We start from the raw sequence: 57,483 nt of genomic DNA, 5'->3' as shown, positions 1-57,483 counted from the left end.
TCTGCCCGCAATAAAGGCAGCGCGCCAAAAATCCATGTCTTAGGTCAGTGGGATCCCTAGACCGAAACGCCGTGACGCCCGGCAAGGTCGGTAAAGAACTGCCACGCCACCCGCCCGGACCGTGCGCCCCGCGTGGCCTGCCATTCGATCGCCTGAGCGCGCAGATCGTCTGCGGCGATATCGACGCCATAAGCGCTGCAATAGCCCTGAACCATCGCCAGATATTCGTCCTGCGAACAGGGGTGGAACCCCAGCCACAGCCCGAAACGGTCCGAAAGCGAGACCTTTTCCTCGACCGCCTCGCCGGGATGGATCGCGGTCGAGCGTTCGTTGTCGATCATGTCGCGCGGCATCAGGTGGCGCCGGTTCGAGGTGGCGTAAAGAATGACATTGTCGGGACGCCCGGCAATCCCGCCATCCAGCACCGCCTTCAGCGATTTATATTGCGTGTCGTCATGGCTGAAGGACAGGTCGTCAGCAAACAGCACGAAGCGCCGGTCTTTGGCCTGCCCCAGAATGGCCAAGAGACGCCCGACCGAGCCCAGATCCTCGCGCGCGATCTCGACCAGCACCACGGGCAGGCCCTGCCCCAGCGTCTCGGCATGAACGGCCTTCACCAGCGACGACTTTCCCATGCCGCGCGACCCCCACAGCAGCGCGTTGTTCGCCGCATGGCCGCGCGCGAATTGCAGGGTATTGGCCAGCAGCGTGTCGCGGGCGCGGTCGATGCCGATCAGCTGCACCAGATCGACGCGGGCCACATCCGCCACGGGGTGCAGCCGGTCGGGATCGGGATGCCAGACATAGGCGCTGGCCTCGGTAAAGCTGGGCGCGGGTGCGGGCGGCGGGGCCATCCGCTCCAGCGCCTCGGCGATGCGGGCAAGGGTGTTCTTACTCATCGGCGTTCTGCTCTTCCAGCGCGCGCTTGCGTTCGATGCGGCGCACAAGGATGATCGAGATCTCGTAAAGACCATAGATCACGCTGAACAGAACGATCTGGCTGATGACATCGGGCGGCGTGACCATCGCGGCCAGAACCAGAATGACGATGATGGCATAGCGCCGCACGCTGGCCAGCCCCTCGGCCGAGACCAGCCCCGCCTTGCCCATCAGCGTCAGCGCCACCGGCAGTTGGAAGCTGAGCCCGAAGGCCAGAATGAACTTGGTGGTCAGGGTCAGATATTCCTCGACCGAACCCTGAAAGACGATGCCGGCCCATGGCTGGTTTGGTGCTGCGGGCGTCGCGTGCCCCGCCGCAGGTGCGGCCGTGCCGACCGCATGTGTGGCCGTCCCTGCCGCATCCGAGGGCAGACCCAGCGGCCCCTGCTGGAAGCCAAGGAAGAAGTCAAAGGCCCAAGGCAGGATGATGTAATAGGCAAAGCCCGCGCCGATGATGAACATCACCGGGGACGCAATCAGAAACGGCAGCAGCGCATTCTTTTCGCTGCGATACAGCCCCGGCGCCACAAATCGCCACAGCTGATAGCCGACGACCGGAAACGCCAGCACGAAGCCGCCGAAAAAGGCGATGCGCATGGCGACGAAGAAACCTTCCTGCAGCTTCAGCAGGATCAGCCCGCAGGTCTGGCCGCGCTTTTCCAGCGCATAGCAGATCGGCTGGGTCAGGAAATCGAAGATCGGGTTCCAGACGAAATAGCACAGCACCATCGCGATGACGAAGGCCAGAACCGACCAGATCAGCCGCTTGCGCAGCTCGGCCAGATGCGAAATCAGGGGGGCGGAGCTATCGTCGATATCATCCGGCTTGGCAGTTTTCGTCGCCACGCGATGCGGCCTTTCCTATTAAAGATCAGTCGCGATCCGAACGCCGCACGGCATGAAGCCTGCGCCGTCCATCGGCGGTGTCGGCAGCCATATTGGCGGGAAACGGCGCGCTGACACCCGGCGCAGCGGGGGGCACCGGGGGCGCGGCCTCAGGTGCGGCACCGGGGGCAGCCGGTTCATCGGCTGCGGCCACCGGCGGCACCGGCGCTGCCGGATCGGGAACGGGCTTGGACCGGCGGGCTTCCTGCAGAGGATTGACCGGATCCCATTTCTCGAACCGGTCCGCGGCGCGGTCCAGCGCGTCCAGCCCCAGCGCCCGCTTCGAGGTCAGCTTGTTCACATCCTTCAGCGCCAGCCCGGCCTCATCCAGCCCCGAGGACTTGGCGGCGTCTTCCATCGCGCTGCTGAATTCGCGCGCCATCATCCGCGCCTTGGACGTGATCCGGCCCAGCGTGTGAAACAGCTTGGGAAGATCCTCGGGGCCGACGACGATCAGCGCCACGATGCCGATCAGAAGTAGCTCACTCCAGCCGATATCGAACATGTCCGGATGCGACCCGGATCAGAGCTTGGTCTGGTCGGACGGCGTCACGTCGCGCAGGCTGCCATCGGCGGTCATGCGGGCGCGTTCGGCATCCAGCTTGGCGCGCTCGGCCGCCAGTTCGGCGCGGGCCTTGGCGATGTCATCGGGCGAATTCAGCTCAAGCTCTTTGGTCTCGGCCTTGTCTTCCTCGGCGCCGTCCTTGACGCCTTTCTTGAAGGCGGTGATTCCCTTGCCGACTTCGCCCATCAGGGACGAAACCTTGCCGCGCCCGAAAAGCACCAGCACAACGATCGCGATCAGCAAAAGCGCCATGGGGGAAGGTGCGTGCATCTTAATCCTCCGTCACGGCCTAGCCGCGTATATCTTGGGTCTGCACAAGATATAAGGCCCGTGGCGATCTGGTGAAACCCCCAAACGCGTGATCGCCTTTCCTCGGCGGATCGGTCAGGCCATAGTTGCCCGCATGGACAGCACACAGATCATCAGCGCCTTCGTCACCCTGTTCGTCGTCATCGACCCGATCGGGCTGGTGCCGCTTTTCATTGCGCTGACGCGCGGCATGCCCCACAGCCAGCGCCGCCGCGTGGGCTGGCGGGCCATCCTGATCGCCGCGATCCTGATGACCGCCTTCGGCCTCGCGGGCGAGGCGATCCTTGGCGGCATCGGCATCTCGCTTCCGGCCTTCCGCATCGCGGGGGGCGTGCTGCTGTTTCTGACCGCGCTGGACATGCTGTTTGAACGCCGCACCGAACGGCGCGAGGGGCAGACGGATGACCACCACGGACAGGACGATCCGTCGGTCTTCCCGCTGGCCACACCGTTTCTGGCGGGACCGGGGGCGCTGGCCACGATGATCCTGCTGGTCAATCAGGATCAAACCGTCGGCCATACCGTGATGGTGCATCTGGTGATGCTGGCGGTGCTGGGCATCGTCGCCGCACTTTTCGCGCTGGCGGGGCCGATTGCGCGCCTTCTGGGCCGGACGGGAACCATGGTGGTCACGCGGCTGTTCGGGATGCTGTTGGCGGCGCTGTCGATCCAGTTCGTGATCGACGGCCTGAAAGGCTCGGGGCTGGTCTGATGGGTGAGGAATTCGGCCGTGTGGCCTATCTGGTGCTGCTGCTGGTCGCGGTCGGCGGCTATCTGGTGGTCGAATTGCGGACGCGTCCCGGCAAGTCGATGCGCTTTGCCTCCGCCTGGGCGATGATCTTTCTGGGGGCCATCGCGATTGCCGGCATGTGGGGCGATATCCGCAACACCATCTCGCCGCAGGCCCGCGTTCTGGAAGGCGGCCGGGTCGAGGTCCCGCTGGGCCAGGACGGGCATTACCACCTGACCGCCGATGTGAACGGCACGCCGCTGCGCTTCATCGTCGATACCGGCGCCAGCACCATCGCGCTGGGGGCCGATGACGCCCGCCGGGTGGGGATCGACCCCGCCTCGCTGGGCTATCTGGGACAGGCGCAGACCGCGAATGGCACGGTGCCCACCGCCACGGTCATGCTCGATTCCGTGACCATCGGCGACATCCACGACGAACAGGTGCCCGCCCTCGTCCTGCAATCCGAAATCGGCGTGTCGCTGATGGGCATGTCCTATCTGTCGCGCTTCGCCCGCGTCAGCATTGAATCGAACCGCCTCATCCTCGAACGCTGAACGGGCTGTCCTTGTTTTGCAAATACCCCGGGGGACGCCCCGGCCTGCCGGGGCGGGGGGCAGAGCCCCCTGACACAGGCCCGACGCCCGCGCCTTACTGCTTGCGCTCCCAGCGCCCGCTTTCCTCGGACCAGTATTCGGCGGCAACGCCATGCGCCTTCATGGCCCGCCATTGCGTGCGGGCGCGGTCCAGCGCCTCGGGATCGTTGCCGTCGAACAGGATGCAGGCGCGGTCCAGCGCATCGCATTCGGTGCCGGTGATCTCGGCCCCGTCCAGAACCATCAGGCAGCGCGGCTGGTTTTCCGCCGCCTGCCCCTCGATGGTCAGCAGAACCGGCTGACGCGCATCATGCGCGCCTCCGGCCAGCCCGTGCGGTAGGAAGCCCTCGCCCAGCCACAGCGCCTCGTCCAGCGCGACCTGACGGGCGCGGTCCCTGCCCCGGACCTCGACAGGCCAGCCCGCCTGCAGGCTTTTGCCGATCAGCATCGGCAAAAGCGCGCGCGGGCCAGACCGCGTCAGGTGATAGAACAGGACAGACCCCATCAGCCCTGCTCAAAGCGGTCGCGCACCAGCCGGTCCAGCGCCATCACGCCCCAGCCGGTCGCGCCTTTTGGCGCAAGCGCCGTCTCGCCCGGCGGCAAGGCCACGCCCGCAATGTCCAGATGGATCCACGGCGTGCCGTCCTTGATGAAGCAATGCAGGAATTCCGCCGCCGTGATCGACCCCGCCGAGCGGCCGCCGGTATTCTTGATATCGGCAAGGCGCGACTTGATCAGATCCTGATAGCCCGGCCCCAAAGGCAGCCGCCACGCGCCCTCGCCCTCGGCCTTGGCCGCCGCAAGGAACTGACCGGCAAAGGCATCGTCATTGGAAAAGACGCCGGCATTGTCATGCCCCAGCGCGATGATGACCGCGCCGGTCAGCGTCGCCAGATCCACGACGGCCTTCGGCGCAAAGCGTTCCTGCGCATACCAAAGCACATCGGCCAGAACCAGACGGCCCTCGGCATCGGTGTTGATGATCTCGATCGTGTCGCCCTTCATCGACTTGACGATATCGCCGGGCCGCTGCGCCTTGCCGTCGGGCATGTTCTCGACCAGACCGACCAGACCGACGACATTGGCCTTGGCACGGCGCAGCGCCAGCGTGCGCATGACGCCCGCGACCACGCCCGCGCCGCCCATGTCCATCGTCATCTCTTCCATGCCCGCGGCGGGCTTGATCGAGATGCCGCCGGTGTCGAAGACCACGCCCTTGCCGACCAGCGCCAGGGGCGCCTCATCGCCGCCGCCCATCCAGCGCATGACCACCACCTTCGAGGGCGTTTCCGAGCCCTGCCCCACGCCCAGAAGCGCGCGCATTCCCAGCTTGGCCAGCGCGTCCTCCTCCAGCACCTCGACCTCAAGGCCCAGCTCCTGCATGGCCAGCAGGCGGTCGGCGAAATCGCTGGTGGTCAGGACGTTCGCAGGCTCGCTGACCAGATCGCGGGTGAAGAACACGCCCTCGGCCACGGCGGCACCGCTTTCGGCATCGCGGGCCAGCGCCTCGGGATCCTTGTGCATGAAGCTGACGCGCCGGGTGGCGGGCGCGGCGTCGGCCCCCGCCGCAGCATCATCGGCCGTCTTGGATTTCTGCGTCTTGTAGGCTGAGAAATCATAGGCCCGCAGCGCCAGCCCCAAAGCCACCTCGGCGGCCAGCTTCTGATCGCCCGCCAGCACCGTCAGGTCGGTCTTGCCCAGCTTCGCGCCGATGGCAGACCCGGCCTTGCGCGCGGTCGCGACATCGGTGCGGCGCGGCAGCGACACCAGTTGCAGCGCATCCGCCGCCATCCCGGCGGGAAAGGCCAGTTCCAGTGCCCGGCCCGGCTTCACGCCCTTCCACGCATCCGAATCCAGCGCGCGCTGCACCGCCTCGCGGGCGGGGCGCGGCAGGCCGCCGGGCAGACGCCCGGTGTCGGCCACCAGAATGGCGATGCGGCCCTTGCGCGCGGCAAGCCCCTCGGTTTCGGTGGACATGAATGAGATTTCGACCGGCTGGGTCATGATCGCGCGCTCCGCATTGATCCGTTTCGGCGAAAACTAGTCATGCAACCGCCGCTTGACCAGAGGCAGGGCTTCCCCAATCCCGACCGACGGGCTAAGCAAGCTGCATTCAGCCCTTGGCGAAGGCACCCATGCCCCGGATCGACCGCTATATCCTGTCCCAGCTCCTGACATTGTTCGGGTTCTTCGGGCTGGTGCTTGTCTCGGTCTATTGGATCAACCGGGCAGTTTCGCTGTTCGAGCAGCTGATCTCGGATGGGCAGACCGCGCTGGTGGTGCTGGAATTCACCGCGCTGACGCTGCCCTTGGTGATTTCGGTGGTGCTGCCCATCGCGGCATTCGCGGCCAGCGCCTATGGCACGAACCGGCTGGCCTCGGAATCCGAACTGGTGGCGATGCAGGCCGCGGGCGTCTCGCCCTGGCGGCTGGCGCGGCCGGTGCTGATGTTCGGCGTCGTCGTCGCGCTGATGGTGGCGCTGCTGGTCCATGCGCTGGTGCCTTTGGCCCGCGCCCGCCTGACCGACCGGCAGGCCGAGATCGCGCAGAACGTCACCGCGCAATTCCTGCGGGCGGGCACATTTCAATACCCTGTGGATGGCGTCACGCTGTATATCCGCGACATCGCGCCCGATGGCCGCCTGCTGGATTTCTTTCTTGAGGACGCGCGCAATCCCACGAACCAGACGACCTATACCGCGACCGAGGCGCTGGTGGTGCGCACCGATGCCGGGCCGCGTCTGGTGATGATGCAGGGCATGGCGCAGAACCTGCGCGGGGCCAGCGGCCAGCAGCGCCTGTCGGTCACGCGCTTCGACGAACTGGCCTATGACATGACATCGCTGGTCAGCAGCGACGGCAACCGCAAGCGCGACATCCGCGCCTATTCGACATGGCGGCTGCTGCGCCCGGATGCCGAACTGATGGCCGCCACCGGCTCGACCCCCGACAAGGCGCGGGCCGAGGCGCATGAGCGGCTGTCGAAACCGCTGCAGGCCCCGGTCGCGGCGCTTCTGGGCTTTGCCATGCTGCTGCTGGGCGGCTTCAGCCGGTTCGGGGTCTGGCGACAGGTGATCTGGGCGGTCATGGCGCTGATCTTCGTGCAATTCCTGCAGACGGCTGCGGAAAATCAGGTGGCGCAGGATGCCGGGCGCTGGCCGCTGATCTATCTGCCCTCGGCCATTGGCGGGCTGATCTGCGCGGGCGTTCTGTGGCTTGCGGCCCGGCCCCGGCGGCTGCGGGGCGGCACGACCGCCACAGACGCCGCCGCCGCCCCAACCGAGGGACAGCCATGATCCTGTCCGCCTATGTCGCGCGCCGCTTTTTGCGGCTGTTCCTGATGATCGCCGCCATCTTTGCGGCCATCCTGTTCCTGATCGACATCGTCGAGCAGATCCGCCGCTTTTCCGATGAAGGCATCGGCCTGACCGGCGCGGCGGGGCTGTCGGCGCTGAACATCACCAGCGCGTTCTATTCCATCCTGCCGCTGATTACCGTGCTGTCGGGGATCGCGCTGTTTCTGAACCTGTCGCGCAGTTCCGAACTGGTGGCGATCCGGGCCTCGGGCCGGTCTGGCCTGCGGGTGCTGGCAGCGCCTGCGGTCACGGCGGCGCTGGTGGGTGTCGTCTGCGTGGCCGTCCTGAACCCGATGGTCGCCGCCACCGCCAAACGCTATGACGCCGCCGTGGCCCGCATCCAAAGCGATGGCGGCCAGACCGTCAGTCTGGGCGAGGATGCCGTCTGGCTGCGTCAGGCGCTGCGCACCCGCGATGCCCAAGGCCATGAGACGCTGGGGCAGGTCGTGATCCGCGCCAGCCGCGCCAGCCCGGATGCGACCACGCTTTACGACGCGACCTTCATGATCTTTGCGCCCGATCAGGGCCCCGCCCGACGCATCGACGCCGCCGAGGCGCGGCTGGCCGATGGCGCGTGGCAATTGCGCCGCGTCAAGGAATGGCCGCTGACCGAGGTCAACCCGGAAGCCATGGCCCGCAGCTTCGATTCGCTGGACCTGCCCACCGATCTGACCGCCGCCCGCATCCGCGACAGCTTCGGCCGCCCCGAGGCGATCCCGATCTGGCAACTTCCCGCCTTTATCAAGGGGCTGGAGCGCGCGGGCTTTTCGGCGCAGCGCCACAAGGTCTGGTTCCAGATGGAACTGGCCCGGCCGCTGCTGATGGCCGCGATGATCGCGATTGCCGCCGCCTTCACCATGCGGCACATGCGCGGGCGGAAAATGGGCATGCTGGTCCTGGGCGCGTTCGGCTGCGGCATCGGTCTGTTCTTCCTGCGCAATCTGACGCAGGTCTTGGGTGAAAATGGCGGCATTCCTCCGGCACTGGCCGGATGGGCGCCGCCCATCGTGGCGCTGCTCTTCGCCTTTGGGGCATTGCTGCGGCTGGAGGACGGCTAGGAATGGCGGCGGGCAAGATGAATTTCGCATGGCGTGTGGCGGCCCTGACGGCCGCGACCGCGCTGATCGCACCAGCCGCCGCGCTGGCGCAAAGCCTGACCGCCGACGGCCAGACGCTGCCGGTCTATACACAGGATGGCGACGGTTTTCTGACCGGCGCGGGTGCGGCCCCGGCTTTGGCGCCCACCGAAAACCTTGACGGCAACGAACGCTTTGCCGACGGGACCGAGGCCTCGCATACGCCCGCCGTTTCGTCGGGCGGATCGGGCGTCGCGATTGCGCCCAGCCCCCGGATCGACAGCCCCGATCAGGGCAGCCCCGCGACACTGCTGGCCGATCAGGTCACGCTGTCGGCGGATGACAAGCTGACGGCATCGGGCGGTGTGGTGATCTGGTATCGCGGCGCGCGACTGGTCGCGTCGCGCGTGGTCTATGACAACCGGACCGGCGGCGCGGTGATCGAAGGGCCGATCCACCTGACCGAACCCGCCATGCGCGACCAGCGCGATGAAACCATCGTGATCGCCGACAGCGCCCAGCTTGATCCGAACCTGCAGGACGGCATCCTGCGCGGTGCGCGGCTGGTCCTTGCCCGCGAGATGCAGCTTGCCGCCCGCCAGATGGAGCGTCGCGACAATGGCCGCATCACCACGATGCAGAATGTGGTCGCCTCAAGCTGTCAGGTCTGCGCCAGCAATCCCGTGCCGCTGTGGGAAATCCGCGCCCGCTCGATCACCCATGACGCCGAAACCCGGCAATTGCATTTCGACCAGCCGCAGCTTCGCGCCTTTGGCGTGCCGGTGGCCAGCCTGCCCTGGCTGACCGCGCCCGACCCGACCGTGGACCGCATGACGGGCTTTTTGCGCCCGCAATTCCGCACGACCTCGGGGCTGGGGCTGGGCATCAAGCTGCCCTATTTCATCACGCTGGGCGATCACGCCGACCTGACGGTGACGCCCTATGTCTCGGCCTCGCGCACAAGAACGCTGGAACTGCGCTATCGGCAGGCCGTCCGCAATGGCGCGATGGAATGGAACGGCGCGCTGAGCCGCGACGACATCCAGCAAGGCGACACGCGCGGCTATCTGTTCGGCGCGGCCCGGTTCGAACTGCCGCGCGGCTATCAGCTGGGCATTCAGTTGCAGATGGCGACCAACCGCGCCTATCTGCTGGATTACGATATCAGCGATGCCGACCGGCTGTGGAGCGGCATCACGCTGGACCGCGTGCGCCGCGACCGGATGCTGACCGCGCGCATCGGCAATTACGAATCGCTGCGCGACGACGAACCCGACGACATCACGCCCTCGGTCGTGGCCGATGCGCTGTGGCAGCGCCGCTGGAGCCCGGACCGCATCGGCGGCATCGCCGAGCTGGAATGGTCGCTGCATGCGCATCGCCGGTCCTCGGGGCAGGATGTGCTGGGGCGCGACATGGCGCGCGGCTCGGTCGCGGTGGGCTGGCGGCGCAATGAGATCCTGCCCTTGGGCATGCTGGGGGCGGTGGAGACGCGGCTGAATGCCGATTTCTACAACATCAATCAGGACAGCAATTACGAGGAATGGGTCGCCCGCGCCGATCCGACCATCGCCACGGAACTGCGCTGGCCCTTTGCCCGCCACACCAATGGTGTGACCCATATCGTCGAGCCGGTGGCCCAGATCATCTGGTCGCCCGAGCGTGACGCCGAGGACGAGGTCCCGAACGAGGACAGCTATCTGATCGAATTCGACGAGGGCAATCTGTATTCGCTGAACCGCTTTCCCGGCTGGGACGCGCGCGAATCGGGGTTGCGGGCCAATCTGGGGCTGGGCTGGACCCGGATCGACCCGGCGGGCTGGTCGGTCGGTCTGACCGCCGGGCGCGTGCTGCGGTCGCGCACGGATGATGCGTTCGGAAACAGCGGGCCGCTGGCGGGCAAAAGCTCGGACTGGTTGCTGTCGGCGAATTATCAGGGCTCGAACGGGCTGGCGATCGTCAATCGGGCGCTGTTCGATGACAGCTTTTCGGTCAGCCGCAACGAATTGCGGCTGGGCTGGCTGAAGCCGGGGCTGCAACTTTCGGCAGGCTATCTGTGGCTGGATTCCGACGAGGGCGAAGACCGGCCGCAGAACGTTTCGGAACTGACCACGGTGGCGGGCTGGCAGATCCGCGACGGCTGGTGGGCCACCGCCGAGACGCGCTACGATTTCAGCGCCGACCGCGCGCAGAAGGCCGAGCTGGGGCTGGAATATCGCAATGAATGCGTGACCGTGGAAATGGCCGTGAAGCGCCGCTTCAGCGACAGCGACAATCTGCGCGCCGATACCAGTTTCGATCTGGGCATCCGGCTGGGCGGATTTGGCCGGCAGCAAAGCGACCCGCAGCGGACGGTGGCGCGCCGCGCATGCCTGCGCTAAGGTCGCGCGAAACGACAGGACGACGAGGCAGTTGATGCGGCAAATTCTTCTGGGGGCGGCAGCAGCCGCGATGCTGGCGGGCGTGGCGGCGGCTCCGATGCCGGGCCTTGGGCCGCAGGCGGCGCAGGCGCAATCGTCGAACCTGTTTCAGCCCGTGGTCTATGTGAACGACCGCGCCGTGACCCGCTATGAGGTCGAGCAGCGCATGCGCTTTCTGCAGATCCTGCGCGCGCCCGATACCAGCCGCGCCGCCGCCGAAAAGGAACTGATCGACGACCGGCTGCGCGCCTTTGCCGCGCGTCAGGTCGGGGTTTCGGCCAGCGAGGAACAGATCAATACCGGGCTGGAGGAATTTGCCGCCCGCGGCAATATGGGCGTCGATCAGTTCACGCAGATGCTGGGGCAAAGCGGTGTCGATCGCCAGACCTTCGAGGATTTCGTGACCTCGGGCATCGTGTGGCGCGAATTCATCCGGCAGCGCATCATCGGCATGGTCGATGTGTCGGATGCCGAGGTCGATCAGGAAATGCAGAAGATCGTCGAGACGCCGCGCGTCACCGCCGTGTCCCTGTCCGAACTGATCATCCCCGCGCCTGCCGGGCAGGAGGCGCAGGCCATGGCGCTGGCCGAGGACATCGTCGCCCGCACCCGCACCGAGGCCGATTTCGCCGCCTTCGCGCGCCAGCATTCGGCGACGCCCTCGGCGCAGAATGGCGGTCGTCTGCCGACCACCGCGCTGGCCAATCTGCCGCCTTCGTTGCGGCCGATCCTTCTGCAGATGCAGCCCGGCCAGATCAGCCAGCCCTTGCAGGTGCAAGGCGCGGTCGTGCTGTTCTTCCTGCGCGACACGCAAGGCACGCTGCGCCCCGGCGCGCGCGAGCAGGTGCTGGATTACATGCGCGTGCGTGTGGCCACCCCCGATGAGGCGGCCCGGCTGGCCGCGAGCTCGGACACATGCGACATGCTGAGCGCGAATACCAGCAGCCTGCCCGCCGACCGGATCACGCGGCAAACCCTGTCGCAGGGCCAGATCCCGACCGGCGAGGCGATCCGTCTGGCGGTGCTGGACAATAATGAAACCACCGTCATCAACTATGGCGGTGCGGTCGATCTGCTGATGCTGTGTTCGCGCCGCGGCGCGCTGGTCGCCAATCCGCCCGAGACCCCTGCCGCGCCCGAGGGGCAGGACGGCGCGCCCAATCCCGATGCGCTGCCGTCGCGCGATACGGTGCGCAACCAGATCTTCAACCGCAAGGTCGGCGCGGCGGCCGAGAACTATCTGGCCGAGCTGCGCGCGAACGCGATCATCCGCAGGCCGTAACGCTCCTGAACCGGTGCGGACCGGGGGCGCTTCGCCCCCCGGACCCCCCGAGGGTATTTGGAAAACAAGGACATATGAGCGCATCCCGCCCCATCCTTCTGACCTGCGGCGAACCTGCCGGGATCGGGCCCGAACTGGCACCGAAGGCGCTGGCCTCGGGCGTGCCTTTCGTCTTTCTGGGCGATCCCCGGCATCTGCCCGCAGGCACCGATTGGGTCGAGGTTTCGTCCCTTGACGAGGCCTTGCCACCGGGGCGGCTGGCGGTGCTGCGTCATGATTTCCCGGCCCCGGCCATTCCGGGCCAGCCCTGTCCCGCCAATGCGCAAGCGGTGATCGACGTGATTGCGCGGGCGGTGGATCATTGCGTCCGGGGTCAGGCGGGCGGCATTTGCACGCTGCCGATCAACAAGGAGGCGCTGAAGCGCGGCGCCGGGTTCGGCTTTCCCGGTCATACCGAATATCTGGCGCATCTGGCAGGCGATGTGCCGGTCGTCATGATGCTGGCCTCGACCAGTGTTCAGCCGCCGTGTCGCGTCGTGCCGGTCACCATTCATGTCGCCCTGTCCGACGTGCCGGGGCTGTTCACGCCTGCCGCGCTGGAGCAGGCGATCCGCATCACCGACGCGGCCTTGCGGCGCGATTTCGGGCTGGCCGCGCCGCGCATTGCCGTTTCGGGGCTGAACCCCCATGCCGGGGAAAACGGCGTCATGGGACATGAGGAAACCGACTGGATGGTGGCATTGGTGGCCCGGCTGCGGGCCGAGGGGTTTGATCTGGCCGGGCCCCTGCCCGCCGATACGATGTTTCATCCCGCCGCGCGGGCGCGCTATGACGCGGCGCTGTGTGCCTATCACGATCAGGCGCTGATCCCGATCAAGACGCTGGATTTCTCGGCTGGGGTCAATGTGACGCTGGGCCTGCCTTTCGTGCGCACCTCGCCCGATCATGGCACGGCGTTCGACATCGCGGGTCAGGGCATTGCCGATGCCGACAGCGTGATTGCGGCACTGCGCATGGCGCATGACATGGCGGCGCGGCGATGAGTGCGATCGACGGGCTGCCGCCGCTGCGCGAGGTGATTGCGCGTCACGAACTGCGCGCCAAGAAGCAGCTGGGCCAGAACTTTCTGCTGGACCTGAACCTGACCGCCAAGATCGCGCGGGCGGCGGGCGATCTGACCGGCTGCGACGTGATCGAGGTCGGCCCCGGTCCCGGCGGTCTGACCCGTGGCTTGCTGGCCGAGGGCGCGCGGCATGTGCTGGCCATCGAAAAGGACGCCCGCGCCCTGCCCGCGCTGGCCGAGATAGCCGAATTCTATCCGGGTCGCCTGCATGTCATCAATGGCGACGCGCTGGAGATCGACCCTTTGGCGCATCTGACGCCGCCGATCCGCATCGTGGCAAACCTGCCTTATAACGTCGGCACGGAACTGCTGATCCGCTGGCTGACCCCTGCCGAATGGCCGCCTTTCTGGCAGTCGCTGACGCTGATGTTTCAGAAGGAAGTGGCCGAACGCATCGTGGCAAAGCCCGGCGGCAAGGCCTATGGGCGGCTGGCGGTGCTGGCGCAGTGGCGCTCGGACGCGAAGATCGTGATGACATTGCCGCCCGAGGCCTTCGTGCCTGCGCCGAAGATCCATTCCGCCGTGGTGCATCTGACCGCCCTGCCCGAGCCGCGCTTTCCGGCAGATGCGAAGGTGCTGAACCGTGTCGTCGCCGCCGGGTTCAACCAGCGGCGCAAGATGTTGCGGGCGTCCTTGAAGGGGCTGCATCCGCAGATCGAGGATCTGCTGACCGAGGCAGGCATCGCGCCGACCGCGCGGGCCGAGGAAATCGGGCTTGAGGAGTTCTGCGCGCTGGCGCGGCTTCTTGCCGCCGCGCCGCGCTGATTTCAGGCTTATTCGCCCGAGGCTTTTTCCGCAGCAGGCTGATCGCCTTCGGCGGCGGGCTTGCGACGGGTGCGCGGCGCGCGGGGCGCGGCACCGGCTGCCGCCGGGCTGCGGGTGCGGCGACGCTTGGGCGCGTCATCGCTTGCAGGCTCAAAGCTTTCGGCTGCGCCGTCCAGCGCGGCATCGCCCAGCGGCAGTTCCGGTGCGGCCGGTGCGGGTGCAGCTGGTGCGGGCGCGGCTTCCGGCGCGACCGTCTCGGGCGTGTCGACCGGACCTGCCGAGACGTCGGTGGCGATCACGGGCGGAAGGCCCTGATCGGCTGCGACAGGCTCGGCGCGCGGGGCACGCGGCTGGTCGTCGCGGCGATCGTTCTGGCGATTTTCGTCGCCCCGGTCATCGCGGCGGAAATCGCGACGGTCCTGCCGATTGTCGTTGCGGTTGTCGTCGCGACGGTTCTGCTGATCGCGGCGGTTATCGTCCCGACGGTTGTCATCGCGGCGGTTGTCGTCACGGCGGTGGCCGTTTTCGTCGCGATCCTGACGCGGCGCGTGTTGCTGGCCGCCATTATTCTGGCCGCCATTGTTTTGACCGCCATTATTGTGGCTGCCATCGCCGTGCTGGCCGGTGTCGTCGCGGTCGTCGTCGCGGTGAAAGCCGTTCTGGCTTTGCCGTTCGGCCTGTTCGCGCTGCGCCTCGCCCAGCATACGGGTGTAGTGTTCGGCGTGTTGCAAGAAGCTTTGTTCCGCCACGCGGTCATTGGAAAGCTGCGCATCGCGGGCGAGCGTCAGGTATTTTTCAATGATCTGCTGTGGCGTGCCACGCACCTTGCCCTCGGGGCCCGAGGAATCGAAGACGCGGTTGACGACATTGCCCAGCGTGCGCTGGCGGTTCGACTTGTTACGCGAACGGGATTTGGATGATCTCATCAGCTTGTTGTCAATTCGTGGTCAGGCTAGATGCCCGGCTCTGGTTAGGGTCATATCGTGCAGCGGATGCCAGTTCGGGATCGGCCGATCAGGCCCGTTTGCCCCGTGTTACCAGTTTGCGGCTGAATGTAACTGACCCGTGCGTGGGCGGTGCGCCCCCGTCACATCTGCCACTAAGCATCCTGCGCCGGCGCTGACAAGCGGAAAGTTAGCATATGGCACGAAAACCGCGATTATCCGCGGGCGTCATGCGGTTTGCGGCACCATACCACGCGGTCGCGACCGTCCAGATCCTGAAGCGTGGCGATGTCGACAAATCCGGCCTGCTGCATCAGCCCGGACACGGCTGCAGCCTGCGTCGGGCCGATTTCCACCATCAGCCGCCCGCCGGGGCGCAGATGCCGCGGCGCGCCTGCGCAGATCGCGCGATAGGCGGCCAGACCGTCGCCGCCATCGGTCAGCGCCAGATGCGGCTCCCAATCGCGGACCTCGGGTGAAAGCGCAGCCATTTCATCCAGCGCGATATAAGGCGGGTTCGAGACAATCAGCGCAAAACATTCATTCAGATTGGAAAACCAGTCGGACAGCAGAAACTCCGCCTGCACGCCGATCCGCGCGGCATTGGCTTTCGCGACACTCAACGCGGCGGGCGAGATATCGGTCGCCACCCCGCGCACGCCCGGTCGTTCGGCCAGAAGCGAGATCAGGATCGCGCCGGTGCCCGTGCCCATGTCCAGCGCGCTCTCGAAGGGCTCGGCCAATGCGGCTTCGACCAGCAGCTCGGTTTCCGGGCGCGGGTCCAGTGTGTCGCGGGTGACGTGGAAATCATGGTTCCAAAACGCCCGGCGCCCGATGATCTGGCTGACCGGCTGGCGGTCCAGACGCGCGGCCACCGCCTGCCGAAACAGATCCGCGACCTGTGGCGGCACCTCGGCTTGCAGATGTTCGCGCAAGGCATGCCGCGGAACGGCCTGCCCCGTGGCATGCAGCGCATGCAGAAACAGCGCCTGCGCATCGCCCGCGGCGGCGTCGATCCCGGCTTCAAGAAACTGCGCTTCGGCCATGCGGCACAGCGCGCGGCCCGTGGTCATACGCCCTCGGCGGCCAGTCGGGCGGCCTGATCATGGGCGATCAGCGCGTCGGTGATCTCGGCCAGATCGCCCGCGATGATGCGGTCCAGCGCATATAGTGTCAGGCCGATGCGGTGATCGGTCATGCGGCCCTGCGGGAAATTATAGGTGCGGATCCGTTCCGAGCGGTCGCCCGAGCCGACCTGCGACTTGCGATCCGCCGCGCGTTCGGCATCGGCGCGCGAGCGTTCCATATCGTAAAGCCGCGCCCGCAGCACCGCCATCGCATTGGCGCGGTTCTGGTGCTGCGACTTTTCCGAGCTTGTGACGATGATCCCGGTCGGCAGGTGGGTGATGCGCACGGCGGAATCGGTGGTGTTGACGTGCTGGCCGCCCGCGCCCGAGGCGCGCATGGTGTCGATGCGGATGTCGCTGGTCGGGATGTCAATATCGACCTCGGCAGCTTCGGGCAGCACGGCGACGGTGGCGGCGCTGGTATGGATGCGGCCGCCGGATTCGGTTTCGGGCACGCGCTGCACGCGATGCACGCCGGACTCGTATTTCAGCCGGGCAAAGACCCCCTCGCCCTCGATCCGGGCCATGGCTTCGCGCACCCCGCCCAGTTCGGATTCCGAAAGCTCCAGCAGCTGAAAATTCCAGCCGTTGGATTCGGAGAACCGACGATACATGTTCAGCAGATCGCCTGCGAACAGCGCGGCCTCATCGCCGCCGGTGCCGGGGCGGATTTCAAGAATGGCCGGGCGGGCATCGGCGGCGTCCTTGGGCAGCAGCGCCAGACGCAGCCGGTGTTCCAGATCGGGCAAGGACTGGCGCAGGCGCGACAGCTCATCCTCGGCCAGTTCGCGCATCTCTGGGTCGGCCAGCATGGCCTGCGCCTCGGCAATGCCGTCCTGCGCCGCGCGCCATTCGCCGATCTGCGCGACGACCGGCTTCAGATCGGCATATTCGCGACTGATAGCGGCAATTTCATCCGCCGCCGGGCCGGCATTCAGCCGCGCCTCGAGAAACTCGAAACGCTGGACGATCTGGAAAAGGCGGTCTTCGGGCAGCATCAGGCGGGATTATCCCCGATGCCCCGCGCCCGCAATGGCGTTTCGTCGCCCTGCGCCATCAAACATCCCCGGCCCAGAACGGAAAGCGAAACGGAAAAAGGCCCCCGAAACGGGGGCCTTCGCAGCAGGTCAGACGCCGATCATTCGGCTTTCGTGGCCTCGATGCTGATGGTGATTTCGACCTCATCGCTGACCGCCGGGGCGAACTGGCCCAGGTTGAACTCGGTGCGCTTGATCTCGGTCTCGGCGTCGAAACCTGCGACTTCCTTGCCGCTCATCGGGTGGTTGGCGATCTGCTTCAGATCCACGTCCAGCACGACGGTCTTGGTCACGCCGTTCATCGTCAGATCGCCGGTGACCTTGGCTTCGTCCTTGTCGTCATCGACATCGACAGCGGTCGATTTGAAGGTGGCGACGGCCGCGCCCTTGTCGGTGTTGAAGAAATCCTTGCCGAACAGATGCTCGTCCAGCTCGGCTGCGACCGAATGCAGGCCCGACATCGGAATGGTGGCTTCGACGGTCGAGGCGTCGGGATTTTCCGCGTCCAGAACCAGCGTGCCGGTCACGCCATTGATGATCCCGGTCGAGGTCGAGAAGCCCATATGGGTGTATTGGAACACCACCTGGCTGTGCGAGGGATCGAAGTTATAAGTGACAGGCGCCGCCATGGCCGCGCCAGCGCCAAAGGTGGTGGCCAGAACAAGGGGAAGGACGATGCGTTTCATCTGGATCTCCTGGATTGGATGCGTCGGGCAAAACTTGGTCAGGAATTGTGACAAGAGCAATAACCGATTGCCTTGTTTTGCCTGACAATTTCGTGTTTCCTCCTGATGCGGAAACAGTATCGCCGCAGCGGCGAAACTGCGCCCCCGCCGATCGGTCCGGCCGGGCGTTTTCCCTTGCAATCGCGGGCAATGCCGCTATAAGGCCGCATCCTTCCGCAAATGCGAAACCGGCGCAGCCTCTCGTGGCGGGGCGCGGAGGGTGTTGTCCCGCCGTTGAAATGCGCCTTGAAAAAGGTAACAGTCATGCCGCTTTACGAGCATGTGCTGATCGCCCGTCAGGACCTGTCGAATACGCAGGCCGAAGGGCTGATCGAACATTTTTCGACCGTTCTTGCCGATAACGGTGGCAAGGTCGTCGAAAACGAATATTGGGGTGTCCGCACCCTCGCCTACAAGATCAACAAGAACCGCAAAGGCCATTACGCCTTCCTGCGTTCGGACGCGCCTTCGGCCGCCGTGCAGGAAATGGAGCGTCTGGCCCGCCTGCATGACGATGTCATGCGCGTGCTGACCATCAAGGTCGAAGAGCACAAGGAAGGCCCCTCGATCCAGATGCAGAAGCGCGACGAGCGCGAGCGTGGGGATCGTGGCGACCGCGGTGATCGTGGCGAGCGTCGCGACCGTGACGGCGACCGTGGTGATCGTGGCGAGCGCCGCGAGCGTCGCGACCGCGACGACCGGAACTGAGGGAAAGGACGCATATCATGGCAAACAAACCCTTCTTCCGCCGCCGCAAGGTCTGCCCGTTCTCGGGCGAGAACGCACCCGCGATCGACTATAAAGACACGCGTCTGCTGCAGCGTTACGTTTCGGAACGCGGCAAGATCGTGCCGTCGCGCATCACCGCCGTCTCGGCAAAGAAGCAGCGTGAACTGGCCCGCGCCATCAAGCGCGCCCGCTTCCTTGCCCTGCTTCCCTATGCCGTGAAGTAAGGAGAGACGAACATGCAAGTCATCCTGCTGGAACGTGTGGCCAAGCTGGGCCAGATGGGCGAAGTGGTCAAAGTCAAAGACGGCTTTGCCCGCAACTTCCTGTTGCCGCAAGGCAAGGCGATGCGCGCCTCGGACGCCAACATCAAGGCGTTTGAAGAGCGCAAGGCCGACCTGGCGTCGCGCAACGACGAAACCCGTGCAGAAGCTCAGGCTCAGGCCGAAAAGCTGGACGGTCAGTCCTTCGTCATCATCCGCTCGGCGTCGGACGCCGGTGCGCTTTACGGTTCGGTCACCCCGCGTGACGCCGCTGAAGCCGCCGCTGCCGAAGGCTTCGCGATCGAACGCCGTCAGGTCGTTCTGACCGCGCCGATCAAGGACCTGGGCCTGCACGAAGTGCGCGTCCACCTGCACCCGGAAGTCGATGCGACGATCACGCTGAACGTCGCGCGTTCGACCGAGGAAGCCGAGCTGCAAGCTTCGGGCAAATCGATCCAGGAACTGGCTGCGGAAGAAGAAGCCGCTGCCGAGTTCGAGATTGCGGAACTCTTCGACGAGATCGGCTCGGCCGGTCGCGACGACGACGACGCGAACTGATCGACCGCACCCGCGAACAAGGAAGACGCGCCGGATTTCCGGCGCGTCTTTCGTTTTGCCGCAGGGCGTGTGACAGCGGATTGCGGGGAACATTTCCGGTCGGATCGGGGTTGATCGAGCGATGCGCCTTGAAAGGACCAGAGTGATGAGCGACCCGCACGACAACCTGCCCCATGACGATCTGGACCCGCCTTTGTCCGAGGCCGATGTCACCAGCCAGACCCGCTTCGGTCCGCGCCCCGTCCCCAAAGGCCACCGCCGCCTGCATGAGACGCCGCAGATGCGCCGCATCCCGCCGCATGGCAATGTGTCCCCCGATGGCCGCAAGGTCTGGCCCCGCCCGTCGAAATCGGCGAAATGGCTGGTCTGGGGCGGCACGGCGCTGACCGCCGCCGCGCTGACCGCCGGTGCGGTGATTGCCGGCAGGCAGGTCGCGCAGATGCTGTCCGATGACAAGCCGCGCCCGTCCCTGCCGCCCGTCAGACCCCAATCGGCCATGCAGCCCGCCATGCCGCAGCGCCGCCCGACGGCCCCGCCCTCGGCGCATTGGGACCGGCCCGGCGATCAGCCGCCGCGCCGCCGCAAAAAGCCACGCCCGCGCCTGATCGACGACATTCAGGACAACAGCGCCACGCTGAACCGCAGCGTCGATGGCGTCATGCGCTCGCTCGGTTCGGCGATATCCGGGTTCCGCACGGTGGCCGCACAGGCAGGCAGCATCATGCGCGAATTCAGCGACGCCGCAGATCTGGTGCGCGGCGTGATGGGCCATACTGAGCAACCCCAGCGCCGCCCCCGCAAGGCCCCGTCGCAGCGCCCGGCGCATCCCTCGCCCAAGGATCCCTCGGATTATGCGCAGCGCCACGGTGCGCCCATGCCAGATCTGCATGACGATCCCGCGCCGCAGGATCCGCCCTATGATCCCGTGCCAAAGCGCCGCACGCATCGGCTTTAGCGCGCCTTGAGCCTGCGGCAGGGCACGTTAAGCTGCATATCGTATCAGCAAGGTCTGCCGGGTCGAACGCCCGGCTTTCCTTTGCAGGTAAACCCGTCCGACACTCCTGAGACGGGTTCAAGGAGATTGCGGTATGTTCATGATTGCGTTTTCAAAAAATCCGACCGCCCCGGCGATTTCACTGCTTGTCGCGCTGGCTGGAAGCACCGCCCATGCCCAGCAGCAAAGCCCTCAGCCGCCCGATCTGTCGGGCTTTGAGCTGATCTTTCGCGACGATTTCGATGCGGCTGGCCTGAACGCCTATCGCAATGGCAAGGGGCTCTGGTCCACATCCTCGCGCCGGGACGACATCATGACCAACGGGCCGAAATCCGTGTTTCTGTCAGATGCGACGACGACGCAGGATGGCGGGCCGGTCGGCATCGACCCCCTGCGCCTTGCGGATGGCCGGCTGCGGATCGGCGCGGGGGTGATTCCTGACGACAAGCGCGCGCTGGTGCAAAGCGCGCTGGCCAATGTCGGGCGCAGCGATCAGGCGGACAAGGTTCGATACTATACCGGCATGGTCTCGCTGGCCGATACATGGGCACAGGCCTATGGCTATTATGAGATCACAGCCCGCATCCCCGAAGGCAAGGGGCATTGGCCGGCCTTCTGGCTGGCGCCCGCAGGTATCGGCTGGCCGCCCGAGATCGACATTTTCGAGGCCTATAGCCGGGGCGTCGGTGGCCGCCCGACCCCGAATGACGACAAATTCTCGGTCGCGTCGTTCTTTGACCGGCTGGATCTGCAGGGCAACCCGACGCAGGCGGTGGATTTCACCAATCCCTTCGATCTGGACGCGGACGGCAATCCCGCCGCACCCATGGTCAAGACCCATCAACAGGGCGAGCAGTTCATCTTTCAGGACATCGTCAACGCCCGGCAGAAATTCGGCGCCGACATGCATGCCGAAGACTGGACGTGGGCCGCGGCGTGGACGCCCGAAAAGATCACCTTCTATTTCGGGCGCGACCACGATTCGCTGATCCCGTTTTACAGCACGCCCGTGCCGCCCGATCTGACCACGCCGATGTATGTCATCATCAACGACCAGATCAGCTCGCATTGGGGCTGGGATCCGGTGCGCGGTCTGGACCATCTGACCTTTGCCGATGGCAATGAATTCAGCATCGAGTCGGTTTCAGTCTATGCTCTGCATCCGGATCGCGAATTGCGCGGCGAAGGCGATGGCGCGACGATCATCGACGATACGCGGGCCTCGCGGATCAGCGGCACGGACGGCCGCGACGTGATCGTGACCGGCGGCGGCGCGGGGCAGGATTTCGTCGCGCTGGGTGGCGGGGCGGATGTGCTGCATGTCATGCGCGGCACCGGCAATGTGATCGTGTCGGATTTCGGCAGCGACGATCATATCGTGCTGGAAGGCTTCCATTTCGACGGCCCGCAAGGCGCAATGGCCCGGCTGACGCAGGTCGGCGGGGATGTGTGGCTGGCGAATGGCGCCTATCCCGCCGATCCGCAGACCGTCATCTTCCGGAACACTCGGGTCGAGGATATCCGCCCCGAACAGCTTGTCGTCCGTTGGTCCGTGACGCCGGACCGCACTGCAAGCCTGACGGTATCGAACGAACCGCTTGCCGATGCGCAAGGCAGCGGCCATGTCCACGCCACCGCCCGCGACATGAAACTGACAGATGCCGGCAGCAGCGCTGAACAAGTCGTGCTGCAAGGCGATGCTGGCGATCAGGAATACCGCGTCTCGCGCAGGAACACGCAGATCGTCGAACAGCCGCAGGGCGGCGTCGACAGTGTGGTTGCCATGGCGGGCTTTGCCCTGCCCGCCAATGTCGAAAACATCACCGCGGCCCAAGGCGCGCGCGGGCTGGAACTGACCGGCAACGATCAGGACAACCGCATCGAAAGCAATGCCAAGGGCAACCGCCTGCGCGGCGGTCCGGGCAACGATCTGATCATCAGCCATGGCGGCCCCGACTGGATCGTGCATGCCGCAGGCGACGGCGACGACGTGGTCGAGGGCTTCACCCCCCAAAGCCGCATCCTGCTGGAAGGCCATCCCGCCACCGATCCGGCACAGATCATGGCGCGGTTGCACGCCGAGGGGGGTCAGGTGGTGCTGGATCTTGGCGCGGGCGGCTCGATCACGTTTCGGGACACGGTGCTGGCGGATTTCACACCGCAGAACTTTCTGCTGCGCAACAGCGGCGGGGATTGGGGTCAGGGTCAGGGCCTGCCCTTCCTCAGGCCCCAGCCTGCCGGCGTTCCGGAGTGACGCACCCTTGGTGCCCCGCCATGCCGTCCGCTTGACAAGCCGGTCGGCATCAACAAGCCTCGCGCCAATTATGACAAAAACATGACAGGGAAAAACATGCGACAGCTTTTGAAACCCGCGGTCGTCGTGGCCATGGGCGTGCTGACATCCCATGCCGCCACGGCGCAGGACGCACCGGCCGAGGCGGCTGCGGACACATGCCCCGTGCGCGAATTCGCCATGGGCTTGCGGTTCCAGCAGCAATCGGCCGAGGTCCGGGCGCTGCAATTGCAGGCCTTCAACATCGCCACGGAAAAGCTGGACGCGGCGGTCAAGGCTGCCGACGACCCCTCGAAACTGGCTGTGGTGACCGATCTGGACGAAACGGTCATCGACAATACCGCGCTTCTTGCCCGCGATCTGGACGATTGCCACATGTATGATGCCTGGGACACCTGGCTGCCATGGGAACGCGACGGCAAGCCCACGCTGATTCCCGGCGCGAAAGAGTTTCTGGACCACGCAAACGGCCTTGGCGTGGCGATCCGCTATATCTCGGACCGGGCGGATGAGCAGAAGTCGCATACGCTTGCCACCTTGACCCAGCTTGGCCTGCCGCAGGTCAGCGAGGAAAACGTCCTGCTGCTGGGCCCACCCAAAGTCGAGCGTCGCGCCATCGTCAGCGCCGATCATCAGATCGTGCTGCTGATCGGCGACACGCTGCATGATTTCGACGCCCGCTTCAGAAAGACGCCGCTGGACGACCAGAAGCGCACGGTCGCCGAGGAAAGCGCGAAATGGGGCACCGAATGGATCGTGCTGCCCAATGCAAGCTATGGCACATGGTCGAAGGCGCCGCTGTCCGAATGGGACGCCGCACCGGTGATCGAGGCGTGGTAAGCTAAGAGCAAGGGCTTCGGGCCAGATCGCGCAGGCGCGCCCCGCGCAGACGGTCCCGAAGCCCAATGCTGTGATCCCCGCGACCATGGCTTATCTGCGACGAGGCGCATCAGCGGCACAGGCCGCAGCGCTGTGCAAAACATGCAATCATCCCCGCAGTTTACGGGAAATTTTGCATGATTTTGTGAGATGATTTGGTGGAGCCAAGGGGAGTCGAACCCCTGACCTCTTGAATGCCATTCAAGCGCTCTACCAACTGAGCTATGGCCCCACCGGAGGTCCAGATGACGTTGCCGCCGTCTGCGTGGGGCGTCGTATATGGGGGGGGCCGGACGGGCGCAAGCGGAAAAATCACCATGCTGCCGAAATTTCTTCGCAAGCGATCTTAAGGGGTCCGGAATTGTCGCGTCCTTGCGCGACAGAGCGATGACAAACCCTGCGGCGAAAGCCGTTGGAACCAGCCTTCCTCCTTGCGAAGCCCGGCAAAATCCCATAGCTAGCGCGCTGAAACACGGCGGGGGGCCCGGGGTATTCTGCCCCGTGTCAACAGGGGCCAGCCGCCCCTTCCCCGCGGAACGCGATGGATGAAGGAACGCTCATGCAGGTCAAGGAAACCCAGAACGAAGGGCTGAAGCGCGGCTATCAATTCACTCTGCCGGCTGCCGATCTGGCGGCGCAGGTTGAAGCGAAGCTGAAAGAAGCCCAGCCCGAAGTCGAAATGAAGGGCTTCCGCAAGGGCAAGGTGCCGATGGCGCTGCTGAAAAAGCAGTTCGGCCCGCGCGTCATGGGCGATGCGATGCAGGAAGCCATCGACAGCGCGCTGAAAGGCCATCTGGAAACCTCGGGCGACCGTCCCGCCTTGCAGCCGAAGGTCGAGATGGTCGGCGGCGAAAGCTGGAAAGAGGGTGACGACCTTGTGGTCGATGTCACCTATGAAAACCTGCCCACGATTCCGGAAGCCGATCTTTCGGGCGTCGAGCTGGAGCGTCTGGTCGTCTCGGCCAGCGATGAGCAGGTGACCGAAGCGCTGGAGAATCTGGCCAAGAACGCCCAGTCCTTCGAGGACCGCAAGAAAGGCACCAAGTCCAAGGACGGCGATCAGGTCGTGATCGACTTCAAGGGCATGGTCGATGGCGAAGCCTTTGAAGGCGGCACCGCCGAGGATTACCCGCTGGTTCTGGGCTCGGGCAGCTTCATCCCCGGCTTTGAAGAGCAGCTGACCGGCGCGAAAGCCGGTGACGAAGTCAAGGTCGAGGTCAAGTTCCCCGAGGATTACGGCCATCCCGCCTTGGCGGGCAAGGACGCTGTCTTTGAAACCACGGTCAAGGCCGTGAAGGCGCCGAAAGCCGCCGAACTGGATGACGAGCTGGCCAAGAAATTCGGCGCTGACGATCTGGACGCGCTGAAAGGCCAGATCCGTGAGCGTCTGGAAGCCGAATACAAAGGTGCGTCGCGTCAGATCCTGAAGCGCGCCCTGCTGGACAAGCTGGATGCGCTGGTCAGCTTCGAGCTGCCGGAAGCTCTGGTCGAGGCGGAAGCCGGTCAGATCGCCCACCAGCTTTACCACGAAGAGCATCCCGAAGATCACGGCCATAACCATGGCGAGATCGAGCCGACCGATGAGCACAAGAAGCTGGCCGAACGCCGCGTGCGCCTTGGTCTGCTGCTGGCCGAGATCGGCCAGAAGAACGAAATCACCGTCTCGGATCAGGAAATGACCCAGGCCGTGATGAATCAGGCCCGCCAGTATCCGGGTCAGGAACGCGCGTTCTTCGAGTTCATCCAGCAGAACCCGCAAGCCCAGCAGCAGCTGCGCGCGCCGATCTTTGAAGACAAGGTCGTCGACCATATCGTCGAAGGCGCCAAGGTGTCGGACAAGAACGTCAGCAAGGAAGATCTGGAAAAGGCCATCGAGGCGCTGGACCAGCTTTAATTCTGACCGGCCCGTCCGGGGATCATGGGGCCGCTTCTTCGGAAGCGGCCCTTTTTCTTGCCTTGGTGTCAAGGCGATGGAAAAAGGGCCGCCCTTGCAGGCGGCCCTTCCGGCATCTCGGCACAGCCCCGCAGCGGGGCGGCGCATCAGATATAGTCGAAGATATGCGCCAGCAGGATCGTGTCGCTGCCCGCCGTCAGCAGCGTGCCTTGCGACTTTTCGACGACGTTATAGTGACGCCCGCCCAGATCCAGCACGTCCACGCGGGTGTCGAAGCCCAGAACGGTGTCGCTGCCATGGCCGGTGCGGAACACCAGCGTGTCGCGGTCGCCATCGCCCGGAGCGCGCGAGTTGAAGAAATCGCCATTGGCCGAGATCAGATCGTTGCCGCGCCCGCCAGTGATGGTGTCACGGCCTTCGCCGCCTTCCAGCGTGTCATTGCCGTTCGATCCGACCAGCCGGTCATCACCCCAGCGGGTATTGCCGTGGAAGCCCTTGCCACCGACGACCGAGGCTTTCGACCCGTCGATGACATCGCGGCCTTCATGGGTCCAGACCTGCTCCATCTCGAAGAAGCGCAGGCTCGAGGTGCCGCCGCCGATATTGGTGGTCGAGGTGCCCGCGAAGGAACCGGCGCCGTTGATCGCGGTGATGTTCACCGTAACGCCGGGGCCGTTTTCGCCATAGCCGTCCTTGATCCAGACGTTCATCATGTCATGACCGGCGCCGCCATAGATGGTGTCGTTGCCGACATTCTCTTGGAAGTTGCCCTGACCCCAGCGGATGTTGTCATCCCCGGCATCGCCATAGATCAGGTCGTTGCCGGTGCTGGACTGCACGAAGTCATTGCCGCCGCCCGCGCGGATCGTGTCATGGCCCGAGCCGCCATCGATGATGTCATCGACCGAGGTGCCGATGACGCTGTCATTGCCAGCGCCGGCATAGACGGTCAGGCCGTGCATCGGCGTGCCGTTATGGGCAGGCAGGATGCGGGCATTCGTCGCATCCAGCACGTCGTTGCCATTGCCCAGTTCGATCCGCTCGATGCCGGTAAATTTCAGGACACGGTTGCCTTGGGTGACGGTGCCGTCTTCGCTGGTGGTAAAGCGCACGCGCAGCGCAGCGCTGGTTTCGACCCGCAGATAATCGCCGCCGCTGCGGTCCATATAGGGGTTCGAGTCGTAGTTTTCGTTGGTATTGCCGCCGTTGAACGTGGCGTTTCCGGTATTCGGGTTCCAGATCATCAGGTCAGCGCCGCCTCCGGCATTGATTACCTGATTGGCATGGGTCGCGCGCAGTTGATCACTGTTATTGGTCGGCATTCAGATCTCCAGGACTGAGACAGGCGATCGGCATGGCAAAGCCATGCATCGACGCAGGGGCTGGTTTTGTCTTTTGGCGGACCGACCGGAAGTTGTTATATCGTACTCGTCGGTAAAGTGGTCGTCGCTGATCGTGAGGTAGCCGCAGCCCGAAACTTTTTCCATATTGTCGAAAATGACTGCGCGAGTTCTTGCCAGAGCGTGCGGGTTCTTGCCAATGCTGCAGGTGAAACCTGTTAGTTGGCGACAGCTTACGCGCGTAGATGGACGTTTGCGGCCTTAACGAAGCCCCGGTTTCAGCACACGCGCCAATTGTATGAAACCTCTGCGAACCTGACCCTGAAACAGGGCGTAACGAAGGTCTGGGCAGGCGCAAGATATCGGCGGTTTCGGAAATGAATTTTGTATATGTGCAAATGATCTGCGGCCAGCTGCATGGATGATTTTGCCGGATCATCCACACCGGGAAAGTTGGAATTCGCGGCCATTTCGGATGATCGGGACTTTGCCATATCCCACGCAAAGCTCGGCCGGGATCGGTCCATCCATGACGACAGAGTCATATCTTCGCATCCGATCCGGCCATAATACCTTTGGCAGATGCCGGTGCGGCCGCGGTTTCATGCGATGACGAATCGATTTTCGGCAATCAGGTGCCGCGTCCGAGAGAATCAGCCACAGCATCGGTCGGAATGGCCCCTGCCCGTCATCCGACAGGCGGTCGGGATGCCCTTGGCCCGCGACGCGGCGGCCCGCTGGCCGATCTGACAGCTTGGGCATCAGCCCCGCCAGGACCAGATTCGTCGCGACCACAACAGGCCTGCCGATGGAGCGCTTATCGCTGACGCGGCCCTGCGGTCCGTGTTGCGTGGCCGGTCAAGCCACCCACCACACGCGAACCAGACAGCTGCATCGGAAGCGGCCCTGAATTGACGCGAACCGAACGGCAGGCAACCGTAAACCTGTAAAACGGACTGTAAAATTGTGTCAGACCAGCCCGCTAACAAGGCCCGCGCGTCGAAGTTTTATCCATTTAAAACAACGTGGTGCGGGTAGAGGGACTTGAACCCCCACGCCTTGCGGCGCCAGAACCTAAATTTGACGAACCCCCCTAGTTATCAAGCGTCTAGCCTTATTTTTTGGCAGGACATGCTATGAACGAATCGGGAAAGTGCCAAACCCTGTCACCCGCACCCCGCCGCCATCTGATCCAGCACCAGCAACCCGGCCCGCTGGCTCTCCGGCCCGCCATCGCTCAGCAGCGCATCAGCCAGCCCTGCCCGGCTGCCCCGTGTGGCATCACAGATCGCGGGGCCACTTGCGGGCGTGCTGGCGCAGGCGCTCACGGACAGCATCAGCGTCAAGATCATCAGTCGTGACATCATCGATCCTCTCTCTGGTTTCGCGATACGCCGCGTCGTCTCGCGCCCGCGCCTCGGTGCGGCCCGAGGACCGGCCTCGGAGCCACGCGGCGGCAATGGCTGCCAGCGCGACGCCTAGGGCGGCGAGCCATGCCTGCAGCCGCCCCAGCATCACACACCCCGCTTCAAGGCACGGATCGCCACGAAGGCCCCGGCCATGAGGATCAGCCCCGCCAGCGCCCACGATAGCGGCCCGTTGCTGCTGGCCAGCGGGGTCACCAGCGTGCCGACAGCCGGGATCAGCGCGATCGGATCCTCCAGCACCTTGCCCAGCAGGTTCGTCGTGCGGATCTGGTCGTCGGTCGCCTTTTCGCCCTCTCCCGGCTTCTGCACCGTGATGACCGGCGCGGCGCGGCCCGCTGCCATGCCCATCGAGCGGTCCCGCACCGACTGCACGCGAGCGGCCCAGCCCTTTCCGAAGGTCGACCACGTTCTCAGTGATTTCAGAAAGGCAAGTCGACGGTCATTATATGCGCGGATCAACGCCGCCAGATCGGCCCGAGCCACAGCAGCAAGCGTCCGCGCCCCCATCACGCCGTCCTGATCCGTCCCAACGAGTTTCTGCAGCTCCTTGACCGCGCGGCTCGGCCCCGAGTTCACCGAGAAATCCCCCACCGAATAATCCAGACCAGCCGGCAGATCGTCGAACTTCACCGTGTCGAGGTATTGCTCAGCAACGATCTGATCGGCTTCCGCTTTCGTAATGTGATCGACAGCACGCGACTGGCGCTTCTTCGAGCGGAGCCATGCGTCATAGGTCTTTTGCGTGATGCCCTTATTAGTGCGCCCGCCCGGATCTTTCGGATGATCGACCAGCCCGCCTTCTGACATGCCGATCCATGCGATGACCTTCTCTCGATTCTCTCTCATCTCGTCCTCATGAAAAGGCCCGCGCGCGGCGGGCGTCATTTGCTCGGGCGGCTTCCGTCCATCCGGGTCACGATTTCCCGGATCAGCTTGATGTCGCCGGATTGGTCATTAATCGTCTGCCGAAGCTCGGCCACGGCCGCCGCAAGGTTGGTCGATCCCTGCTCCTGCACGGTCATGCGATAGGTCAGGTTGTCGATGACGCGGCTTTGCGCCTCGACCTGCTTCAACCGCTCATCGGTGCGCGCCCCGCTGGCGGCGATCTCCTGCGCCCGCTCACGGTGAAATTGCGCATGAGCCTCGCGCCAGCCCAGCACGTCGGTTTTCAGGGCTTCGAGATCGCGATTCGTCTCGGACACCTGCCCGCGAAACTCGCCGAAACCGACCGCGAGGCCGCAGGCCGTGATCGCGAACATCGCCAAGGCAATGACCGTGGTGACGTTCAATTCGTTCTTGAAGGCAGGCCGCCGCATCACCCTGCCTCGCTCACGTCGCGCGGGTCGGCGCCCGTTTCGTCCGCGGCAAAATCGACCTCGCCACGCGCCAGCGCCTCGGCCTGACGCTTGAAGGCGCACGCCGTGTCCACATGCGCGCCGGGGATCTGCGCGCCTTCCAGAAGCTGCAATGCCAGCGTGCCAAATGTCTTGTTGTCCATGGGTTTCCTCAAGCGACTCGGGCGAGCTTCACGACCTCGCCTTGAAGGGAAAGAACTTCGATGAATCCGTTGATCGTGTATGCGCCCTGCGTGGCGACGGTGCCGAACTGCACCCGCCCCGTGCCCTTCGATTGAAGCCGTAGGTTAATGTTGGCGTCGGGGCCCACAGCGGCGAGGATTGCGCCGCTTCCGGTCGGACCGTTGGTCGCCTGCAGGTAATTCACGCCGTTTGCGACATGCTGCGCGCGAAAGACCGCGCCGCCCGAGGCAAGGCTGTCGAACACCACGGCGTCATCTGCGAAAAACTGCCGCATCCGGTTCTGCGTCTGAGTCACGCGAGATGTGATGATGGCGGCAAGCCCGTTCGGCGTGTCTGGCGCATACCAGCCGATGTAATGGTTCCGCGCCAAGCTCATGGCCTCGCCCAGCCCATTATCTGCCGCGCTGCCATCTGTGCCGGTCAGCGCGTCAGCCGTAAAAACGATGCCGCTGTTCCATGCGTGCGTATTGCCGCCCTCGTTGTTGCGGATGATGATGTGCGCCGCGGTGCTAGGGTTCGTCGCCGCGCCGCCGAATGTCGCATCCCCGCCCGCGACCGCCCGGCTGGCGAAGGTGCCGTTTACGCGCTGATAAGGCCGATAGGTGGTATTCTGCTCGCTCTTGTTCTTGATCGCCCACTCGACGCCGTTGGCGTTTAGCGCGCCCGGCTCATGCTGGATCTCGGCGATATAGCCCCATGCCCGCCCGCCGGGCCGGTCATTGACCACCGCCGCGCCATGGGCGATGCCCGCCGCGCCACCGGGCAGGATCGCGGTCTGCACCACGTCGACGCTGCCGTATTGCCCCTGAGACCCCGCCTCGACGAGATGACTGGCGTTGACCGCCAGATAGGCCGGGGAGCTGGCTGGGGTCGAGAAGATCGACGTGCCGCCGTCGCCCGAGCCGGAGTTGCCAGCAAACGCCTGCGCCGCGCGGCCGACGAACACGCGATCCGGGATCCGGTTGACCTTGCCGCCAAGGTTCGTGGTGCGCTGCGTGGCAAAGGTGATCCGCCCGCTATCGGTCAGCCCGACCCACGGCGCGCGGGCGTCGACGTTGACAGCCACGGTCAGCGCGACAGGCGCCGAAACGGCATAGCGCACGGCTGGCGCGGGCAGGTGCATCTCGCCGCCGATGGCGTTGGCGATCACGAATTTCGGACGGTCATCCGTTACGCCGTCGCCTGCCGGCGCAAGCGCCCCGAACGACCACTGCCCGCCGCGCGGCACAATCTGCAGATGCGCACCGCTCGCGCTCACCAGATGTCCGCCCGAGGCCACCACATCGTAGCTGTAGCGTTCCGCCCGTGTCAGGACGCGCGATCCGATCGGCAGGGCGCGGGGCACATAAAGTAGATCGGCCAGATCGGCCACCGTATAGGACGCGGCCGCCTGTGCTTCTCGCGCCGCCTGCTCAGCCCTCAGCGCATATTGCGGCGCGTCCAGCGCGGCCTGCATGGCCTCCTCGCCGGTCAATTCCGATGACACCGGCAGGGTCAGCGCGCGGCTCTGGCGCTCGGCGATGTCTTGGATCTGCATGACCGCGAGGTCAAAGTCCCGCTCCGCCTGATCGGTCGGCACGCGGCCCTGCGCGTTGTAATCGCTGCGCTGGAGATTTGGCACGGCGCGGAGCAGATAGACCTGATCTCCAATCGCCAGACCAGAGGCCACAGCGACCGTGCCGTCGGTGGATCCGACCCCCGTGTGGGTGATCCCGGAGGTGATCTCGTCCTCGTCGAAGCCTCGCACTCGGATGACCCGCAAGTGGGCCGGGTCGAGCAGAAGAAAATCGCGGGGGAACACGCCGCTCGATCCGGTTGCAACGAAGGGCCCGCTTTTGTTCTTCGTCGATTCAACGGTCATCTGCGCCCATCCCGGATAAGGTCAGGCGCAGGATAAAAACCGGGAAAGCCCCGATATATGATGCCGGTCAGTCCACCAGCGGGTTGCGCCCCATCAGCGCCTCGATCAACGAGCCATCGCTGCCTTTGGCGATTTCCTCGATCGGCCGAAGCGCAGCCGTCGTCGGGAAGCCCGTTGCCACGCCAACGGCGTCAGCAACCGCGCGCCGCAATCCGCGGTCATTCTCGCCCTGGACGGCCTGCTTCCACACCTGCGCAGGGATCTCCATAACCGAGCCCAGAACGCCGCCGCCATCGCCGAAATCGGAGAATGCAGACCAGCCGTCACGCACAAGGGGCAGACCGCCAATCACGGTGCCGAAGACCTCGCCGGCCGTCCATGTCGCGAACTTCTCACGGGTCAGGTCATCATCATCATCACCCGCCGACATCGCAGCGTAAAGCAGCCCCATCATCAGCGTCTCAGCCACATATAGCAGCATCAGGTTCGTTGCCATGTCCGCCGTGGCCGCGAACCGCTCTGCCGTCGTCTCGGCTGCACGAATGTCCCGCGCGCCCTGCCGCGCCGTCAGATACCCGCGATTTCCCTTCGCGATCATGTATCCTTGCAGCGTCGTGAACAGCCGAACCCATTCGACCTGCCGCACATTCTCGCTGAGCGTGCCGCGCGAGATAGCCGACCGATCCGGCATGGCGCCGCTGTCCTGCGCCCGTGCCACCATACGATCCGCGAACGATATGGCCTTGCCCTCGTCGCCATCGAACTTGCGCAATCCGTCGCGATAACCCGCAACCCATGTCGGCACATCCACAGCATAGAACTGGACCTTCGTCATAGGGGCAAAGCCAATTCGACCCAATATTTCCGCAGTCTGCCCGAGCCTGCCGCGCAGCGGGCTGGTGATCATCGCGTCGTTAGCAAAATCGTTGATGTCCTTGTCGAATGTTGTCTGACGGCGACGCATGAATTCCGATTTTTCCATGGCCTCCGCGGCGAATTCGCGCGGCCGCTTGAGATAATCGGCCATGGCATGGGCCATGTTCTTCTTGCCGACCACCGCCGCCGATTGCGCGACGCCGGTCGCCTGAAGCGTCACCGTCTTCATGTTCAGCGCCAGCCGCGACAGCGTAAAGTTGTTCTTCACGATCCGCGCGAACTGGTTCAGCACATCGCTATGGACGATCGGCCCCTGCGCAACATCCTTGAGCCAGAGATTCAGCATGTCGAGATCGGCCTTTCGGCCAGCCTCCATGAAGGCTTGCGCGACGCTGCCATGGTTGAGAACGCGATAGGAGTTATCGACCGCCTCCGACAAGGCGATGTCGCGGATCACGTCGCGCATGTGCGCAAAGGCCACATCCATGTCGAGGTTCAGCGTTCGGCCATTTCCGTTCGCCTTCCGCTCGACCGTGTGGCCATGCTTCGTCTGCGCCTTGGCGAACCGACCGGCCGACATGAATCGGTCCATTTCGGTCCGCGCATCGACCGCAGCCGCGTGGCCAAAGCCCGCATCATACTTGATCGGGTAATATCCGCCGCGATAGGCGCCGAACTTCGTGTCGACCTGCCGCGCCTCTACCTTGCCCGGCTTGACGCCGGTGCGGCGCTGCGTGACCGCTTCGATCTCAGGCCAATAGCTGTTGATCTGATCCCACATGGATTGCACGAAATCCCAATCGCGCTTGTCCAAGGTGTCGAGAACTGCTTCCAGATCCGCGCGCGACATGCGCTGATCGGGATGTGCATTCTCAGCCAGCAGCCGCGCCATATTGTCATCGTTGCCGGTGTTCAAAGCCACCGCGATCGCTTTCCATTTCGACCAGACGAAGCGCGTGCCGTTGATGTGCCGCTCGACCTTCATGGCCCGCATGTCCTCCGCGGAATAGACCGAGAACAGCTCGGTCAGCTTCTCCGAAAGCTCGCGGTTCATCTCGTCCACTCGGACATATCCCGCGTCGATGTCCTCCTTGATCGACTCGTATCCGACGCCGAATTCATTCCCTCCATCGACATCGACCAGCACCGAATCCGCCGTCAGCACCAGATCGAGCACCGCCCGCAGGCGGCTTTCCTTCTTGATCCTGCCGGTCCCGATATTGTTGGCAATCGCTGTGCCGACTGCAGCAGCCGTTTCCTGCAGATCGCGCTGCTTCCGACCGTTGATCAGACGCTGCTTGAACCGCCCGAGGTGATCGAGGTTGGCAATTGTGTCCAGCAGCCCGCGCAGCTCGTCCAGAGAAAGTCGGGAATAGTGGATGCGCCGCGCTTCATCCATCATGCGCGGGTCGATCATCAGCTCGGCCTCGCGGCCTTCCTCGATCATTCGGTCCATGAACTCGCGCAGCCGCTCAGTCTTGGCCACCTGCCCCGGCCCGCGCTGGCGAAAATCGTAGCGGTCCAGCAGGTCGTCGATCTGCTCGATATAGCCGCCTTCCAGCTTTTCGCGCACCGACTTCTTGCCATAGCCCTGCATCCGCTCGCGAGCGCGCGCCACATCCGCCGCGGCCTCGCGTGACAGATCGTAAAGCGCCGCGTTCAGGATTTGCTGCTCCTTCGCCTGCAGTGCGGCCGCCATGCCCCCGGCGTCACCCCGCGCCACCTTGGCAAAGGCGCGCTCCGCGTCGCGGCCGGCGCGTCGCTCCGCAGCCAGAAAGCGCGTCGACGCCGTAGCCTCGCGCACGTTCATACGACCAAGCATCATCCGGGCGCGCTGGCGATAAAGCGTCATGGTCATCGCCCGCGTGTCGCGACCCATGAAGGTTGCGAGCTGCCGCGCTTCCGCGACGTTCTGCTGCGCCTGCTGGTCGTTGTGAATCGCGTCCAGCGCCTCCTGCTCGATCGAGCCATCCGTCATCGGATCGCCATATCGTTCGAGCATGATCTGATCGGTTTCGGCATCAATGGCATCCGCGCGCTTTCTGGTGTTCTGCAGAATTTGCACCATCTCAGCCGCACCGGCAAAGCCGAACATTTCTGCCGCCACTGCCGGGGGCACTCCGTCACCCGCATAGATTGCGCGCTTGCCGCCGAAGCGGGACCGGGAAAGCTCGGCCAGCACGCCCGCGCCAAACTGATCGACCAGATCCTTGCGGGAAATCCGAACGTCAGGTGCGGTCTGCTCACCATCGGCAGTCAGGATGCGCCCGTTCGCCATGGCCTCGATCATGCGATATTGCGGCAGGGCGGTGATCCGCGCCTCGACTTCCTCGCGCAACTGTTTGCGCTCAGCCTTCCACCACGCTTCGCGCTCACGCCGCACCTTGGCCATGGCCTTGTCGAGAAGATTGGCCTCTGCTTTCTCGCGCGACCGCCGCGCCAGACGCTGATAGGTTCGCCAATCGCCATCGCTCATTCCTGCGGGCTTGTCTCGGAAAAGCGGATCGGCCGCCATCTCATCGCGGGCCTGCGCAATCTCCGCGTCCGTCGCCAGCATTCGATCAAAGACCTCCCGGATCTCCGGCGACAGCTTCACATTGAGACCGGAAAGCGAGCGATAAATCCGGGTCAGCCAAGCCTTCACCCGCGCGAACACATCGGCCAGTTCCAGCGACGGCGCCTTGCCTTCAAGGAAATAACCCTCGAGCGATCGGGCAAAAGTCTCATGCTGATCCTCGGTGAATGCCTGCCCGTCTTCGGCGCCCAGATAGCGCCGGACAGCAGCCATATCGTCCCGAACGGCCTGCGGCGCGCTGTTGTCCTGTGAAAGCGCGTCCATGGCTTCAAGGAAATAGTGCCCGGCCTCGTGGATGAAAGTAGAGAGGTCCGCGCTTTCAAACAGGTTGATGATCGTGCCACCGCCGTCCGGGCCCGATGCCGGGAAGACGATTGATCCGCGCCGATCTTGGAAAAGCGGCAAAGCATCCGACGGCAGCGCGTTGATTTGCGATACCGCATCTGCTACAGTCAATGTGGGCGCGGAACCCATGGCAGGCGTGGCCCCGACCTGCTCCTGATCGGAGACTTCCGCCGTTGCGTCTCTCCAGGCAACCGGGGCACTTTCAAACCCTTCCAGCGCATAAAGCTTATCTGTGCCGCTGCCATCATTGTTCAGCACCATGCGGACGATGACTGCCTGACCGTCCACCTCAGCCAGAGCTACACCATAGGCGCGCTGAGGCGTGTCGGTGTTATAGACCACCGCTGATTGCAAAAGCTCCGGGATCGCTCCAGCCAAGCGCAACCGACCCGGCGGAATCGATCCGGAGAAAATCTTGCGGGCCGCACGGCTGATTGTCACCGCCTCCCCGCTAGCCGTGCGATACTCACCTTTCGCCTCAGAAAGCCGACCGAGTGCAGCTTGCCGGTCCACAGCGCCCGCCTCATCCTTCACAATAACGCTGCGCAGCGCCCTATCGCCATTGCGCCGCACTTCTGCTGCACGCCCGCCCTTGTCGAAGGCTGACTGCCCAAACTCGCGGCCCCCTTCCAGAGCCGCCGCGATCTCATCGTTCGACATTTCCGCCGGGTCGATGCCGCGCTCCTGCAGCGCGTCGTTCAGCGCCGCCCTGCCGGGGTCCGGCCCCTCGCCTTCGAGATAGCGCGCATTGCCACTCGCCTCGTCGCGCAGCGCCTCCAGCAAGGCCGCGCCGAGATCGGCCGCAACGCCGTCATTCAGGCCCTGAACCTCGCCCATCAGCTCAGGAAAATATCCGGCCTCTACCGCCATCCGGCCCAGCTCGTCCAGCGGCAATCCTTTGCCCTGCGCTGGCATCATCCCCGGCATAGTCCCTTGCGCCTCACGTGCCCGAACCTCCTGCGCCGTCTCAGTCACCAAGCCGCGCGGTCCCTCGATCGCCGCGACATCCCCGCCTACGTCTTGAACCCCGCCGGCGCGCACGACGAATTCTGTGAGCGTTTCTCCGACCTGTTCCCGCCTGCCCGCGCGCAAATCGTTGAGCATGATATCGAGACTGCCACGGCGACGCTGCGCCTCTTGGTCGCCGGCTCCGCGCACCTGCACGCCGAAGCGCTGCGCCAGATCCAGCGAATCCTCGCCGGTCCGGTCAGCCATAGACCGAAAGAAGGCCGAGACGACACGCGCCTCTTTGTCCGCGACCTCGGATGTTCGCCCAGCCTCACGAAGCTGCGAATAGAATCCGTCGTAGACCTGCTGATCGGATGTGCGCTCTGCGTCGGCATCTCGCAAATCGGAAAGCTGACGCTCATAGGAATCGGCCGCGTCTTCGGGCACGAGATCCTGAAACGCCTGTGCATCCGCAATCGACATCTCATCGGCATCGAGCGTGACGTTTTCCCTGATCCAAGTTTCCGCATCTGTTCCAGACAGATAGGCCGCGAAGTTTGAAACAGGTATAGCAACCCGCCCGCCGCTGATTTCCATCTCGGCGAAGGTCTCCGGGTCAATCCCCCATTGCGCCGACGCTTCGGCATCGAGCGTCAGATCGCGGGCTTGGAAGAATTCGCGAAGTCCTTGCGCTGGCACATAGAGAAGCTGGTCGCCTGCCCCGGACCGGTCCAGCGCAGCCTTGAACGCCTCGGGCGAACGCTGCCTGACAAGCGATGCCTGCGCCTGTGCGGATGCCTGATCAAGCGCCGCTGCCGTCTTTCCGGCCCGGAGCGCGCGCCGCATCTCGGCGTAGCCCGCCCGACCGCCCATGCTGGCCACCTCGACCGGGGCCGTCGCAAATTCGGCCAGCGCCTCGACCAGCACATCCGAAACATTGATCTTACCCTCTGTCGCCAGCTGTGCGCCCGCCTCGCCAGCGCCGCCCATGATCGCCTGCGCGAAACCCTGCACGATCAGGTTTCCCCATGCGCTTTGCAGCAGGGCCCGGCTCGCCAATCCGCCCGAAAGGCCGTCCATTGCCCCGATGATAAGGCCGCGCGTTTCGCCGCGCTCCGCGGCGCGTCGCATCAGATCTTCGTCCTGAATAGCCGCCAGCGCGCCATCGGGCGTCGTCAGGTCGTGGCCGCTCTCTTGCAGCACCTCCATCTGCGACGAGCCGTATTCCGTGAAATACGACGAACTGCCCATGAACGTCGCAGCCGCCGCAGGGCTGCGCGTGACGATGGTTGCCAGCGCTGTCGCGGCGAGCTGCGGGGCGCTTTCCGCCGACACCTGCGCAAGGAATGAGGCGAAGCCCGCAGGGTCAGATTGGACGACCTGCCCAAATTGTCGAAGCTGCTCACCGACAGATCCATTGCTGTCGATCTGACCCAGACCATCACGCACAGCCGCCGCGCCCGGCGACATCGGGATTGCCGCGATCTGCCGCGCCACCCCTGCGGCGTTTTGCTGGAAGGACGCGGCGGCTGCCTCATCGTCGCCACCGGCAATATCCACCAGACGCGACGACGAATAGCGATAGAGCGCTCGAACCAGATCGCCGGGTCCGACATAATCCCGCGTGAATTCCGTGCGATCCGACATCCGTTCATCGACGATCAGATCACCAAGACTGCGCGTGCGGTCCTCAGCCCGCCCCGCGGCCTGCTGCGCCTGCCATTGGTTATAGGCCTGCCCCACACGCAGCGTTCCGCGCTTCACCGCGTTGCCTGCGAACAACGGCGTTTTCTCCCACCACGCCAGATTCTCAAGGTCATCCTTGGCCAGCGCCGCCGTGACAGGATCGGATCGCAGCCAATCCGACAGCTTCGGCGCGCCGGTTAGCGCAGTGGTTGCGCGCTTCTGCGTGAGGGTGTCGCGGAACAGCTCCGGAAACGCCATGACCTGTCCGGCTGGAACGCCCAGTTCTTTCGCTGTTGCCAAGCCATTCGCAGCCTGATCGGGCTGGACAGGATCAAGCCGCAGCCGCGCCGCCGTGTTCGCAGCTTCGCGCGCTTTCAGATCGTTCAGATAAGCATCGAATGGACCGGCCATCATTCCCCCGTAAGATCAGCACCGCCGGCAGCAACCGACGCCAGCCCTTCCACCAATTCCTGCGGCGTGGGCGCGCGCCCCATGGCCGCCTCGAATGCCATCGCGAATGCCTCAACCTGCGCTGGGTCCACCGTTTGATCGCCGAGGCTCAGCGATCCATCGCGGATGCCTGCTGCTGTGACGCCATCGAAGTCCATTTCGTAAAGCTTCCCGCCCACTTCGTTGAACAGCCCAGGAGGATTGATCACGATCGGCAAGAGCATGGCGTTTGCCCGTTCGCGCAACTCAAGATGGGATGGCTCACGGCTGTTCTGAGCCGTGAAAGCCTGCGACCACCGCAGCATGCCCTCTTGGTATTTGGCATACTGCTGCGCCCCGGTGCGCTTCTTCGGATCGATACCGGCCCCCAGCAGAAGATCTCGGCTCACTGTGTCGATTGTGCTGATGGTGACCTGCTTCTCCTGATTGGCCCCGGACTTGAGCACCTCGGCCTGCTTGCGAACCAGCGCCTTGAAATCCTCGTCATCAAGGCTGCCGCGCCATTCCAGCGGATCGCGCGCTGCGAAGCCTGCCGGATCGGTGACAGCCTGCCGCTGCAGTTCGACATAGAGGCCGGGGTCAGTCTCAGAATCTTGCCCGGACCGGACCTTGCCTTGGTATTCCCGAAGACTGGTCATCCCAGATTGGCCGATCTGCATTTTCTGCTCCAGCGACAGCGAGTCGACGCTGCCACCGCTTTCGATAAGCATGAACGCAGCCTGCTGAGCCGAGTCCTGCGCGGCTTTGGCTTGAGCTGCCATCTGTCCCGAAAACAGCTTGTATTCCTCCAGCGCGGCTGAGCGCTCATCGGGGTCGTCCATATTCAGGATCTGCGTGATGGGATCGACCGGAGCCTGCACCTGCGTCTCTCCGCCACCCCACGCTGGTGCCTCAAAGCCGCCCATCGGCATCGGAGCAGACCCAGCCGCCCCACCGCCTTTCCGTTCGGCCCATGCAGCGAAATCTGCAACCGTCATTCCGGCAAGGAACTTGTTTGCCTCCACCACGCCCGGACCCACCACGCTTGAAACGGCAGCCGACATTGGAGCGGAAAGCACCTTGAGCGCGCCGCCCGCGCCGAGAAAGTGCGCGGCGTAGAGCGTGCCATTTGTGATCGCGATGCCGCCGCGCATGAGCGTCTTGGCATTGGCCTCGGTGAAGGCTCGCATGGCGCGTTCTTGCTGGGCCGGATCAAGACGACCCTCCGGCGTCAACCCAAGGTCGGGGCGCTGGCGGATAAGCTGGTTCCATGTCCCAGACACAAACTGGTAGCGCCCCGTCGCAGAACTGTTGGGGTTTTTCGCCGTATCGTCGCCGCCGCTTTCCGCAGCGCGGGCTGATGCGTAATAGCTTTCCGGGATGCCGCCGCTCGTGCCCTGCGCCAGCCCGCGCCCGATTTCCCTGCCGCGGTAAGCCTTTGCTTCCGGGACCAGCTGCTTCTCAAGCGTCGCAACCGAAGCCGCCGACATATTCCCCCGGTTCGCGTTCAGATAATCAAGCGCCTGCGTCGGATTAACCGACGACAGGCGCGTGATCACTCCGGTGTGCATGTTGGACTCGGCCGCCATCATGGCTGCGGTCGTTTGCTCTGGCGACCAGCCTCCGCGCGCAGCCTGATCGCGAACCTCCGCGCGCGCTATCCCTAGAGACCTTGCCAAATTACCGGGATCGATAATCGCGTCATCAATCGCAGACTGGACACGCGCCTGAGACTGCCCGTCGAGATACGTAAGACGCTCACCACCGGCATGGGCGTCGATCTTGGTAAATGCGCCATCCAAAGCGCCCTGCATCGACCGCGACGCCATATCGCGAGATGTGGCATTCAGACCGGAAAGGCGCTCATCGAACGCCCTCTGCAGCGTATCAGCCGCTTCTTTTCGCCGTGTCAGGGCGTCGCCACCCCGCGCATATAGATAGCCGCTATTCGGGTCATACAGCGTGTCTCGCACGGTTTTTGCGAACGCCGTATCTGCCGCCTTGGCATCGGCCTCATCCACATCCGCCTGCCACTGGTCGAACATCTTCCCGACATCCGCCACGCCCTGCGCGACGCGGCCGAGCTGCGGCTGCGTCGCCGCGACCGGGACAGGGGTGCGCGCCTGCACGACCTGTTGGCGCTCATAAGTCGGCACACGCATCGCCATCAGGTAAAAGCCCCCTGCCCGCTGCGCTGCAGCGCCCATTGCGAATATTTCGACCCGACGCGCGCACCGGTGGTGAGCAGCGTTCCCGCCGCCTCCCAGCGCCCTGCCGACCGCGCGTTGCTCGCCTCGGTGCGGCTGTTCGCCGCCGCTTGACCGAAGCCCTCTGCCTGCCTCTGTGCGTTCTGGCGGATCGCGAATGCGTCGTCCTCGATCAGACGCTTCGTGTCGTCCAGCATTTCCAGCGCCGATGCGCTGCTAGCATCCACCCCGTTCGCGGCGGTCGCCACGCGCTGCTGTGCCATCATGGCCGCCCCCGCGCGCCGTTGCCGGTCGCTTTCGTCCTCGCCTTGCCGCAGCGCATCGGTCGCAGCGGCCTCTTGCGCCTTTGCTGTTGCTTCCGCAGCCGCCGCCGCGGCGTTGCCCTGCTGGATCGCGGAATAGGCCCCGACCACGCCCGACGCGGCGCTGGCCGCCGTGCCGATCCCGCCCAGACCAGCCCCTCCGAACAGGCTGCCGAAGAAGCCGCCAATGCCCGTCGGCGCGCCGGCAGCGGTCAGGGCCATGGTCAGGGGATCAGCGCACATCCTTCGTCTCCATCTCGAAATGCAGCAGGCGATGCCCCTGCACGGTTACGGCCCTGCCATCGAAGCGGAACCCCAGCCATTTCAGCCAGCGGATCGCGGTCGTGTTTTCCTCGGCCACCAAATTCCACATGCGCCGGACATCCTGCCCCAACCAATCGACCACCGGCCCGGAATTTGCGATGAACGCGCGCCGGACCTCTGGCCGATCGACCTGCCGCGTCATCATCGCCCAGGGGCAACCGACATCGGACAAAATCCCCATCGCCTTGATCCCGAAGATACAGACCAGTTCGCCGCTCATATATGCCGCCATGGATCGCCGGGACTGCCCCGCCAGCCGCTCAAGATCGCGCTCAGCCTCCCCCGTGCCCATCAGGTCGAGCTCAAGGCGATCGACAGGCCGCAGGCGCGGGATCAGATCGGCGATGACGGCGCGCGTCACGGGCTCAAGAACGACCGATCGACAGGTCAACGGAAATCCCCAGAATGGTCATAGGCAGAGGGTAGTCCTGCCGGATCGTCACCGTGCCATCCTTGTTCCACAGCGTCGGCACGCTCAGGTTATGGATGCCGGTCCACAGCGCAATTACCTCGGCCAGATCGCCGCCCGTCTGCACGATTTCGTTGCTGCGCCCGTCCTGCGTCACGGTCTTGATCCCGCGGGTCTTTTCCATCTGCAGCTTGACGCCGCTGACGTTGTGCGGCCTGCCGCGCGCCGCGCCAACATCATCGAACTGGATCGCGGGCGGCAGCGTCTCGAATTCGGCCACATATGGCAGCCCGACATGGACGACCGATGCAGCAAAGGGCAGCGTCACCGCGCCGCCGGTCACAATCAGACCGCGAACGTGATCGCCATCGGCCAGTGCGGAAACCGTCCGGCCTTCGAGATGCTCCAGACCGGTGATCGTCGTGGTGGCCGATCCGCGATAGGTGATGCCGCAATCCACGAAAAAGGCATCCGTCGCGGTCGAGAATGCCCGGTCGTCAAATCGCTCCACATAGCGCCGCTGCACGCCGCCGACCGTGCGCCGGACGATGACATAGGTCGCGTCGATGCTGTTTTCCGGCACGCACGCGACGCTTTCTACCGAGCCGTCGATATCCATTTCAGTCCACGCCCAGACCTGATGCTCGCGCTTATAGGTCATGGCCAACAGCTTGCCGTTGTCCAGCACCACCCAGATCAGCGACCACGGCGCCTTTGCCATCGCCCACGCAATGATCCGCCGCCCCTCGAAGAAATGCGAGGCAAAGATCGTCAGGTCGTTTCCGCTGTAGCCGTCGCTTTCATAGGCATAGCGCAGGTCGCGCACGCCGCGCCCTGACCGCTCGACAAACAGCGCCGTGTCGTCGGCGACCAGCGGCTTGATCGCCGCGCTGCCCACATAGCCATATTGCGTGACGATCGGATTGGTCGCGTCAAACCCGCCCTCGGGCCCCGTCACGCTGAACTCGCCCGATGAGGTGAATACCAGTAGCTCGCGAAGCTGCAGCATCCCGCGAATCCGGTTCAACTGCTCGCCAGCCAGATCGAACTCCGCACGGTCGGTCGCGACCATGTTCTGCGATCGGGTGAAGTTCAGATAATCCCCGGTGCGCGAAAGCCACACGGTTTCAGGGCGGTTGTTCGTGGCGCCGAACACCAGACGCTGCTGGTGGATCGAAACCACCGAGGGGAAGTTGTCCGGGGTCGAGAACAGCCCGGCCTGCACCGGCGGCGTGACCGTCAGATCGGCCGAGATGTTGTCGTCGACAAAGGCCAGCCCGGCCGTGGTGAATCCGATGTAACCGGCCACGCCATTGCGCATCCGGTAGACGCGATATTCGGTGGCGCCCGGAACAGCGTTCCAGCGGATGACGTTCATCGCGCCTTCGTTCGACAGAAGCTCGGCACCGGTGAAGGTCTGAACCGTCGACGGGAAGGATTCGACCCCGCCAACGATGGCCGTCAGGCGATAGCTGTAGGTTTCCTCCCCACTCCTGCGCGGTTCGATCTCGGTGATGACCGGGATCGGTGTGGTCGGATTGATAGGAACGGTGCTGACCGTCCAGTTGGCCGGGCCCAGCCGCGAGATGCGGCGCGGCGCGGTGGCGCGGTGCGCGGCAAAGATCACATCCACAGATTGCACCGCGTCGATGGCATTGACCTGACCGGCCAGCCAAGGGGTCGCGATCGTGTAATCCGCGCCGCCAGACTGCACGCGCTGCCCGTCCGAAATGAACCCCAACTGCTGGTTGCCGAAGATCAGCACCGCGCTATCGTCCACCTCGCGCACGAAGGGCATGAGCCGGTGGCGCTGCGTGCTGTCCATGACCTCGCAGATGAAGCGCAGGCCGGGCCGATTGCTGATGCCGCCATGGGCATGCACGAAGCAATTCACCCCGCGCTTGATCGCGGTGTCGTATTTCGCAAGATCGATCCGGCCCCACAGTCCGGGGCCAATGACGCCAGCGGCGAAGGATGGCTGGAACCGCGCCGAGGGCATCAGGTGAACCCCCGCACACGCAGCGACATGGGATAGAAGGTCTGCTCCTGCGATGGGCGGCTGTTGAAGTCGATGACCATTGCCTCATTCAGAAGCTGTTCCGCCTCGCGCTTGGCCGCCGTAACCTTGGCAGAATCCATCGTGATCGGCATGGCGATCGCTGCAGCAAGCGTCGCCGCCAGCGCGTCGCCAAAAGCGGGCGGGAACAGCGTTGGGTCGGTTTCGTCGCGGGTGTATTCGATGACCGCGCCCGGCACGTTGGAATAGATCGAGTCGGCCGTCATCTCGCGCTCGCGATCCGGCACTTGGCCGAGACGCATGGCGCGGCCCGCGGCATGGCCGTCATTGACCCACCGGACCGCGATCATGTGGCCGGGTCGCGCATAGCGATAGGCCCAGACATCGGCCCGGTCGTTGATCGACTCCTGCACCAGCGCCTCGCGGCGCGACGCGAACACCCAATTCCAGCGCTCAAGAAGCGACCTGCGAACGCGGTCATAATGCAGTTTGCACTGCTCTGCCTCAGGGGAAGGCTGCTCGAATGCCGTGATCGGGGCGGCGCCGAGATATGTCGTCAGCGCGACGTTGCAGATGGCAATGGCGGATTGCATGACGGCCCGGATGTGAGAGAAATAAGGCTGCCCAGCCCCGAAACGGGACCGGGCGGGCGCGGATCAGTCCGCGTTCAGCTTGTCGCTGATGCGCTTGATCATCGTCTCGCGCTTCATGTTGCCGGGCTTTTCGCCGATGATCTCGCCGTAATAGGCAGCCAGCGCATCGTCATCCATGCCGTCGAAGTTGCTCGCCGACGAGGCGGGACCTTCCGGCGCGGCCGAGGGGTTGCCCGCAAGGGCGTTGCCCAGATTGTCGAGTTCTGCCGTGGCGTTTTCGCGATAGGCCTTCTGCGCCTCCTGCGAGGTCTCTTGCACCGGCGAGCGGTCTTCCATCTCCATCCAGCGCTTCGAGAAGTCGTCTTTCGACGCGATCAGGAAGACGTCGCCGACCTTGCGATAGGCCCCGCCATAGAGTCCGGGCTTCACGGCCTTCACCTTGATGTCAGACATTGCGGTCAACTCCTGCTGCGACAGCGGCCGTGATCGTGCCCGCCGTCATGGTTCCGACCACGACATAGTTCAGGCGCACATAGCGCTCGACCGTGCCGACCGGGAAGTCGCTCATGGGGAAGCGATACCCGGCCACCAGCTGCGCAACCGGCACGGCGGGCGTGGCCGCGACGGTCGTGGCCGAGGTGAAGCCGGGGTTGTCATCGGTCTGCATCTGCACCGCGATCGAGGTGCCGCCCGCGAAGTTCTGGGTGACCTGCACCAGCAGATCGATTCCCCAGCCGCCGATGTCGCGGCGCAGCGGGCCATTGCCGAAGGGGCGCGTGCCCACTTCCTGCAGGTCGATGAAGTTGGTGGAAACAGCCGTCGCGGTGACGGCCTGCCGGTTCGAGAATTGCGTTTCGCCGTCAAGAAGCATGGCGTTCCCTTTCAAGGAATGGGGTTGAGCCGGGGCCGCCAAGCCCCGGCGGCTATCAGAACGCGGTGAACCCGGCGGGCAGCGCGGCCTCAGTCGTCAGCAGCGCATCGGTCTGGTGGACCGGGAAGCCGTCGAAATAGAGTTCGCGGCGCTCCTTGCCGTCCCAGCCCAGCACCTGCTCGTAGGACAGCTGAACGTTCTTGGCATTGCGGGCCTGACGGCGCAGGTAGGACATCACCGTGCGGTTCGCATAGATGATGGTCTTGCCTTCGTTGACGAGGCCGGTATTCAGCCGGGAACTGCCCTCGGTCATCAGGTCGATCAGGTCTGCGCCGGTGGCGGCATCCTTGGTCAGCGCCGAAACGTCGATCCCGCCGATGCGCACGTTGCCTTCCCAGTCCTTGACCGACATACCGATGTGCCAGCGGAACCAGTCGCGATACGCTTGGAAGTAGCCGCCCTCGTCATCCTCGGCGGTCACCTCGCCCAGATCGCGGTGCTGCAGGCCGACCGGCATATTGGCGGGGTGCAGCAGATGGGTCGACGCATCGCCCCACGTGATGAACCAGATCGACGTGTTGTCGGATCCGGTGCCGCCCGCGTTCACGACCTGCGAGGCCGATTGCGCAGCAGGATCCGAATAGCGCGGCGTCATGCCCATGAAGCCTTCGGGCGTGACGGCGGTCGAGCCATAGAAGATGTCGCGCGACACCTTGTTGTTGAAGCCCTGCACCTTGCCGCGCGATTCCGAGGCGCGGAACGCGGCCGCATTGCCCGAGATGTCGACCATCTCCTTGTCCACGTTGCTGTAATCTTCCAGCATCGCGGTCGTTTCCTCGATCGGGATCGTGGTGGTCTTGGTTGCGGGCACGCCGCGATTGAACCGGCGATAGGTCGGCTCGGGGATGCCGGTGCGGATCACGGTGCGGTGCTTGGTGCCGTTGTTGCACTGCTGATAGACAGCATCCGTGATGATCGGGTTTTGCCGCGCCAGCATCTCCATGATGGGCGCAACGCTGCCATACTCATCGAGCCGCGATTGCAGGTCGATCAGCGTGGGCCATTCATTGCCGAGTTCGGGCATTTTTCACAGTCCTTTCACTGCTTCATGTTGGGATACATCCGCGCACCCATCCCTTTCGGGGCGGAAGCAGGGACGGTGCCGGTGGCGAATGGGGCATCCGCCACCAACTGCCCCACCTTTTGGAAGGCGCGCACGATCGACGGGTGGTTGCCCATCCCGGTCGTATCGAGCAGCGAACGAAGCTCGGGCGAACCCACTGCCTCGATCCCTTTGACGGCCGTTGCCACGCTCTGGTCGAAGCGCTCGCCGCCGAATTCCTTGTCGTCGCGCAGCTCCTGCGTCCAATCCGCCATCTGCTGCGTCATGTGCTGCGCGCTTTCGTGGGCCTTCGCCGCCTGACGGTTCGCTGCCTCTGCCAGCGCCTCGCGCGCGGTGGCATTGGGATTGGCCTTGAGCCACCCGTCCATCGCCCCGGCGAATGCGTCGAAATCGCCCTGGAAGGCTTCCGCCCCTTCCGGCGCGGTTAGCTTGAAATCCTCGACAGCAGCGGTGGCATCTTCCGTCTTTGCCGGATCGGCGGCCGGGGTCGCGGGCGTTTCGATCACCGCATCGGGCTTGGCCTCGGGGGCGGCGGGCGCCGCGGCGGCGTCGGCGGCTTCGGGCGCGGCATTCGGATCGTCACTCATCAGGGTTTTCCTTTTCGGCTTCCTGTTCAGCGGCGCGTTCGATGCGCTCCATCAGCGCCGCGTGTTCCATCTGCATGTTCGGGAATGTCTGGACGTCGTGCGGGAACACCCGCTCGTTCAACACGATCAGACCGATGTCACGCTGCCCCGCTCGGAAGCCGTCGAGATCGTTGCCCCAATGGGTCTGCCGGAACAGGCTGCAGCGTTCGAGGATCGACCAGACGACAAGGCGGCCGTCGGCGCTGTCCAGCACGCGGTTCCACGCCTCTGTGATGTTGCGCTCGCGTGTCGTGGCGATCAGCTCAGCGATGCTCACAGCGCGGCCCCCCGTTGCAGGGCGTCCATGCCGTTGACATTGGCCTCGGAAATCAGCTTGGCGGCACCCGCCAGCGGTTCAGCCGCGGCTACAGCCTGCGCCTGTTGCTGCGCCCGCGCCACCGCCTCGCGCTTGCGCGACAGTTCATCGGGCGACAGCAGGATTCCCGGCGGCGGGCCAACCTGATCGGCGAATTCCCGCATGATCTGGTCGCTGTCCAGCATGTCCAACACCTCGGGCTTCATCTGCGCGAAGGTTCCGGCAAAGCCGATCGTGCGCTCGATTGCCCCGATGCCGATGGCTTTCTGGGCCTGCGCCAGCAGCGAGATATAATCGACCTTGATCGCCTGACCGGCGATGCTGTCGGGCGCCTCGGGCAGGATGTCGGCTTCCTGCATGTGCGAGAACGTCGCCTCGATCAGCGGCTGCAGCAGCTCATGGTCGAGGCTTTCCAGCACCGGCCCCAGCGCCATCAGCTTTTCTTCGTGGCGCTCGGCAATCTCGGTGGCGGTGATGTTCGCCCGGCCGCCAAGCGCCATGTCCGTCATCTGGAACAAGTCGCGATAGAACGCCGTGTCGATCCGGCGCTGAGTGTCGCCGATGTCGAGCAGCAATCCCTGAATGTCAGGCCGAACCTCGTAGGCCGGGCGAATGCCGCCTTGGTTCAGATCGCCGGTGGCCATGGCCGTGAATCCGCCCGGCACATTGCGGAAGAAGCTCGCGCCCTGCACCGGGCCACCAATCATCGGCGGGTTGTGCATCTTCTGGATCGCGATGGCCTTCTCGGTCTGCATCACCTGCAGCGACCGGGCATCCCCGAGCGCGACCATACCCGGCGACGATGCCGACCACGCCTCGCCCTCGACATGCTCCCAGCGCGGCGCCAGCAGCGGTCGCGTGCGATGGCCGCTGACCATCAGAAGCTTGTCGTCTTGGCTGTCCTTTTCCCAATAGCAGGACGCCCACGGACGGCGCGCGGCATCCAGCGCCTTGGGATCGCCGCTGCTGCGCTTCTCCACCGCGTGGCAGATCGTCCGCGTCTCGTAATAGTTCTGCTTGTCCCAAGCCCGCTTGATCTCGCTGGACACGCGATCCAGCCCGAACATCTCAACGATGCTGCGGATCGGCATCTTGATCTCGCGATGCATGGCGACGATCCGCCCCATGCCGTCATCGGCCAGCCGATAGCTGCCGACCTGCATGGAATGGCCACGGATCACGTCCTCGAAATCGTCCAGCACCATCGAGGCGGACGTGCCGAACATGCCGAGGTCGTCATATGTGCGGTCGAGCGTGCGGTAGATATTCGATCCGCGCATAACCTCATACATGCGGCGCTGGACCTCATGCAGATATTCCTTGGTCTGGAAATCCATCTCGTCGGCGGTGAAGCCGCGCAGCCCGAGGCGAAACCATGGCCGCGAGGGTGAGGTGATACCCGACATCAGCCCGGCGCGGAGCGCGCGCAGCGCCATCTGGGCCGTGTTGTCGAGAATCCGCTTGTTGATGGAGGAATTGCTGCGCTTGTCGTCGCCGTCGAAGCGGCCGCGCGTCGGCTTTATCGTCTCGCGCAGTTCCCGGAAATGCCCCTCCCAATGACCATATTCCTCGTCCATCGCTTTGCGACGGGCGGCCATGGCCTTTCGGAGTTCGCGATCCGAGATTGCGGGCATCAGGCCCCCAACAGCGTTTTCTTGCCGTCAGCCGTTACCGGCGCTCCGGCGCTGCTGCCCGTCAGGATTGTGCCCTGCCGACCCGTCTTGCTGCGGGGTGCGGTGATCGTGTTGAACACCGGCGTTTTGCTGGCCTGCAGCCGCTGCGGTTCGTCAACGTCAGGTGCGCCACACATGGAAAATGCCCTCGAAATCCATCCGAGGGCATCATGCGAAGCTGCGAAGCCTTGATATATGACGGCGCTAGGCCACCTCGATAGAGCCGACGAAATCAGACGCGCCGCGCGTGCCGTCTCCGGTCCGCGTGTTGACGTTGTTCAGGAACATGGCCAGCCGGGGATTGTTCACCGTGTCGCCGGACCACCGCATGATCCCATAGCCATTGTTCTGGTCTGGCTTGCGGATATCGCTCTTGAAAACGAAGGTGTTGGAAGGGCCGAAAGCGTCATACCAATTGTCGACATTCTCCTGCCAGACATCTGCCCATGTCTGCGACGCGTGGAAGTTGATGAACGTCTGGACCCAGTTACTATTGCCCATTCGTTCAGGGGGCACAGCGAGGTGCGATCCGCCTTCATAGCAGATGACGTTCGGATTGCCGTAGTTCGCGATCATTGCCTTCTGATCGGTATAGGCAGACGCCAGCCCCGCAATGTTGTAGCCGCCGCCCGATCGCATCCGCTCAGCCATGTAGTTGAATACGACCTGGCTATTGTTCCCGTTCGCGCTGATCAGGCTATCAAGGGGCGCGCGTGTCGAAGATCCGTCATAGCGCATGTCTCCGTCCAGATTGGCGTGGAGCGCATAATCGGTCGTGAGCGTCCACGGCGCGACCCGACCACCACCCAGAGCGACCCAGCGCGGCGCTGTGAAGGCGCGTTCGCTGATGGACGCGTTCGGGGTCCAGCCTTGCAGGATCGTATGCAGGCGCGGCAGGTTGGCCCCGGACCATACCGATCGCGCAATCTGGAAGATCTGGCTGGCGCGACCGCCATAGGCTTCCATGCTCGCTTCAATGCCGCCGTCGCTGAACAGGCTGACGGCCATATTCCGGAAATGCTCAGCAGTAGCCCAGTTTGCCCCATCCCAAACTTTTGACGACAACTCAAGATATGCGTGACGTTTTGTATCCAAGGCATTAAGAGCAGTTGTCATGAACTGGGTGACATACTGATCATTCGCATTTGAAACGATAGGGAACCAAGGATCTGCGCCGATCAGGTTGCAGAGTTCGCACATAACCTCGACCGGAACGCCTTCACCACCTTGATAGGTGGCTCGGCCCGGTGTATAGCGGTTGGCCCAGACACCAGACCCTGTGTAATACTCAGTGTTCATCCAATCCACAAATCGGATCAATCGAACATTGCGGATCATGTTTATCCAAGACGTGCGGAATGTGCGTCCAGCTGCAAAGTCAGCTAGATCATCATGACGAACCAACCCACGCAGTCTAACTGTTCCAGTCCAAGTCTCCAGCAACAATGAAGCTGAGTTGGAACCGTTGGCTGTGTAATCAAAATCGATATAGTTCAGACCATTAGATGTCCCTGTCTCTTGGTTTGCTGCCGATCCAACAACCCACCCGCTGGTGATATTCCCTTCGTAAAATAGTCGATATCTACGAGTTCCATCACTACCAGCAGGCATTGCCGCTAGAGCAGGGAAGAGTAGGTTATCTGAACCGGCAGGTTTAGAGATCGCCCTACCTTCTGCATCGATGTGACCAGCGGCGAGCAGCTGGTTCCAGTTCAGGTTGCCCCCTCCGGAGGAGCGCCAGCCCTCCCCGAGCTTCAAGTGGTCAATAAACGGAGACCCGTGAACCTCAGTGTCCGTGTTCCAGTTCAGATAGATGCCCACGCCGGGATCGGTATTGGTCCCCGCAATCGGCCCGGTCGCGGGCGCTGCCTGCATCTGAATGACGTTGGAGTTTGCCGTTGCGTTCGGGCTGACGCCATTCGACGCGGTTTTCAGGATGCGGATGCGGTTGCCCGCGTCATCGGTAGTCGTGGTATAGGTCGGTCCGGTTGCGCCGGGTATGTCTGTCCATGGCCCGCTCGAAACCGACCGCTGCCATCGCTGCGTGAGCGTCGGGACCGGGTTGCCGGTCCACGTATCGTTGGCATGGACCAGCGTGGCGCCGACCGTAGTGCCGCCCGAGATGACAGGGACCGCCGTATTTGCCGGGGCCGTCGGCGTGCCCGTCGTCGGGGGCCATACCTGCACCCCGCCGCGCATGACGCGCAGGAGCGTATGGATCACGCCGCCGCGATGGATGCCCGAGAGATTGTTGAGGTTCAGCGTGGCCATGGATCAGCTCGTCGTGATGAACCACGTCCGCGCCGGGTCGTTGCGCTGCGTGGGCGTCATGGCGTCGTATTCGGCCTGCGTCACAAGGCGGCTGATCTCAGTGACATACCAGCCGGTCTCTTGACCGGGCGGGCGCCGATAGGCGGGCACGTTCAATTCCGTCATGACCTGATCCGGGCCATAGAGGGCATCGTTCACGGCATGCGTGGTATCGTCCAGTTGCGCCAGCGTCAGCTTACCAAAAACAAGCTTTCCGCCATTCCATACCTCGTTGTAACGCTTGGCGTTGGTTAGTGCGTTGGTCCAGAGGACGCCACCTGCTTTCTGCCGCGCGCCAGTCCCAGTGCCGGTGCTTCCCGACGCTACATCCATAGCCTGAGTGACGTTCGATCCATCCGGCGCTGTCATGTCGCAATTGAGGACAATCTTGTTGAACTCAAGTGCCGATCCGGCCATGTCGATCATGTAGGGATAGTTGGCAGCGCCGTTGCGGCCACCCCCGGTAATCGTGCCGTTGATCCGGCTGCGCCGCAGCGAACCCGGAAGGCGGATGCTCGCGCGAGGAAGGGTGCGCGTGCCGGTGAAACCGCCGATGCCTTCCGCTTGCACGCGACCGCCGCCAGCCTCGTCCACTTGCAGGTTGTCAATCTGGATCGCTTGGTTGCCAGTTATGACCATTCCGGGTCCCCATGTGTCTTGGGTCCGAATGTTGGTCATCACGAGGTTGTAGGTGCCGTTGTCTGGGATATTGAAACCAGCGCCGATACCCTCTGACGAACGGCACATCCCAGTGAACCACGACTTGATGCCTTGCCAGTCACCATTGGAGCCGCCGCCTCGAATGGTGATGCCGCTGTCTCCGGATAGCTGGCAGGTGATGTTTTTGTACCAGCTATCGGCCATGGCGGTAAGCACGCCCGAAATGCCCGCCCGATCAGTCCAAAGGCCGTTGATCATCATTTCACCGCGCCCGAGCGCGTAGACGCAGTAGCCCGCGACGTTCTGGACCTTTACGCCCCGAATGCGGTTCTGACTGTCCGAGGTGATTGATGGATAGAGCGCGCCGGGGTTGACCCCTCCCGCGCCGCCGTTGCCGATATTCGTCTCCGTTGAAGCGCGAGTGCTGAGGTTCAGGCCCCGCTGCGTCATGTCGGCGCGATCATATTCCCAGTTGGCGGTGGTCGCGCCTTCGTGGCTGCGCATGTTCCAGCCGCCGTCGATGATCATGCGCTCAAAGGTGTTGAACCCGCCGCGAAGGGTCGCCTCCACAGCAAACACATCGGAAAAGGTCTCGGTCAGAGAGCGGCGCAGCAGACGCTGGCGCACCATCGAATGATGCTCGCCCACGCCGCCAATGCCGAAGCCGGGGCGAATGATGCAGGTGCCAAGCACGTCCAGCCGACCACCCGGCAATGCAACGTAGCCGCCTTGCGCATATGACCAATCCGCAGCAGCTTGGAGCGCGTTGAAATTGGCGGTCGCCACCGCGTCGGAAACGGCGGCATCCTGAAATCTGGTCAGGGTCACATCGCCAAAGCGGCGAATATCCAGAACCTGCGCAAATCCGACTGGAACCGGGAAATCGCCCGTGCTGAACCGCGTGATGCTGGGCTGCACGAAGGGCGTAGCCAACGCGGACACCGGAGGCGTCACCTCGATCAGCGCGCCATCGGGGGCCGTGCCGCCGCCAGATCCTGCCTGCGCCATGATTTGCCAGAATGCGGTGTTCGTCGGCGGGTTGCCGGTCGTCGCCTGCAGCGCGTAATAGGTCGAGCCATTGTAGAACACCGCGTCGCGCGCAGCATAGGCCGTGGCTGCTGAATAGGCGCCGCGAGTAGTGAAGCCCTGCCCTGCCGGACCTTGCGGACCTGTTGCGCCCGTTGGGCCAGCGGGACCAACCGGCCCCTGCGGACCAGCAGGCCCTTGCGGCCCCTCGGGGCCGACGTTGCCGCCGCTGCCTGACAGGTCGGTATAGGCCTGCGCCATCGAGTTGTTGATGCTGCCGACAAGCGCGGGTATCGACGTTTCCAGTCGACCTAGCGTCGGGTTTGTGGTGATCGTCGCGACGACAGGTTGGCGTGCCATGCTATGCCTCGATAAGGGTGACAGGGGTGCCATCGGCGTCGATCAGCACGACCACTTGGCCGTCCGAGTCCGTCGCCGTGACGCCGATCGAAGGTTCTGGGGGATTGACCTGCGCGGGGCCGGATCCGCCGAAGGTCGGGATGTTCTTGAAGGCGGTCGCAAAGACCTGCGCGCCTGAACCCTTGGCCCAGACAATGTCACGCCCACGGATCAGCACTTGATACCGGCCGGTGACGGAGTGGCCCCGCGCAATGCTGGCGTCGGGGGCTTCGCCCTCGGCCACGGCAATCTCGATCGGGCCGTAAGCGTCGATCAGCACAAGGCAGTCGCGGCGATCTGCGCCGATCAGCTTGGACCACACCGGACCGGCGACGATGCGTTGCGTCGCGCCCGCCATCAGGTCACCACCAGCACAGCGGGCGCGGCTGCGCTGGCCCAGAGCTGCTGCATGGCCACGAGTGGAATGTCGGTCGCGCCCTCGGCACGATGCCCGGATACAGGAGCGATTTCCGGGGCAATCAGCCGAGAGCCGACCGTGACGGCGAAGGAATACGGGGAAGCGCCCTCAAGCCGCACGATCTCGCCATCGGCACGGCCAGACGCGACATGCGTCCAAGCCAGCGGGCCGACTGAAAAGTTGCGCGTGGTTGCCATCTGCCCGCCTGCGAAATCCGATGCAGGCGCAGGATAGGAAGCCGGTCAGGGGTCGATATATGACGGCGGATCAGCTCCAGACGGGGTGATATTCAACGTTGGCCTTGTCCAGTTGCTGCGTCGCAATCGACCGCGCCACCACGGGATATGCGAAGGTCAGGGCCAGCGCGTCGCCCTCATCCGGGGATGATACGCCGCGCTTTTTCATGTCGGATTTCTTCTCCAGCACGATCGCGTTGTTGTTGTCGAAGCTGTAGAGCGGCCCGGTCAGATCCATTTCCAACGCCCGGCTGTCCTCAATGGCGCCGCCAGCCCTGATCCACTCGCGCATGGTCGCCCACATCTGCGCCCGCTTGTTGGCGCATTTCGGCACGCCGTCGATGCTGCGATCCGCCTTGCCGCCGAAGTTCACGCCGATCACGGAATATCCCATCTGGCGACAGCGATCGATCACGCCGCCCCCCACGCCGCCCTCGTCGATGAACACGCCATCTGGCCGGTGCCGGTCGATCTCGGACATGACGCGCGCCGCGACCTGCATCGTGTCCGCACCCTTGAGGATGATGGCGGGCATCGTGCGCCCGTCCCTGCCCCGGCGCATCTTGATGACGGTCCGGTCATCGCCGAAGCGCGCCACATCCACGCCCATGGTCAACTCGTCGCCGATGTGGGCCACCGCTTCGCGATCAATGGCAGCGCGAACGATCCCGCCGCCAATGAACTGCATGTCGGACTCGGCCTCGTAATCGCCTTCCCAAATGTGCCGATAGCGATCAGCATCACCCGCCATGTCGAGCAGACGTTCCTCTTCCATTTCCGCGCCGTGGAATGGGTTTCTGTTCCAGTTGACCTCAACGACGGTGCGACTGTCTGCGAACCGCGCATCCTGCCTGAGCATGACGTCAATCGGGTCGGACCGAAGTCGGGGATTCCACGTTGCCCATATCTGCGAGCCGGGCTTACGGAAGGTCGGCCGCAGCAGATCAAGCGGCTTCTGCCCGATCGTCTGGGCTTCCTCCAGCCACGCCACATCGAACCCCTCTAGGGACTTGATGTTGTCGGCATTGAACTCGTTCAGGCCCCGGAAGATGATGACCCCGCCGCCGGGCGTGCGGATCAGTCGATCTGACGGCACGGGCTCAATCAAGGAGCTGACCCCAAGCCGTGATGCGGTTTCCACGATCAGCTTGAACACGGATTGCTCGAGCGAGTTCTGCTGATCTCGGATGCACGCTGACGACATGCCGGGCTCGGTCAGGTGGCGGACCAGCATATGTGCACCACGATCCCAGCTCTTGCCACCGGACCGCCCGCCATGCGCGCCGAGATAGCGGCGCTTGGACTTCCAGAGCGGTTCAAAGATCTTCGGCGGCTGAACGTTTAGGATCACTCGCCATCACCCACAAATTTGATCTCGACGCGCTCGACCTCAACCTTGCCGCTGATGTTCATGTCGAGCTTGTCGCCGTATTTCTTCGGCTGGCGCTTCCCGGCGGTCCACTTGAGCGCATCGATCGCCACTCTGGCCGCCTGAGGGTCCATATTCCCCGCCGCAACCTCGCTGGCGATGAAGCTGATTTTGTCGGCATCCGCGTCCGCTTGAGCTTCGCGCGCCCGCGCGTAACTCGCCGCGAAATCCTCATCCTCTCGCAGCCAGTTCATGACGGCCGTATAACCCGGCATCCCCTTCGCCTTGAGGGTCTGGACCAAGCTTTTCCCCTCGGCAATCGCCTCGCAGATCGCAGCCTTGTGCCCGGCGATTGTCGCTGCATCACGCTTAATCGCCATCCTTTAGCCTCGCTTCCAGACGCGACAATGCTTGCGTGAATGCGTAGTATAATTCCATGCGCACAGGCGCGAATTTGTCGGTAGCAAGGGTGCACAGGACCTTGTCGACTTTCACCGTGGACGAAACGCATTCACCGTTTGGCGCAACGATTATCAGCGAGTAATTTTCGAGGTCACTCACGTCGCTCATCACACCGCCCCATCATGAATTCTGGCCACATCAGCGCCGCAAGGGTCACACATGCGCCGCCCCTGATCTATGACAGAGGATTTCCCGCAGCGGATGCAGCGCCGCACAGGCCCAAGGATCCGCTTCTGGTAAACCGCCGCTTCGCCATTGGCGTGCGCCAGCCGAGCAGCGGCGAGCGACCCGTAGCGGTTCAGGATGCGCGCACGGATGGACTGCGGCCCGAGGCCGAACGCCTCGGCCGTGCTGGCATAGGTCGCCTCGGGCGTGGCGATGATCCATGCCTCTGCGTCGTCGATCGGGCCGGTGTTGGGGCGTGGAGCCATGGTCACATTCCACTTGCTGCTTTGAGATTTCGGTATCGCCCCATCAGGGCCTCGCGCTTGGCGGCGGCCTCGGCATCGGACCTGCTGCCGAGCTCGGCCCACTCGCGATCAATCTCGGCCTTGGCGTCGGCTGCTTCCGGCGTCGCAAACTCCTGAGGTCTGGCAGGCGCTCCGGACGCAGCGAGCCGCTTGGCAAAATCCGCCACGGGCCCGTCGAACAGCTTGACCGACCTCGGCATGAACCCGGCATCCTTGGCCCGCTCGCTGGCGATCTTGCCGCGGATGGCTGCGATGATCTGCTCGTCGTTCAGGCCATGGCCTCCCCAGACGCTGATCGACATCGACAGGTTGTGCGGATCCATGCCCCCGACGACGAAAACGCCCCGAGTGTTCAGTTCCCGACCGGTCAACCCGAGGTCCGAGATGATTGCGTCTCGAATTGCCTGAGTTCGATCTGGCGAAGCCTCGCGCTCGCACGGCTTAGCTTGGTTCTTGACAGGTTCTTTGACAGGTTCGGGCGCATTTGCTGCGGGGTTTCCTGTCGTCAAATGCGGGGTTTCGCGCATTTGCTGCGGGGTTTCTTCGTCTGATACCGCGCATTTGCTGCGGGGTTTATCATCTTTAATGGGCGCATTTGCTGCGGGGTTTAGGGCGCTCGGAAATATGGTGTAGAAGCTTGCGCCGCCGCGTCCGCCGCCCGTCTTAACGGCAATAACCCCACGGTCAGACAGGCGCTTAATAGCACCTTGAACCGCGCGCTCCTTGTATCGAGACAGCTGGCATATCCGCTGAATTGATGGATAGCAGGAGCAGAATTTGTCTGCATGGTGCGCCAAAGCTATCATCACCGCGACCTCTGTCGGGTCGGCGATGCTGGATTGCAGGACCATTTCAACGAGGCGGTAGCTCATGGTAGCCACCACATGATGCGGCCGTCTTGATGATCGACCGACAGCCGGTGGCCGTCTAGGATTGCTGTGAGAGACGCCGCCGCCAACACAATTTCAGCTCGCGTGAAATTGTGCGTTTTGATCAGTCTCGATATTGGGGCTGAAAAACATTCCCCTGCCGGATGGCAGTGTCCCAACACATGGTGTAGGAGGCCGCGCGCGGAGCCTTCGGCGTAGCGCAGCGCGCGGCCGTTGGTGACGCTGGCGGTCACCGTCGATCTTCGGACAAGTTTCGGGTTGCGAGACCTTG

52 protein-coding genes and 1 tRNA gene are annotated in these 57,483 nt (G+C 64.2%); 15 read left to right on the top strand and 38 right to left on the bottom strand.

Features of this window, described 5'->3' with window-relative positions; genetic code table 11:
* Positions 1 to 56 precede the first annotated feature (56 nt).
* From GL284_RS12630 to GL284_RS21945, 4 genes are read right to left on the bottom strand one after another with little or no spacing between them, the layout of a single operon-like run.
* A complete protein-coding gene (locus GL284_RS12630; RefSeq protein WP_155044991.1) occupies positions 57 to 899 on the bottom strand; it encodes an ATP-binding protein in 843 nt (280 codons plus the stop codon).
* Positions 892 to 1,785, bottom strand: coding sequence for a twin-arginine translocase subunit TatC (gene tatC, locus GL284_RS12625; RefSeq protein WP_341870368.1), 894 nt, complete (start codon positions 1,783 to 1,785; stop codon positions 892 to 894). Before tatC ends, GL284_RS12630 begins: the two co-directional genes overlap by 8 nt.
* 25 nt (positions 1,786 to 1,810) lie before the next feature.
* On the bottom strand, positions 1,811 to 2,329 hold the full coding sequence (gene tatB, locus GL284_RS12620) for a Sec-independent protein translocase protein TatB (RefSeq protein WP_155044990.1): 519 nt from the start codon (positions 2,327 to 2,329) through the stop codon (positions 1,811 to 1,813).
* An 18-nt stretch (positions 2,330 to 2,347) separates the two neighbouring features.
* Positions 2,348 to 2,659, bottom strand: coding sequence for a twin-arginine translocase TatA/TatE family subunit (locus tag GL284_RS21945; RefSeq protein WP_155044989.1), 312 nt, complete (start codon positions 2,657 to 2,659; stop codon positions 2,348 to 2,350).
* A 133-nt stretch (positions 2,660 to 2,792) separates the two neighbouring features.
* Here GL284_RS21945 and GL284_RS12610 point away from each other — a divergent pair, with 133 nt between their 5' ends.
* Positions 2,793 to 3,410, top strand: coding sequence for a MarC family protein (locus GL284_RS12610; protein WP_155044988.1), 618 nt, complete (start codon positions 2,793 to 2,795; stop codon positions 3,408 to 3,410).
* Entirely contained in the window at positions 3,410 to 3,985 is a 576-nt protein-coding gene (locus GL284_RS12605) for a retropepsin-like aspartic protease family protein (protein WP_155044987.1), read from the top strand. Before GL284_RS12610 ends, GL284_RS12605 begins: the two co-directional genes overlap by 1 nt.
* 94 nt (positions 3,986 to 4,079) lie before the next feature.
* Here GL284_RS12605 and GL284_RS12600 read toward each other — a convergent pair whose 3' ends face one another.
* On the bottom strand, positions 4,080 to 4,529 hold the full coding sequence (locus GL284_RS12600; RefSeq protein WP_155044986.1) for a DNA polymerase III subunit chi: 450 nt from the start codon (positions 4,527 to 4,529) through the stop codon (positions 4,080 to 4,082).
* Positions 4,529 to 6,028 carry a leucyl aminopeptidase gene (locus GL284_RS12595; RefSeq protein WP_155044985.1) on the bottom strand — a complete coding sequence of 500 codons (1,500 nt, stop codon included), beginning with the start codon at positions 6,026 to 6,028 and terminating at the stop codon, positions 4,529 to 4,531. Before GL284_RS12595 ends, GL284_RS12600 begins: the two co-directional genes overlap by 1 nt.
* A 131-nt stretch (positions 6,029 to 6,159) precedes the next feature.
* On the opposite strand from GL284_RS12595, the gene lptF reads away from it, so the two are divergent.
* The 6 genes from lptF (at position 6,160) to rsmA (ending at position 14,046) form a co-directional block, all read left to right on the top strand.
* Entirely contained in the window at positions 6,160 to 7,320 is a 1,161-nt protein-coding gene (lptF, locus tag GL284_RS12590) for an LPS export ABC transporter permease LptF (protein WP_155044984.1), read from the top strand.
* A complete protein-coding gene (gene lptG / locus GL284_RS12585; protein ID WP_155044983.1) occupies positions 7,317 to 8,438 on the top strand; it encodes an LPS export ABC transporter permease LptG in 1,122 nt (373 codons plus the stop codon). The genes lptF and lptG overlap by 4 nt, the downstream gene beginning before the upstream one ends.
* Before the next feature lie 2 nt (positions 8,439 to 8,440).
* Positions 8,441 to 10,837 (top strand): LPS-assembly protein LptD, encoded by a 2,397-nt coding sequence (locus GL284_RS12580; RefSeq protein ID WP_155044982.1) that lies wholly within the window; start codon positions 8,441 to 8,443, stop codon positions 10,835 to 10,837.
* Between the two features lie 34 nt (positions 10,838 to 10,871).
* A complete protein-coding gene (locus GL284_RS12575; protein ID WP_155044981.1) occupies positions 10,872 to 12,158 on the top strand; it encodes a peptidylprolyl isomerase in 1,287 nt (428 codons plus the stop codon).
* Between the two features lie 74 nt (positions 12,159 to 12,232).
* A complete protein-coding gene (gene pdxA / locus GL284_RS12570) occupies positions 12,233 to 13,201 on the top strand; it encodes a 4-hydroxythreonine-4-phosphate dehydrogenase PdxA (RefSeq protein ID WP_155044980.1) in 969 nt (322 codons plus the stop codon).
* On the top strand, positions 13,198 to 14,046 hold the full coding sequence (rsmA, locus tag GL284_RS12565) for a 16S rRNA (adenine(1518)-N(6)/adenine(1519)-N(6))-dimethyltransferase RsmA (RefSeq protein ID WP_155044979.1): 849 nt from the start codon (positions 13,198 to 13,200) through the stop codon (positions 14,044 to 14,046). Before pdxA ends, rsmA begins: the two co-directional genes overlap by 4 nt.
* Positions 14,047 to 14,054: 8 nt before the next feature.
* Here rsmA and GL284_RS12560 read toward each other — a convergent pair whose 3' ends face one another.
* From GL284_RS12560 to GL284_RS12545, 4 genes are all read right to left on the bottom strand, one after another.
* Positions 14,055 to 14,972: a DUF4167 domain-containing protein gene (locus tag GL284_RS12560; protein ID WP_155044978.1), complete on the bottom strand. Its 918-nt coding sequence runs from the start codon at positions 14,970 to 14,972 to the stop codon at positions 14,055 to 14,057.
* Between the two features lie 233 nt (positions 14,973 to 15,205).
* Positions 15,206 to 16,063 (bottom strand): peptide chain release factor N(5)-glutamine methyltransferase, encoded by an 858-nt coding sequence (prmC, locus tag GL284_RS12555; RefSeq protein ID WP_155044977.1) that lies wholly within the window; start codon positions 16,061 to 16,063, stop codon positions 15,206 to 15,208.
* Entirely contained in the window at positions 16,060 to 17,115 is a 1,056-nt protein-coding gene (gene prfA, locus GL284_RS12550; RefSeq protein WP_155044976.1) for a peptide chain release factor 1, read from the bottom strand. The genes prmC and prfA overlap by 4 nt, the downstream gene beginning before the upstream one ends.
* A 140-nt stretch (positions 17,116 to 17,255) precedes the next feature.
* Complete coding sequence (locus GL284_RS12545) at positions 17,256 to 17,840, bottom strand: YceI family protein (RefSeq protein WP_155044975.1); 585 nt, start codon at positions 17,838 to 17,840, stop codon at positions 17,256 to 17,258.
* A 303-nt stretch (positions 17,841 to 18,143) separates the two neighbouring features.
* Here GL284_RS12545 and rpsF point away from each other — a divergent pair, with 303 nt between their 5' ends.
* The 6 genes from rpsF to GL284_RS12515 all read left to right on the top strand — a co-directional run bounded on the left by rpsF (position 18,144) and on the right by GL284_RS12515 (position 23,553).
* Complete coding sequence (rpsF, locus tag GL284_RS12540) at positions 18,144 to 18,587, top strand: 30S ribosomal protein S6 (protein WP_155045080.1); 444 nt, start codon at positions 18,144 to 18,146, stop codon at positions 18,585 to 18,587.
* Positions 18,588 to 18,604: 17 nt separating this feature from the next.
* The gene (gene rpsR / locus GL284_RS12535) at positions 18,605 to 18,832 is read left to right on the top strand and encodes a 30S ribosomal protein S18 (protein WP_155044974.1); all 228 of its coding nucleotides are present in this window, start codon (positions 18,605 to 18,607) and stop codon (positions 18,830 to 18,832) included.
* 12 nt (positions 18,833 to 18,844) lie between these two features.
* Positions 18,845 to 19,426: a 50S ribosomal protein L9 gene (rplI, locus tag GL284_RS12530; protein ID WP_155044973.1), complete on the top strand. Its 582-nt coding sequence runs from the start codon at positions 18,845 to 18,847 to the stop codon at positions 19,424 to 19,426.
* Between the two features lie 145 nt (positions 19,427 to 19,571).
* Positions 19,572 to 20,381: a hypothetical protein gene (locus tag GL284_RS12525; RefSeq protein ID WP_155044972.1), complete on the top strand. Its 810-nt coding sequence runs from the start codon at positions 19,572 to 19,574 to the stop codon at positions 20,379 to 20,381.
* Between the two features lie 133 nt (positions 20,382 to 20,514).
* Positions 20,515 to 22,674 carry a glycoside hydrolase family 16 protein gene (locus tag GL284_RS12520; protein ID WP_155044971.1) on the top strand — a complete coding sequence of 720 codons (2,160 nt, stop codon included), beginning with the start codon at positions 20,515 to 20,517 and terminating at the stop codon, positions 22,672 to 22,674.
* 96 nt (positions 22,675 to 22,770) lie between these two features.
* Positions 22,771 to 23,553 (top strand): 5'-nucleotidase, lipoprotein e(P4) family, encoded by a 783-nt coding sequence (locus GL284_RS12515; RefSeq protein WP_230383056.1) that lies wholly within the window; start codon positions 22,771 to 22,773, stop codon positions 23,551 to 23,553.
* 195 nt (positions 23,554 to 23,748) lie between these two features.
* Here GL284_RS12515 and GL284_RS12510 read toward each other — a convergent pair.
* Positions 23,749 to 23,824, bottom strand: a tRNA-Ala gene (locus tag GL284_RS12510).
* 327 nt (positions 23,825 to 24,151) lie between these two features.
* On the opposite strand from GL284_RS12510, the gene tig reads away from it, so the two are divergent.
* A complete protein-coding gene (gene tig, locus GL284_RS12505; protein ID WP_155044970.1) occupies positions 24,152 to 25,486 on the top strand; it encodes a trigger factor in 1,335 nt (444 codons plus the stop codon).
* Positions 25,487 to 25,632: 146 nt separating this feature from the next.
* On the opposite strand, the gene GL284_RS12500 is transcribed toward tig, so the two are convergent.
* The 27 genes from GL284_RS12500 to GL284_RS21515 all read right to left on the bottom strand — a co-directional run.
* Positions 25,633 to 26,808, bottom strand: coding sequence for a calcium-binding protein (locus GL284_RS12500; RefSeq protein ID WP_155044969.1), 1,176 nt, complete (start codon positions 26,806 to 26,808; stop codon positions 25,633 to 25,635).
* Between the two features lie 1,184 nt (positions 26,809 to 27,992).
* Entirely contained in the window at positions 27,993 to 28,190 is a 198-nt protein-coding gene (locus GL284_RS12495; RefSeq protein ID WP_155044968.1) for a hypothetical protein, read from the bottom strand.
* 150 nt (positions 28,191 to 28,340) lie between these two features.
* Positions 28,341 to 29,138: a glycoside hydrolase family 108 protein gene (locus GL284_RS12490; RefSeq protein ID WP_155044967.1), complete on the bottom strand. Its 798-nt coding sequence runs from the start codon at positions 29,136 to 29,138 to the stop codon at positions 28,341 to 28,343.
* A complete protein-coding gene (locus GL284_RS12485; RefSeq protein ID WP_155044966.1) occupies positions 29,135 to 29,569 on the bottom strand; it encodes a hypothetical protein in 435 nt (144 codons plus the stop codon). Before GL284_RS12485 ends, GL284_RS12490 begins: the two co-directional genes overlap by 4 nt.
* Complete coding sequence (locus GL284_RS12480) at positions 29,569 to 29,751, bottom strand: hypothetical protein (protein ID WP_155044965.1); 183 nt, start codon at positions 29,749 to 29,751, stop codon at positions 29,569 to 29,571. The genes GL284_RS12485 and GL284_RS12480 overlap by 1 nt, the downstream gene beginning before the upstream one ends.
* An 8-nt stretch (positions 29,752 to 29,759) precedes the next feature.
* A complete protein-coding gene (locus GL284_RS12475) occupies positions 29,760 to 31,652 on the bottom strand; it encodes a hypothetical protein (RefSeq protein WP_155044964.1) in 1,893 nt (630 codons plus the stop codon).
* A 67-nt stretch (positions 31,653 to 31,719) separates the two neighbouring features.
* Complete coding sequence (locus GL284_RS12470) at positions 31,720 to 38,493, bottom strand: hypothetical protein (RefSeq protein WP_155044963.1); 6,774 nt, start codon at positions 38,491 to 38,493, stop codon at positions 31,720 to 31,722.
* A complete protein-coding gene (locus GL284_RS12465) occupies positions 38,493 to 40,679 on the bottom strand; it encodes a hypothetical protein (RefSeq protein WP_155044962.1) in 2,187 nt (728 codons plus the stop codon). Before GL284_RS12465 ends, GL284_RS12470 begins: the two co-directional genes overlap by 1 nt.
* Complete coding sequence (locus tag GL284_RS12460) at positions 40,679 to 41,263, bottom strand: hypothetical protein (protein ID WP_155044961.1); 585 nt, start codon at positions 41,261 to 41,263, stop codon at positions 40,679 to 40,681. The genes GL284_RS12465 and GL284_RS12460 overlap by 1 nt, the downstream gene beginning before the upstream one ends.
* On the bottom strand, positions 41,253 to 41,735 hold the full coding sequence (locus GL284_RS12455) for a hypothetical protein (protein ID WP_155044960.1): 483 nt from the start codon (positions 41,733 to 41,735) through the stop codon (positions 41,253 to 41,255). The genes GL284_RS12460 and GL284_RS12455 overlap by 11 nt, the downstream gene beginning before the upstream one ends.
* On the bottom strand, positions 41,710 to 43,752 hold the full coding sequence (locus tag GL284_RS12450) for a phage tail protein (RefSeq protein WP_155044959.1): 2,043 nt from the start codon (positions 43,750 to 43,752) through the stop codon (positions 41,710 to 41,712). Before GL284_RS12450 ends, GL284_RS12455 begins: the two co-directional genes overlap by 26 nt.
* Positions 43,752 to 44,363 carry a phage connector family protein gene (locus GL284_RS12445; protein WP_155044958.1) on the bottom strand — a complete coding sequence of 204 codons (612 nt, stop codon included), beginning with the start codon at positions 44,361 to 44,363 and terminating at the stop codon, positions 43,752 to 43,754. The genes GL284_RS12450 and GL284_RS12445 overlap by 1 nt, the downstream gene beginning before the upstream one ends.
* 63 nt (positions 44,364 to 44,426) lie before the next feature.
* Complete coding sequence (locus GL284_RS12440) at positions 44,427 to 44,816, bottom strand: hypothetical protein (RefSeq protein WP_155044957.1); 390 nt, start codon at positions 44,814 to 44,816, stop codon at positions 44,427 to 44,429.
* Positions 44,809 to 45,234 (bottom strand): Bbp16 family capsid cement protein, encoded by a 426-nt coding sequence (locus GL284_RS12435; RefSeq protein ID WP_155044956.1) that lies wholly within the window; start codon positions 45,232 to 45,234, stop codon positions 44,809 to 44,811. Before GL284_RS12435 ends, GL284_RS12440 begins: the two co-directional genes overlap by 8 nt.
* Positions 45,235 to 45,289: 55 nt before the next feature.
* Positions 45,290 to 46,318: a major capsid protein gene (locus GL284_RS12430; RefSeq protein WP_155044955.1), complete on the bottom strand. Its 1,029-nt coding sequence runs from the start codon at positions 46,316 to 46,318 to the stop codon at positions 45,290 to 45,292.
* 14 nt (positions 46,319 to 46,332) lie between these two features.
* Positions 46,333 to 46,944, bottom strand: coding sequence for a hypothetical protein (locus GL284_RS12425; protein ID WP_155044954.1), 612 nt, complete (start codon positions 46,942 to 46,944; stop codon positions 46,333 to 46,335).
* Complete coding sequence (locus GL284_RS12420; RefSeq protein ID WP_155044953.1) at positions 46,937 to 47,260, bottom strand: Bbp19 family protein; 324 nt, start codon at positions 47,258 to 47,260, stop codon at positions 46,937 to 46,939. Before GL284_RS12420 ends, GL284_RS12425 begins: the two co-directional genes overlap by 8 nt.
* Positions 47,257 to 48,933 (bottom strand): portal protein, encoded by a 1,677-nt coding sequence (locus GL284_RS12415; RefSeq protein ID WP_155044952.1) that lies wholly within the window; start codon positions 48,931 to 48,933, stop codon positions 47,257 to 47,259. The genes GL284_RS12420 and GL284_RS12415 overlap by 4 nt, the downstream gene beginning before the upstream one ends.
* A gap of 243 nt (positions 48,934 to 49,176) precedes the next feature.
* Complete coding sequence (locus GL284_RS12410; RefSeq protein WP_155044951.1) at positions 49,177 to 51,243, bottom strand: hypothetical protein; 2,067 nt, start codon at positions 51,241 to 51,243, stop codon at positions 49,177 to 49,179.
* 3 nt (positions 51,244 to 51,246) lie between these two features.
* Positions 51,247 to 53,328, bottom strand: coding sequence for a collagen-like protein (locus tag GL284_RS21875; RefSeq protein ID WP_155044950.1), 2,082 nt, complete (start codon positions 53,326 to 53,328; stop codon positions 51,247 to 51,249).
* A 1-nt stretch (position 53,329) separates the two neighbouring features.
* On the bottom strand, positions 53,330 to 53,725 hold the full coding sequence (locus tag GL284_RS12400) for a hypothetical protein (RefSeq protein WP_155044949.1): 396 nt from the start codon (positions 53,723 to 53,725) through the stop codon (positions 53,330 to 53,332).
* Positions 53,725 to 53,982, bottom strand: a complete 258-nt coding sequence (locus GL284_RS12395) for a hypothetical protein (protein ID WP_155044948.1) — start codon at positions 53,980 to 53,982, stop codon at positions 53,725 to 53,727. The genes GL284_RS12400 and GL284_RS12395 overlap by 1 nt, the downstream gene beginning before the upstream one ends.
* Positions 53,983 to 54,052: 70 nt before the next feature.
* Entirely contained in the window at positions 54,053 to 55,372 is a 1,320-nt protein-coding gene (locus tag GL284_RS12390) for a phage terminase large subunit (protein WP_155044947.1), read from the bottom strand.
* The gene (locus GL284_RS12385) at positions 55,369 to 55,770 is read right to left on the bottom strand and encodes a terminase small subunit-like protein (RefSeq protein WP_155044946.1); all 402 of its coding nucleotides are present in this window, start codon (positions 55,768 to 55,770) and stop codon (positions 55,369 to 55,371) included. The genes GL284_RS12390 and GL284_RS12385 overlap by 4 nt, the downstream gene beginning before the upstream one ends.
* A 189-nt stretch (positions 55,771 to 55,959) precedes the next feature.
* On the bottom strand, positions 55,960 to 56,283 hold the full coding sequence (locus GL284_RS12380; protein WP_155044945.1) for a hypothetical protein: 324 nt from the start codon (positions 56,281 to 56,283) through the stop codon (positions 55,960 to 55,962).
* A gap of 2 nt (positions 56,284 to 56,285) precedes the next feature.
* Positions 56,286 to 57,194 carry a helix-turn-helix domain-containing protein gene (locus tag GL284_RS12375; RefSeq protein WP_155044944.1) on the bottom strand — a complete coding sequence of 303 codons (909 nt, stop codon included), beginning with the start codon at positions 57,192 to 57,194 and terminating at the stop codon, positions 56,286 to 56,288.
* Positions 57,191 to 57,483: hypothetical protein (locus tag GL284_RS21515; protein ID WP_230383508.1), on the bottom strand; the 293-nt coding region annotated here is incomplete at its 5' end. The genes GL284_RS12375 and GL284_RS21515, both read right to left, overlap by 4 nt.

It is taken from the genome of Paracoccus shanxieyensis, assembly GCF_009711265.1.
GTDB classification, from domain to species: domain Bacteria; phylum Pseudomonadota; class Alphaproteobacteria; order Rhodobacterales; family Rhodobacteraceae; genus Paracoccus; species Paracoccus shanxieyensis.
The sequence above is the reverse complement of the archived record's forward strand: the minus strand, read 5'-3'. Positions and strand labels throughout refer to the sequence as shown.

Bases quoted from the DNA above. Each gene is read 5' to 3' on its own strand.
- GL284_RS12630 (WP_155044991.1), bottom strand. From the start codon at position 899: ATGAGTAAGAACACCCTTGCCCGCATCGCCGAGGCGCTGGAGCGGATG.
- tatB (WP_155044990.1), bottom strand. From the start codon at position 2,329: ATGTTCGATATCGGCTGGAGTGAGCTACTTCTGATCGGCATCGTGGCG.
- GL284_RS21945 (WP_155044989.1), bottom strand. From the start codon at position 2,659: ATGCACGCACCTTCCCCCATGGCGCTTTTGCTGATCGCGATCGTTGTG.
- GL284_RS12610 (WP_155044988.1), top strand. From the start codon at position 2,793: ATGGACAGCACACAGATCATCAGCGCCTTCGTCACCCTGTTCGTCGTC.
- GL284_RS12605 (WP_155044987.1), top strand. From the start codon at position 3,410: ATGGGTGAGGAATTCGGCCGTGTGGCCTATCTGGTGCTGCTGCTGGTC.
- GL284_RS12600 (WP_155044986.1), bottom strand. From the start codon at position 4,529: ATGGGGTCTGTCCTGTTCTATCACCTGACGCGGTCTGGCCCGCGCGCG.
- GL284_RS12595 (WP_155044985.1), bottom strand. From the start codon at position 6,028: ATGACCCAGCCGGTCGAAATCTCATTCATGTCCACCGAAACCGAGGGG.
- lptF (WP_155044984.1), top strand. From the start codon at position 6,160: ATGCCCCGGATCGACCGCTATATCCTGTCCCAGCTCCTGACATTGTTC.
- lptG (WP_155044983.1), top strand. From the start codon at position 7,317: ATGATCCTGTCCGCCTATGTCGCGCGCCGCTTTTTGCGGCTGTTCCTG.
- GL284_RS12580 (WP_155044982.1), top strand. From the start codon at position 8,441: ATGGCGGCGGGCAAGATGAATTTCGCATGGCGTGTGGCGGCCCTGACG.
- GL284_RS12575 (WP_155044981.1), top strand. From the start codon at position 10,872: ATGCGGCAAATTCTTCTGGGGGCGGCAGCAGCCGCGATGCTGGCGGGC.
- pdxA (WP_155044980.1), top strand. From the start codon at position 12,233: ATGAGCGCATCCCGCCCCATCCTTCTGACCTGCGGCGAACCTGCCGGG.
- rsmA (WP_155044979.1), top strand. From the start codon at position 13,198: ATGAGTGCGATCGACGGGCTGCCGCCGCTGCGCGAGGTGATTGCGCGT.
- GL284_RS12560 (WP_155044978.1), bottom strand. From the start codon at position 14,972: ATGAGATCATCCAAATCCCGTTCGCGTAACAAGTCGAACCGCCAGCGC.
- prmC (WP_155044977.1), bottom strand. From the start codon at position 16,063: ATGACCACGGGCCGCGCGCTGTGCCGCATGGCCGAAGCGCAGTTTCTT.
- prfA (WP_155044976.1), bottom strand. From the start codon at position 17,115: ATGCTGCCCGAAGACCGCCTTTTCCAGATCGTCCAGCGTTTCGAGTTT.
- GL284_RS12545 (WP_155044975.1), bottom strand. From the start codon at position 17,840: ATGAAACGCATCGTCCTTCCCCTTGTTCTGGCCACCACCTTTGGCGCT.
- rpsF (WP_155045080.1), top strand. From the start codon at position 18,144: ATGCCGCTTTACGAGCATGTGCTGATCGCCCGTCAGGACCTGTCGAAT.
- rpsR (WP_155044974.1), top strand. From the start codon at position 18,605: ATGGCAAACAAACCCTTCTTCCGCCGCCGCAAGGTCTGCCCGTTCTCG.
- rplI (WP_155044973.1), top strand. From the start codon at position 18,845: ATGCAAGTCATCCTGCTGGAACGTGTGGCCAAGCTGGGCCAGATGGGC.
- GL284_RS12525 (WP_155044972.1), top strand. From the start codon at position 19,572: ATGAGCGACCCGCACGACAACCTGCCCCATGACGATCTGGACCCGCCT.
- GL284_RS12520 (WP_155044971.1), top strand. From the start codon at position 20,515: ATGTTCATGATTGCGTTTTCAAAAAATCCGACCGCCCCGGCGATTTCA.
- GL284_RS12515 (WP_230383056.1), top strand. From the start codon at position 22,771: ATGCGACAGCTTTTGAAACCCGCGGTCGTCGTGGCCATGGGCGTGCTG.
- tig (WP_155044970.1), top strand. From the start codon at position 24,152: ATGCAGGTCAAGGAAACCCAGAACGAAGGGCTGAAGCGCGGCTATCAA.
- GL284_RS12500 (WP_155044969.1), bottom strand. From the start codon at position 26,808: ATGCCGACCAATAACAGTGATCAACTGCGCGCGACCCATGCCAATCAG.
- GL284_RS12495 (WP_155044968.1), bottom strand. From the start codon at position 28,190: ATGTCACGACTGATGATCTTGACGCTGATGCTGTCCGTGAGCGCCTGC.
- GL284_RS12490 (WP_155044967.1), bottom strand. From the start codon at position 29,138: ATGACGCCCGCCGCGCGCGGGCCTTTTCATGAGGACGAGATGAGAGAG.
- GL284_RS12485 (WP_155044966.1), bottom strand. From the start codon at position 29,569: ATGCGGCGGCCTGCCTTCAAGAACGAATTGAACGTCACCACGGTCATT.
- GL284_RS12480 (WP_155044965.1), bottom strand. From the start codon at position 29,751: ATGGACAACAAGACATTTGGCACGCTGGCATTGCAGCTTCTGGAAGGC.
- GL284_RS12475 (WP_155044964.1), bottom strand. From the start codon at position 31,652: ATGACCGTTGAATCGACGAAGAACAAAAGCGGGCCCTTCGTTGCAACC.
- GL284_RS12470 (WP_155044963.1), bottom strand. From the start codon at position 38,493: ATGGCCGGTCCATTCGATGCTTATCTGAACGATCTGAAAGCGCGCGAA.
- GL284_RS12465 (WP_155044962.1), bottom strand. From the start codon at position 40,679: ATGGCGATGCGTGTGCCGACTTATGAGCGCCAACAGGTCGTGCAGGCG.
- GL284_RS12460 (WP_155044961.1), bottom strand. From the start codon at position 41,263: ATGTGCGCTGATCCCCTGACCATGGCCCTGACCGCTGCCGGCGCGCCG.
- GL284_RS12450 (WP_155044959.1), bottom strand. From the start codon at position 43,752: ATGCCCTCGGCGCGGTTCCAGCCATCCTTCGCCGCTGGCGTCATTGGC.
- GL284_RS12445 (WP_155044958.1), bottom strand. From the start codon at position 44,363: ATGCAATCCGCCATTGCCATCTGCAACGTCGCGCTGACGACATATCTC.
- GL284_RS12440 (WP_155044957.1), bottom strand. From the start codon at position 44,816: ATGTCTGACATCAAGGTGAAGGCCGTGAAGCCCGGACTCTATGGCGGG.
- GL284_RS12435 (WP_155044956.1), bottom strand. From the start codon at position 45,234: ATGCTTCTTGACGGCGAAACGCAATTCTCGAACCGGCAGGCCGTCACC.
- GL284_RS12430 (WP_155044955.1), bottom strand. From the start codon at position 46,318: ATGCCCGAACTCGGCAATGAATGGCCCACGCTGATCGACCTGCAATCG.
- GL284_RS12425 (WP_155044954.1), bottom strand. From the start codon at position 46,944: ATGAGTGACGATCCGAATGCCGCGCCCGAAGCCGCCGACGCCGCCGCG.
- GL284_RS12415 (WP_155044952.1), bottom strand. From the start codon at position 48,933: ATGCCCGCAATCTCGGATCGCGAACTCCGAAAGGCCATGGCCGCCCGT.
- GL284_RS12410 (WP_155044951.1), bottom strand. From the start codon at position 51,243: ATGGCCACGCTGAACCTCAACAATCTCTCGGGCATCCATCGCGGCGGC.
- GL284_RS21875 (WP_155044950.1), bottom strand. From the start codon at position 53,328: ATGGCACGCCAACCTGTCGTCGCGACGATCACCACAAACCCGACGCTA.
- GL284_RS12400 (WP_155044949.1), bottom strand. From the start codon at position 53,725: ATGGCGGGCGCGACGCAACGCATCGTCGCCGGTCCGGTGTGGTCCAAG.
- GL284_RS12395 (WP_155044948.1), bottom strand. From the start codon at position 53,982: ATGGCAACCACGCGCAACTTTTCAGTCGGCCCGCTGGCTTGGACGCAT.
- GL284_RS12385 (WP_155044946.1), bottom strand. From the start codon at position 55,770: ATGGCGATTAAGCGTGATGCAGCGACAATCGCCGGGCACAAGGCTGCG.
- GL284_RS12380 (WP_155044945.1), bottom strand. From the start codon at position 56,283: ATGGCTCCACGCCCCAACACCGGCCCGATCGACGACGCAGAGGCATGG.
- GL284_RS12375 (WP_155044944.1), bottom strand. From the start codon at position 57,194: ATGAGCTACCGCCTCGTTGAAATGGTCCTGCAATCCAGCATCGCCGAC.